40 protein-coding genes and 1 tRNA gene are annotated in these 42,900 nt (G+C 63.4%); 16 read left to right on the forward strand and 25 right to left on the reverse strand.

Going from position 1 to position 42,900, the window contains the following annotated elements; all coding sequences use genetic code 11:
- Positions 1-990 precede the first annotated feature (990 nt).
- Positions 991-1,155 (forward strand): hypothetical protein, encoded by a 165-nt coding sequence (locus tag A8G15_RS24735; RefSeq protein WP_156665543.1) that lies wholly within the window; start codon positions 991-993, stop codon positions 1,153-1,155.
- 127 nt (positions 1,156-1,282) lie between these two features.
- Positions 1,283-1,630 (forward strand): hypothetical protein, encoded by a 348-nt coding sequence (locus A8G15_RS24740; protein WP_068165653.1) that lies wholly within the window; start codon positions 1,283-1,285, stop codon positions 1,628-1,630.
- 235 nt (positions 1,631-1,865) lie between these two features.
- Here the strand turns inward: A8G15_RS24740 and A8G15_RS24745 are convergent, their stop codons facing one another.
- On the reverse strand, positions 1,866-2,108 hold the full coding sequence (locus tag A8G15_RS24745; RefSeq protein ID WP_064257834.1) for a hypothetical protein: 243 nt from the start codon (positions 2,106-2,108) through the stop codon (positions 1,866-1,868).
- 750 nt (positions 2,109-2,858) lie between these two features.
- Positions 2,859-3,671 carry a hypothetical protein gene (locus tag A8G15_RS24750; RefSeq protein WP_156665544.1) on the reverse strand — a complete coding sequence of 271 codons (813 nt, stop codon included), beginning with the start codon at positions 3,669-3,671 and terminating at the stop codon, positions 2,859-2,861.
- A 200-nt stretch (positions 3,672-3,871) separates the two neighbouring features.
- On the opposite strand from A8G15_RS24750, the gene A8G15_RS24755 reads away from it, so the two are divergent.
- Positions 3,872-4,645: a helix-turn-helix transcriptional regulator gene (locus tag A8G15_RS24755; RefSeq protein ID WP_064257178.1), complete on the forward strand. Its 774-nt coding sequence runs from the start codon at positions 3,872-3,874 to the stop codon at positions 4,643-4,645.
- Between the two features lie 480 nt (positions 4,646-5,125).
- On the opposite strand, the gene A8G15_RS24760 is transcribed toward A8G15_RS24755, so the two are convergent.
- A complete protein-coding gene (locus A8G15_RS24760) occupies positions 5,126-5,353 on the reverse strand; it encodes a hypothetical protein (RefSeq protein WP_064257177.1) in 228 nt (75 codons plus the stop codon).
- Positions 5,354-6,376: 1,023 nt separating this feature from the next.
- Between A8G15_RS24760 and A8G15_RS24765 the strand changes: the two genes are divergently transcribed.
- From A8G15_RS24765 to A8G15_RS24775, 3 genes are read left to right on the forward strand one after another with little or no spacing between them, the layout of a single operon-like run.
- Positions 6,377-7,207 (forward strand): hypothetical protein, encoded by an 831-nt coding sequence (locus A8G15_RS24765; protein WP_156665545.1) that lies wholly within the window; start codon positions 6,377-6,379, stop codon positions 7,205-7,207.
- A gap of 21 nt (positions 7,208-7,228) precedes the next feature.
- Positions 7,229-8,347 (forward strand): hypothetical protein, encoded by a 1,119-nt coding sequence (locus A8G15_RS24770; protein WP_068165654.1) that lies wholly within the window; start codon positions 7,229-7,231, stop codon positions 8,345-8,347.
- A gap of 25 nt (positions 8,348-8,372) precedes the next feature.
- Positions 8,373-8,597 (forward strand): hypothetical protein, encoded by a 225-nt coding sequence (locus tag A8G15_RS24775; protein ID WP_064257174.1) that lies wholly within the window; start codon positions 8,373-8,375, stop codon positions 8,595-8,597.
- A gap of 20 nt (positions 8,598-8,617) precedes the next feature.
- Here A8G15_RS24775 and A8G15_RS24780 read toward each other — a convergent pair whose 3' ends face one another.
- The gene (locus tag A8G15_RS24780) at positions 8,618-9,808 is read right to left on the reverse strand and encodes a DUF6461 domain-containing protein (RefSeq protein ID WP_064257173.1); all 1,191 of its coding nucleotides are present in this window, start codon (positions 9,806-9,808) and stop codon (positions 8,618-8,620) included.
- A gap of 1,791 nt (positions 9,809-11,599) precedes the next feature.
- Here A8G15_RS24780 and A8G15_RS24785 point away from each other — a divergent pair.
- From A8G15_RS24785 to A8G15_RS24805, 5 genes are all read left to right on the forward strand, one after another.
- Positions 11,600-11,860, forward strand: a complete 261-nt coding sequence (locus A8G15_RS24785; protein WP_064257172.1) for a hypothetical protein — start codon at positions 11,600-11,602, stop codon at positions 11,858-11,860.
- Positions 11,861-12,424: 564 nt separating this feature from the next.
- Positions 12,425-13,057 (forward strand): hypothetical protein, encoded by a 633-nt coding sequence (locus tag A8G15_RS31520; protein WP_211270239.1) that lies wholly within the window; start codon positions 12,425-12,427, stop codon positions 13,055-13,057.
- 169 nt (positions 13,058-13,226) lie between these two features.
- Positions 13,227-14,051: a hypothetical protein gene (locus tag A8G15_RS24795; protein WP_064257170.1), complete on the forward strand. Its 825-nt coding sequence runs from the start codon at positions 13,227-13,229 to the stop codon at positions 14,049-14,051.
- 151 nt (positions 14,052-14,202) lie between these two features.
- Positions 14,203-14,439: a hypothetical protein gene (locus A8G15_RS24800; protein WP_064257169.1), complete on the forward strand. Its 237-nt coding sequence runs from the start codon at positions 14,203-14,205 to the stop codon at positions 14,437-14,439.
- A 37-nt stretch (positions 14,440-14,476) separates the two neighbouring features.
- Positions 14,477-14,809, forward strand: a complete 333-nt coding sequence (locus tag A8G15_RS24805; RefSeq protein ID WP_064257168.1) for a hypothetical protein — start codon at positions 14,477-14,479, stop codon at positions 14,807-14,809.
- Between the two features lie 203 nt (positions 14,810-15,012).
- On the opposite strand, the gene A8G15_RS30155 is transcribed toward A8G15_RS24805, so the two are convergent.
- The 6 genes from A8G15_RS30155 to A8G15_RS24835 form a co-directional block, all read right to left on the reverse strand.
- Positions 15,013-15,714, reverse strand: a complete 702-nt coding sequence (locus A8G15_RS30155; RefSeq protein ID WP_169833943.1) for a restriction endonuclease — start codon at positions 15,712-15,714, stop codon at positions 15,013-15,015.
- 128 nt (positions 15,715-15,842) lie between these two features.
- Positions 15,843-16,349 carry a hypothetical protein gene (locus tag A8G15_RS24815; protein WP_068165656.1) on the reverse strand — a complete coding sequence of 169 codons (507 nt, stop codon included), beginning with the start codon at positions 16,347-16,349 and terminating at the stop codon, positions 15,843-15,845.
- 562 nt (positions 16,350-16,911) lie between these two features.
- Positions 16,912-17,262 (reverse strand): hypothetical protein, encoded by a 351-nt coding sequence (locus tag A8G15_RS24820; RefSeq protein WP_064257166.1) that lies wholly within the window; start codon positions 17,260-17,262, stop codon positions 16,912-16,914.
- A 138-nt stretch (positions 17,263-17,400) separates the two neighbouring features.
- Entirely contained in the window at positions 17,401-17,748 is a 348-nt protein-coding gene (locus A8G15_RS24825) for a hypothetical protein (RefSeq protein WP_156665547.1), read from the reverse strand.
- 17 nt (positions 17,749-17,765) lie between these two features.
- Positions 17,766-19,646, reverse strand: coding sequence for an AcrVA2 family anti-CRISPR protein (locus tag A8G15_RS24830; RefSeq protein WP_064257164.1), 1,881 nt, complete (start codon positions 19,644-19,646; stop codon positions 17,766-17,768).
- Positions 19,646-20,110 carry a hypothetical protein gene (locus tag A8G15_RS24835; RefSeq protein WP_064257163.1) on the reverse strand — a complete coding sequence of 155 codons (465 nt, stop codon included), beginning with the start codon at positions 20,108-20,110 and terminating at the stop codon, positions 19,646-19,648. The genes A8G15_RS24830 and A8G15_RS24835 overlap by 1 nt, the downstream gene beginning before the upstream one ends.
- A 214-nt stretch (positions 20,111-20,324) precedes the next feature.
- On the opposite strand from A8G15_RS24835, the gene A8G15_RS24840 reads away from it, so the two are divergent.
- Both A8G15_RS24840 and A8G15_RS31525 read left to right on the forward strand, forming a co-directional pair.
- Positions 20,325-20,735 carry a hypothetical protein gene (locus tag A8G15_RS24840; RefSeq protein WP_156665548.1) on the forward strand — a complete coding sequence of 137 codons (411 nt, stop codon included), beginning with the start codon at positions 20,325-20,327 and terminating at the stop codon, positions 20,733-20,735.
- A 306-nt stretch (positions 20,736-21,041) separates the two neighbouring features.
- Positions 21,042-21,476 (forward strand): hypothetical protein, encoded by a 435-nt coding sequence (locus tag A8G15_RS31525; protein ID WP_197481895.1) that lies wholly within the window; start codon positions 21,042-21,044, stop codon positions 21,474-21,476.
- 97 nt (positions 21,477-21,573) lie between these two features.
- Here the strand turns inward: A8G15_RS31525 and A8G15_RS32270 are convergent, their stop codons facing one another.
- From A8G15_RS32270 to A8G15_RS24890, 9 genes are all read right to left on the reverse strand, one after another.
- On the reverse strand, positions 21,574-22,617 hold the full coding sequence (locus tag A8G15_RS32270) for a DUF2232 domain-containing protein (protein ID WP_269454825.1): 1,044 nt from the start codon (positions 22,615-22,617) through the stop codon (positions 21,574-21,576).
- Positions 22,618-22,844: 227 nt separating this feature from the next.
- Positions 22,845-24,248 (reverse strand): DEAD/DEAH box helicase, encoded by a 1,404-nt coding sequence (locus A8G15_RS24855; RefSeq protein WP_057479224.1) that lies wholly within the window; start codon positions 24,246-24,248, stop codon positions 22,845-22,847.
- Between the two features lie 222 nt (positions 24,249-24,470).
- A complete protein-coding gene (locus A8G15_RS24860; RefSeq protein ID WP_082900148.1) occupies positions 24,471-25,826 on the reverse strand; it encodes an HNH endonuclease in 1,356 nt (451 codons plus the stop codon).
- A 76-nt stretch (positions 25,827-25,902) separates the two neighbouring features.
- Positions 25,903-26,661 carry a CPBP family intramembrane glutamic endopeptidase gene (locus tag A8G15_RS24865; protein ID WP_156665549.1) on the reverse strand — a complete coding sequence of 253 codons (759 nt, stop codon included), beginning with the start codon at positions 26,659-26,661 and terminating at the stop codon, positions 25,903-25,905.
- A gap of 75 nt (positions 26,662-26,736) precedes the next feature.
- Positions 26,737-26,812: transfer RNA gene (locus tag A8G15_RS24870), tRNA-Arg, on the reverse strand.
- A 114-nt stretch (positions 26,813-26,926) separates the two neighbouring features.
- Positions 26,927-27,553 (reverse strand): isochorismatase family protein, encoded by a 627-nt coding sequence (locus A8G15_RS24875; RefSeq protein ID WP_064257161.1) that lies wholly within the window; start codon positions 27,551-27,553, stop codon positions 26,927-26,929.
- Positions 27,554-27,723: 170 nt separating this feature from the next.
- Positions 27,724-30,141: an ABC transporter permease gene (locus A8G15_RS24880; protein ID WP_156665550.1), complete on the reverse strand. Its 2,418-nt coding sequence runs from the start codon at positions 30,139-30,141 to the stop codon at positions 27,724-27,726.
- A 50-nt stretch (positions 30,142-30,191) separates the two neighbouring features.
- A complete protein-coding gene (locus A8G15_RS24885) occupies positions 30,192-30,893 on the reverse strand; it encodes an ABC transporter ATP-binding protein (RefSeq protein ID WP_057479335.1) in 702 nt (233 codons plus the stop codon).
- A gap of 87 nt (positions 30,894-30,980) precedes the next feature.
- A complete protein-coding gene (locus A8G15_RS24890) occupies positions 30,981-32,213 on the reverse strand; it encodes a PucR family transcriptional regulator (RefSeq protein ID WP_032377353.1) in 1,233 nt (410 codons plus the stop codon).
- A 201-nt stretch (positions 32,214-32,414) separates the two neighbouring features.
- Between A8G15_RS24890 and A8G15_RS24895 the strand changes: the two genes are divergently transcribed.
- Both A8G15_RS24895 and A8G15_RS24900 read left to right on the forward strand, forming a co-directional pair.
- Positions 32,415-33,446 (forward strand): acyl-ACP desaturase, encoded by a 1,032-nt coding sequence (locus A8G15_RS24895; protein ID WP_245687989.1) that lies wholly within the window; start codon positions 32,415-32,417, stop codon positions 33,444-33,446.
- Positions 33,447-33,544: 98 nt separating this feature from the next.
- Positions 33,545-34,405 (forward strand): universal stress protein, encoded by an 861-nt coding sequence (locus A8G15_RS24900; RefSeq protein ID WP_064257158.1) that lies wholly within the window; start codon positions 33,545-33,547, stop codon positions 34,403-34,405.
- Here the strand turns inward: A8G15_RS24900 and A8G15_RS24905 are convergent.
- From A8G15_RS24905 to A8G15_RS24915, 3 genes are read right to left on the reverse strand one after another with little or no spacing between them, the layout of a single operon-like run.
- Entirely contained in the window at positions 34,398-34,724 is a 327-nt protein-coding gene (locus A8G15_RS24905) for a cupin domain-containing protein (protein WP_032395790.1), read from the reverse strand. The two genes, A8G15_RS24900 and A8G15_RS24905, sit on opposite strands and share 8 nt — an antisense overlap.
- Positions 34,725-34,778: 54 nt before the next feature.
- Complete coding sequence (locus A8G15_RS24910; RefSeq protein WP_064257157.1) at positions 34,779-35,288, reverse strand: dihydrofolate reductase; 510 nt, start codon at positions 35,286-35,288, stop codon at positions 34,779-34,781.
- Positions 35,285-36,085, reverse strand: coding sequence for a thymidylate synthase (locus tag A8G15_RS24915; protein ID WP_064257181.1), 801 nt, complete (start codon positions 36,083-36,085; stop codon positions 35,285-35,287). Before A8G15_RS24915 ends, A8G15_RS24910 begins: the two co-directional genes overlap by 4 nt.
- Before the next feature lie 29 nt (positions 36,086-36,114).
- Between A8G15_RS24915 and A8G15_RS24920 the strand changes: the two genes are divergently transcribed.
- A complete protein-coding gene (locus A8G15_RS24920; RefSeq protein ID WP_057479216.1) occupies positions 36,115-36,981 on the forward strand; it encodes an Fpg/Nei family DNA glycosylase in 867 nt (288 codons plus the stop codon).
- On the opposite strand, the gene A8G15_RS24925 is transcribed toward A8G15_RS24920, so the two are convergent.
- From A8G15_RS24925 to A8G15_RS24935, 3 genes are all read right to left on the reverse strand, one after another.
- Entirely contained in the window at positions 36,974-38,515 is a 1,542-nt protein-coding gene (locus tag A8G15_RS24925) for a carboxylesterase/lipase family protein (protein ID WP_068165658.1), read from the reverse strand. The two genes, A8G15_RS24920 and A8G15_RS24925, sit on opposite strands and share 8 nt — an antisense overlap.
- 32 nt (positions 38,516-38,547) lie before the next feature.
- Positions 38,548-39,996: a glycosyltransferase family 87 protein gene (locus tag A8G15_RS24930; RefSeq protein WP_064257180.1), complete on the reverse strand. Its 1,449-nt coding sequence runs from the start codon at positions 39,994-39,996 to the stop codon at positions 38,548-38,550.
- 113 nt (positions 39,997-40,109) lie between these two features.
- A complete protein-coding gene (locus A8G15_RS24935; RefSeq protein ID WP_057478324.1) occupies positions 40,110-42,194 on the reverse strand; it encodes a transglycosylase domain-containing protein in 2,085 nt (694 codons plus the stop codon).
- Positions 42,195-42,900: the final 706 nt, after the last annotated feature.

Here is a 42,900-nt window from a genome sequence, read left to right on the forward strand (position 1 = left end):
ATTACCGAAACATCTGTAAGACGGCGGGACTCCATCAACCGCGCGACAAAACGCCGAAGCAACTCCAACGTCACAGTCGGCGGCGCTTCGAGCATCCGCACACGCAAGGCGCGCCCCAACGCACTCCTCGCTGCCTAACGGACCACACCCCACAAATCAGTCCGGAAGCACACACTCCGACTCGTCTCACAGTCGCACAAACTAAGACACCTCTCCTCACACCTCGGACACAAAATCTGCCTCTGACCGATCCGGTCAGAGGCAGATAGCCACTACGATCAGGCCGTCATCCCTCAACCAACTTCGTCGCCACACAGGGCTCCTCACCGACCTCTGTCCGCCAGAGAGATTGCGCCGCAACGATCCCAGTCCGCGCAACCCGCTCGGCCTCGCGGATCGACGGCGCATTCACGGTCTGAAACACAACGAAACCGACTCTGTACTTGTTCATCTGAAGATCTCCACGTTCCTTGGAATAGTTGGGAACAAACGACTTATTCAATGTCGTCGTCTCGTTCGAGGGAATTCTCACTTAGGGGACATGGCCGTAGGGACTGCCTCATCACATGAAGGTCGACGCAGCCCCGCATGATCTCTCGAAGTGAGTCGATCGATGCTGGGGACTCGAACTCGAGCACCATCTCGCTCATGAAAGCGTCATCCGGGTCTACGGCCCTGTGCCGGACCTCGATCTCGGTCCTTGATTCAGTGGCCGCTGCAAGGAAGTTGGCGATGTCGATGTCGCATTCCGCTCTGCACGAATAGATTCCATTGTTCACGCCGCTCAGGCTATCGGCGATTTGCAGGTTCCGGTCGGAGTAGCAATTTGATCTTAAAGCGCCGCTCCCCCACAGCGATGCATCCGATACGATCTTGAGTTGAGGCGGGGCGCGCAGGCCTGTTTCATTCATCGGCAAAGCCAGACGAGGAAGCGGAAACTCTATGAAGCACAGTCCACTCCACCCGCGTGTCAGTGTCATTGTCACACGCGTGGCCTACGCCGACTCACCAGACAAGGTCATCCGCGTGGATGACACTCAATCCACCGAGGACGTCCTCACGCGCTATTACCCCGGCGCCACAATCGATGATCGCGGCGGCTTCGACACCCCTGACGGTGACAGCTACCACTACGATCGAGCGCTCACCGAGTAGCTGCCCCACCGGTTCCAGCGACCAGGATGCACTGTGCCCAAATGTGTTTCGCCCCAGAGTTGCAAAGGTTCGGGTCACGATCGGTCGGGCTGTTCCAGGTTTTGTCCGAGACGGAAATTGCGAAACTATGACATTGGATCGAGAAGGTGGCGAGGGCGAAATTTCAGCATTCAAGAAGGCTTCGCCTTACTTGGTGATTCTCTCCATAATTGGCGCCCTCTTCCTGCTATTTTCTCTGCTGACCAATGAGCGTTCATCAACCGAGGCGCGCTGCGAGGTGCGTTATGTCGTCCACCCGGAGTGGTACGAAAACAAAGAACCTGTCTCGGTCGTCACGTCATGCGGAATCCTGAACACAGGTGATGAAGATCTTGCCGACAGTCTGATCATCGGCGGACTTTACAGTTTCGAGCTCAGGGACGTGACCGTAGGACAGAACGCGAGAAGGCACATCGTGAAGGCGACACTGGAATGATCTCTGCCTAGGCCATGGGTAGGTCGAGTTCGCTGTCACTACGTCTGTCGTGCGTGTAGCGTCCAAACGCCCGCGCTCCTGCCACGCCCGAACTCGACAACTGGCCGACCGGATCCGAAGAGCGATCGGTAGCCGAAGCTCACTCACCATCCTTGCCAAAGGCTCGCGTGGCCGACTCGGCGTCACCGCGCGGGTGTCGTCGGGTTAGTTCGTCGTCCGGGATGACCGACGCCGACTATCGGCCGAACCGCTCCAGTTTCGTGCTTTCGGCCTGTGCTGCGGTTTCAACCAGTTCCTGTTCGATTAGGGCGGGGATCTGGTCGAGGGGCGCGATCCAGCCGTCTGCACGGGTGAACCAGTTGCCTTCAACTTCCTCCCACAGTGCCCACATCCCTTCCGCGAGTGGAACACTCTCAAATTTGCGGTTCTCAGCGCGGTAGGTCACCCTCTCGGGGCTGGATGAGGTTTGCTCGACCATCGTTTCGGTCTCCTGTCGTCTTATCGACCTGCGGCGCAGGCCCGGGTGGGTAGCCAAAGCGGAGGCAATTGTTTGTCCGGCGCTGGCCCTTTCAAAGGGTGGCAGCGAGGGCCGGTGCGGGCGTTCTGCTTGGGCGATGAGGCCGGTGGTCCGTGTAGGTGCCGCTGTGCGACTGCTGGCGGTGAGCGTTGATCTGCGGGATCTGGGGTTCGCGAACCGACATCAGCGGCGGCGATCAGTGGCGGCGCTTCTCTGATCATGGCAAAGCCTCACCCGCGGGAGGTTGGTGAGGCTTTGCCAGCTTGTCCGACGCCAGCTTGTCCGACCTCAGGAAGCGTTGAGTCTCGCGTCCTTGTCCTTGCAGCGCTTGCAGGTTGGCACTTCCCCCAGAACTGGATGCTTCAACGTGGTTGTTGCTTCGTTCGTGCACATCGCAAACCATCGGCACGTCCCCATGATTTCTCTCCTATTCCTGAACTGTCTACGATCTTGAATTTCGGCTCGCCGCTCGATCCGTTTGCGAACGAGTTCGCCGACGCGGAGCTTGTCTACTAAGCGGTTCGAAGCCTACTAGGTCTCAACACTTTTCATTGATGTCCAGTGCCCGGGTGAATGGCAGGCCCTCTCAGAAATTCCACCGGATGTCACCCCTCATTCTGATCTACCGAGACGTGGCATGCGGGCCAGGATGGGGCGATGTGATGTAACCCTGCTGTTCATGCGGATTCGATTGTCGTCGTTGATCGGCCGTCACACGCTCGCCAACGAATCCTTTTCGATTACTACACCTCGGATAGCGAAGGAGGCGGGGGCGTGAACGAGCGAGTACGCGAACATTCGGGGGTTCCCCGGGTGCCAGAGCCTCGACCGGAGTCCCCGACCTGGTCGCGTAGTCCATTCGGGCTCGTTTCCGTTGCGGCGCATCCCCACAAGCGCGGAAGCCGCGGACACCACAGCATCGACGACGTCGTTTCCGGTCAGGTCCGGTTCGTCATCCACGTTGCCTGCCTCGGAAATCCAATGAGCGGTGAAGCGCACGTACTCGTTCTCTTCGACTGACCGGAGGGCATTGGCCAGCGCCGCCGGAGCTTTCGGGGAAGTCGCCGTACGTGGGTAGCCGCGTATCGCGACGTCGATATTGTTCTTGGCCCGAGGTACGAGGAAGTCTTCGAGGAACTTGATGTCGTCCGCGTTGTGGTCGACCCGTGAGGCATGGTTTTTCAGTGCGAGAACGTATTCCGGGGTTGGTACGCAAACACTGAGCCCTGGAACTTCCAGTACGACTTGCTGCGCGGGCTCCGTTTCGGGAAACAATCCCTTCACCACGTCGTTGACCCACGCGTCGGACAACCTCCCGCGTCGCCTGGACACCACACGGGCAGTTTCGGAGATTACATTTGTCGGCTCGAAAACGGCGGTGACGTCGGTTGTCAATCGACGGGTGTTGAATGCCACGGATAGGACTGCGCCGCCGTCGCCGAAGAACGCACCTCGCACTCCACGAGATGCGAGTTCGGCTCCCAGTTCGGTAAGCAGCTCGATCGACTGGTCCTGCGTCAGCATCTTCCCTCCATCCATTCGCGTTTCCTTCCGGCCTAGATGCTCTCCGCTGCTTGACCTTCGCAGATCGCACCGATCGCATCCAGCAGAGCACGCCTGGTCAGCGTTTGTGCGAAGTCGGTCGGAGCATTGACTCACCACTGTTGACAGCCCAATTCGGCGTCGATCTGCCACAACCATCCCAAATTGGTTACACTCCCAATATGGCTATCGAGACATCTGCGGATGGAACCGAAGAACGGTTCGCGCGTCGGGTCCGCATAGAACGCGAGGCCAGGAACCTTTCCCAGGCTGACCTCGCGAAACTGCTCAGCAGGAACGGCCTCCGCGCTCACTCGACGACGATCGCGAAGATCGAAACCCGCGACAGCGCACACCCCCGCACCATCCGACTCGACGAGGCCGCTGCGCTTGCGCGCATCTTCGACACCACACTGGACGACCTCATCGGCAATCCCCGTCCGTACGACCCCAACGCCGGTCTCGACCTTGTGTCAAAGACCGCGCACCATACCCAGCAATCGATCACGTTGGCCATCGACCAGCTCAACGAATCGCTCAACGCCCTCTCCGCCGCAGCGGCCCACGGCGACCACTCGGTCGATTCCCCCGCCGTCGATCTGCCGTTCCAACGTCGAGCGCTGATCGAGGCGGCACGGCCCAAGCTCCGCGACGCCGTGCACGCCCTCAAAGCCGTGCTGCACGACATCGGCGGCTACCCGCTGTATCCCGAAGACACCGTGCGGGAACGCTTCCGTGCGCTGGCTCTCCACATCCGGGACACAGTTACTCCTTTGACCAGCCCCGAGGGAACAGACAATCACCTGTTCTCCAACGACGAATGCACTTGTGGATGGATGGGCAGCAAACGCCATCATCTGGGGCATCGAGAATGGGTCGCAGAACAACGAGCGATCGCCGATTCGATCGAGCCTTCACTCCCACAAAGTAGTTCAGACGCTCAGCTCAGCAGCTAGCCGTGCAGACCAGCACGCAATCCACTGTCTACCAACACAAAACGGGAGAAGCGCCATGATGTCCGACAAGATGAAAATCACCCTCAGCGCATTGAACGGCTACGAGTCCATAATCGGCCGGGGAACCACAGCCGGAGAAGTTACGGAGTCCGGGGGATCCAGAAGCTCACTTGCAACAGCCGTCAAGAATGGATGGGTTAATACCTACCCCAAAGAAGTCCACGCTTCAGAACGGCGAGCGCCAGCCTATTACCTCACGAGCGAGGGTGAAACTGCGCTCAAAGCACAGCAGTAGCTTTCTGACTTCTCGAACAGTCGGCGGCGTGCGAACCCTATCTGCCGAACGAAACCCGAAGCCCTTGTTGACAATGGAATATCAACAAGGGCTTCGGGTTACTGAGGATAGAACCAGATCCGAGAGCAACTTTCGTCATACTCCCCGGCGTCTTTCTTTGTCATCACTGGTCTCCCCCGGCGTCGTCAGAGGACATCCTCCCACGCGCCGCCCGATTTCCGAGACTTCGGCATGAAGTATCCGTCAGGGTTGATGATCCACATCAATTCGCGGCCGTCAGTGATCTTCAGCAATTTCACTGCGCCGTCGCTGTTCGCCGGGCTGACGAAGCAGTCGCCAGCGGGAGACTGGTCCTGCCAGTGGTCGATTGCTTCTTTTTGCTCGTCGGTGAGTGCGGGTAGTTCAAAGGCCATGTGTATGTTCCCATTCCGTTGTATCGGCGTCGAAGCGGACTGTGAGACTTGCAAGCTGGTGATCAAACTATCGCAGATTGGGGATGCCCGGATTTCAGGACTACGTTCCACCGGCCGGTATTCGCTATTTCTCGTCATGCGGCGGTCGACAGCCGCGTAACGATTTTCCTCATCCATCCACGGCTGCGATGCGCTACCCTCCGCTGTCGGTCCACTGAATCTCCGCGTCGTGCGGAGCTGGCGCGTCAACTGTTGCGAGGTAGTCGAGGACCATCATTCGGGCGACGTCGAGATCTCGCGTTCCGTATGTCTGCGTGTATCCGTGCCCCTCGATGTGGAGTTCGAGTCCGTTCTGTCGGCGCCAGCCGCGCCACCATGGACCTCTGCAGGTCCATCGGCTGACTGCCACGTGTATCGCTGCCATGAATCCAGTCTGGCAGGTCCGGGTCATCGGAATGTGCGACCCGCACCTATCGGCACACCTCCGGGGCGTGCTGGTGCAGCGCCGAGTTGCTTGCCCACGCCGCGGTCGGTGGGATGCCGCTCTTGCGTGTGCCTGTGGGACTTGCATGTTCGTGTTCATCCCACAAGGCCAGTGCGCCCTGTCTGTCACAATCATGCGTGCCCATTCCTACAGCGTTCACTCCCCTGCGGAAGCCTCGCCGCCGACGCGCTCCGGCTGCCATGTTCGGAATAGTGTCGGTCGCGCTCCTCGCGGGCTGCAGCTCCGGAAGCAGCGATGCCGGGGCTTTGGACTGGGACTCTCTCCCGTCCTCCTTCGCCACTGAATGCAGCGTGTGGACGAACCCGGATCCGGATTCGTTCGCGACGAACACGCCTCCGCCTGCGGAAGTGCAGGTCCGGGCAGCGACCGTCGAACACACCACTGGTGATCGGGTCAAGATCAGCTTGTCGTTTCTGGCTCCGCCTCCCCCGCCGCCCCTTCAGGTGCCCGGGGTCGGAAGCCAGACGATCGCACAGCCAGGATCCGTCGATTTCTCGTTTGCCGTGTACCCGAGTGGGATGAACGGCCCGAACGACTACAGCCTGTTCTTCCAACGAGATACGCAAAACGTCTGGACGGTCAGCGGAAGCCGCACCCTGACCCCGGAACGCGCGAAATCGGGATTCGATCTGGAGAGTGTTGTCGGCACCGTGGATTCATCCCGTGTGATCGGAAACGATCTGATTGCCGAGGTCGATCTGGCTCAATTTCCGGCGGTCTTGCGCGAGCCGGTCTTCGCTCCGGACGTTCAGGTCTCGAGCAAGCAAGCGATCCCGCGCGATCCATACCGCCTGCCGATAGAAGGCCCCAACGGCGGTCCGCCCAAGACCGGCCCGAGCAATATGGGGCTGTTCATGTTCGCAACCCAAAACTGCTCCGCCACCGACTCTGACATCGCTATGGACGGCGGCGCATTCACGAGCACGTTCGAGACGGAACCACGCTCTGCCGCAGTGGATCCCGAGACGTTCGCGAACCCAACGAAAGCAGGGTCCTACCAGTTCACGACCAGCGACGGAAACTTCACCTGCGGAATCAACCTGTCCGGGATCGCAGAAGGCGCGGGATGTCACGGCGCAATCCCCACGGACGCCGCGTGCACCGTCGGCGGCACGTCCACCGGCGCTGACTGCACCCCGAACACGATCTTCATCTCCGCCACTTCCAAAGGCATCCAGCAAGCTGAACGGCAGCGGTACGCCAACGGCAGTACCGCAACTGTCCTGAACAACAACGAAACTCTCCGCGTCGGCGACTACGCCTGCGTCGTGCGTGATGACACGGTCCAATGCTCCGACAATGCGGGGAGTGAATTCTCGGTCTCACCGACCTCGGCTACCGTCACCTGAACCGGGAGAACGGGAGAACTGATGCTCAGTGCGGATATTTTGCTGGCGGGCCCGCGGGGGCGCCGGATGCTGCTCGCGTACGCGATCGACGCCGAACGCGCCCTGCGGCCCGAGCCAGGCGACGGCATGTTCCGCATCAGCGCTCACCGGGCGGCTTATCACCTCGACGTCGGGCAAGGCACCTCCCGAGTGTTGTTCGGCCCGGGCGCCGAAGAGGCCCGGCGGACAATAGTCACCGCCGAGGATGTGGCGCGTAGCCTCTCGGAAATCTCGCTCCCCGACGTCACCGCCGTCGATCTACGCTCCGCCCTCGCAGAAGCCGTCGATGCGGCACGCTACTGGCAGGAACCCGACGGAGAAGACGTCCTCGTCGCCACCGAGGTTATGCAAGATGAGCTTCGACGCGTCGCGGAGCACATTGCCGGATCCGAACAGGCGCAATGGTGGAGCAGCCCGCTTGCCGCGCCCGACCAATGGACGATCGGGTGCCGAGATGACGAATCTGCGAACACAGGCGAAGTGCCTGCTGCGCAACAACTCCTCAGCGAGTGGCGCACGAGCACCCTGGAATCGGAAGCGAGAGCCGAACGTGACCGCCCGGTGGATCCCGCAGCGAACTGGTCAGGTTATTGGTGGTCGGATCCACCCACTCAGTGTTCGACGAGGGCGCTGTTCGACGGGACAGCGGCGGGCTTGTGGTTCGTCGAAGACAGCATGGGATGGGAACGGGCCGTCGTGCGAGCGTTGCGGCCACCGAATGGCGCACGCATCTACGAGATCGACAGTGCACAAGCCTGGGCGGATCTGTGCAGACGGTTCCCACTCGAGGTCACCGCAGAAACGCGGCAGGTTTGGTACCGGACTACCGGCCGATCAGGCAGGTGGGTCATCCCGGACTGGGTGCAGGTCGCGGAAAGTTTTGAGGGAGTGCACCTTACCGTGACGGGATACCTCGCGGCGGCAGGAACCGCGATCGACGTCGATGCCGACACAGCGAGCGTCATCGCGGGCTGGGCACCCGACGAAACATACTGGTTCACCGACGCTGCCACCTACAGTTCCGAGCCGTGTGTTTGGGTTCTGCACAATGGCTCGGACGTGACCGACCAGCCCGCCTGGACGCTGGAATCGCAGCAATGACGACATACGTGAACGCAGTTCAGGCATGAGATTTCACGAGAAGTCGATCGCTCTCGCCATCCGCGTGGGGCAGGACTACTTCACCGGAAACACCTGCCCGCAAAACGGAGATGCCGACACGAACGTCGAATCCCTCGGCCACGGCGACAACGACATGTACGAATATCGGGTCAGCTGTCCCGTGTGCGGATGGCAGGAGTACCTACGTGCACGCGGAATCACGCAGAAGGACGGTCCCAGTCCCACCTGAGCGATCGCCCCTGTCGGTCGTCAAGGGCCGGTGAAGAAGTCGTCGTCGACATGAATGCCGGTTTCCACGTCCGAGAGTTCGAGCGTAAATGACTTGTCCACCCACCTCAGGGGGATACCTGTTTGTGCGTCGAACGCGGCTGTGGAATCGAGGCCGAGTCCGTCCGGTGGCATCGCGAATTCCCATGCCGGGCGCCCGTTCACCTCCACTGCATCGCCGATCGTGTCCGGTGGGAGTAGATCTGTGAACCGTGTGGACGGCCACGAGAGGTGGACGAGGAGGAGTTGTTCGAGGTAGATGTCGAGGCTGTATCCGCTGCTTCGTCGTTGGAGTGTTCCGTCGGTGCGGAACCATGTCTGTCGTTGCCGGTTCTGCAGATACAGCGTCCCCTGCTGGTCTGCCAGACGGATGCAGCTGCGCGGTTTGTACCAGAATTCGAGTTGAGCGCCGGGACGCCCACGAGATCGTGTTTTGGTGATGACAGCATGCAGCGGGGTTCGATCCGCGCCCCAGTAGCGGTGCGCGACTGCCCTCCACGACGACGGGTTGTCGCGCCCCGGGAGGGTGTGGGGGTCGGGGGAGGTAGTTTGTTGGTCCCTGGGGACGACGGCGACGCTGAAGACGCCCGCCTCGAACACGGCAGCGGGTACTGCTACGCCGGTGATTCGTTCGGCCAGGGCGAAGGCACCTTCCACTGCATGCTCGCCGGGCTCACTGCTCGCATCGTCATCGATGCCGATGCCGCCGACATCGAGAATCAGGTCCACGAGCCGCTCGTCCCCGATCACCGGGTTGGAACCGAAAAGTTCGACATGGGCGACCCGTTCGCCATTGGACCACCAGACGAATTCGCTGTCGGCGTTCACACTGAGGTAGTGCGAGACGACCTCACGATCGGGGAGCAGTGGCAGCATCAACTCATCCGTGACGGCGAATGTTCCGCCGTTGAGCTGCAGCAAGAAGGTGTTCTCCTCGTCCACCATGGCGACGGCGACCACATCGCTCGGGCCGGGGACGTCGGATTGTTCGGCGAGGTCCAGTGCCACCCCGCTGAGTTCAGCAATACCGATCGCTTCGGTCACATGGGCAGCGCCGAGCGTGTCCAACACCTGTGCGGGGGTGCGGCCGGGGATGGCGGCGACGCAGTATCCGAGAGCGAGACTGCCGTCCCGATACGGTTGGAGCCAGGAGTAATCGCGGTAGGTAGCCACAGCTCCACAGTTTCACGGAAGACCGCCAACAGGCAGCGAATGCCGAAGTGCCCCCGGCTCATATTGAAGCCGCTCCCCCCGTGCGGGCGGATTCGCGGCGGGATACTAACCGGCGGCACCGCCAATCCCGGTGAAGGGACGTGATACGAAATACCCATGAAAAGACCCTTTGTTGTGGCCATTGCAGCGCTCGCGCCGCTCGCATTCCCCGCTGTGGCGAGCGCCCAACCGACTGATTCGACACTGCCTCCAGTGGTGACACTCACCAGCGGCGACTCGTCAATCACCGCGACCATCACAAACCCGAATGGACCTCGTGTCGTCAAGGGGTACACGCGCACCTGCACCCTCTCGATTGACGGCAGCCCCGAAGGCTTCAGCGACTCTGTCCTCCCCTTCGAAAACCCCGACTGGCAAAACCACCCGTCAGACCCCACTGACGCCACCATTTATCCTCAGGCCGGACAGACGGTCACGGTGACACGAACTGGCCTCCCCCAGGGTCGATACAGCCTGTTCGGACTATGCGGCCAAATGAGCCACGGGGGCGGATGGATGTGGGGCTCCGGACAACTTTCCGAACGAGTCCAGTACGAAATTCTGGTCGGGCCTGAACCGAGGCCTGAACCTACCGGCTCCCTCGCGTTCGGTTCGTAAGGCACACCAACCAACTCGGGGGCTTCCCAACGCCGGAAGTCGATCATGGTGGGTCCCACAACGATGAACCAAACGTCGGCTCAGACGCATTGGATGCACATACGCCAGCCTTGAGTGCGTACGACCCAAGCGTATCGAATAGAAACGAGCCGGACGAAAGCAGCTTTCGCGGAACGGATTGCGACCGTTCTTGCTGCTTTCGCCCGACTCGCCTGTCTACCTCACCACTATGACTGGTCGAAACTGTCGTTCGCCTGCCTGCGACGCAACTGCCCCTGACCGCTTCCGATCGAAGTCGGAAGCTCGTACCACTCACTCGTCCGAATATACAGAAGCGGCGCCAGTTCTCGCGCCGCCGTGAGCTGACGGTCCCCACTTGTCCGGCCAATCCGTCCCGCAGCTACCCTCCTGCGACAATGCCGTCGCTGTCAGCAATTACAGAAAGGTGCACCGGCCCAAGGGAACACAGGCCTGTACACTGTTCCGGCCGTCAGCGGATCCGGGTCAAGCCTCGCCCGCTCTACGCTTCGCGGCTTCCTCTCGCAGTCTGCGCGCAGTCCAGTTCGTGAGACTTCCGTCTCCTATTTCCTCGTCCATCTCGGCAAGGGTTTGCGCTGCCTACGCGACGCGGTCCGCACTGACCTTCATGGCCATGTTTCATCTCCTGCGCAATAGGTTTCACCGCCGAATGGCAAGTTGCCAGAGTCGACGCCGTCGCCCTGCCCTGTGTCGACCGACGACGGAGCACCTATTCGGACGCCTGAGCGGTCCTTGAGTCCTCGCCCGCGACGATCAGGCGGGTCTCGACGACCTCGAATGATCCATCTCCGGTCAGATCGACCTTGTTTACCTCCGCAATAACAACTTTCGACATCTCGTACCTCTCTCGTTTCATGCAAGATTCCGGCTGGGCGAAACACTATCTGCCGCTCGGCGCGAGCGCTCACCCAATCCGGCGCGATCCAAATCTGCGATCATCGTGTCCCTTTTCCGGTCGCGGGATGCGAGGCTCACGTCTTGCCTTGCGGCGGGCTTGGCGCACCGCATCGGCTGCGCCCACGGGGCGCACAGTCTGGATACGCTCACGGAATGCGTTACCTACGCGCAGATTACGCATCGAGAGGATTGGACTCCATGGCAGCGGAAGACTTCTTTGTTCGGGACGGACTCCCCCCGGGCATGACCAATGACGAACCCGTTCCGTACGGCTATCGCCGGTGGAACGGCGTCGTCTGGGCCGACTCGTGGACAGACACGTACAACGCCATATCGCGGCAAGCCGTCATCGCATGGAGACAGGGTTTCGACAGCAAAGCCGAGCAGGAAGTCGAGGCGATGTACCGGATGGCCGCACAATTCGACCAACTCGGAAAAGAACTCGCCGAAAAGGACTAGACCGCAGACGAACAGACAGCGATATCGAATCTCGGCTGCAACGGCGCGCTTGCTGTCGCTCTCACATGAACGTATGGGCACTCGACTTCATATTCGAAGTCGAGTGCCAGTTTCGTATGTCCGCGTCCGAACAACCAGCTCGTCGGCACCATTGCCAGCGAAAGCCTCGACGCAGCAAGGGAAATACCGTGCAGTCGCGCCGAAAGGCATCCGTCCAATGAACGCAACCGAGTACCAGACGACCATTGTCGAGCCGCTCAACGCCGCAACTGGTCTCCTCTTCGGCATCGTCTTCACCGGCGGCAGGCACCGCGCATTGTCCGCACCGCTTGCTCAGCCCAACGCGCGCGCTGAACGCGCCGCCACACACGGTGCGCCCCCTTAGCCGCCCATCTGGCCCGCCCATTAACGCCCTCACGAGTTCTATTGCGTCCCCTGACATCAGAAGGTGGGCGGTCACTTCCGCGCCGCACGCGCCCGTTCAGGACCTGCGCGTCGCGTAACGCAGCGACAGCACACAGCGATTCAGCAGCGAGTAAATATCCCCCACACGCAAGGAACACAGTGCCGCCGACCACCCGCTTTGCCACGTTCGCCGCAGCTGCTCTCACCGCCGCACTCGCTCTCTCAGGATGTGGCAGTAGTGACGGATCACCGACGTCAGCCGTCACCAGCGAAGCACCCGCCGTCGACGCGGTAGAGGACACGTTACCTGCCCGAATGGAAGGCAGAATCGACAACCCGGACCGCACCGAAATGCACGGCTTCCTCACAGCCAGTCCGTACGAGCTGACGGCCGACCTCGAGGTGTACTCCACGCAGCAGCTGACGGCGGACAGTGCACCCGCACCGGATGGAAAGAAGTACGTCGTGATCAGCTCGGCACCAGCCACCACGAGTTGGATCATCGAAAAACGAGGATGCACAGGCGAACTCGGCGCATGCGGGCGCGCGGACCTCACCGAGACTTTCGAGCTGAACTTCGCACCATACGACTTCTCGGTCACCAGCCCCGATCCGGTGGAGCCGGTGAAGAAACGGGCACGGTTCGGCTCTCCACAGGGCGCCGAGTTGATCTTCGTGGTGCCTCAGGATGCTTCGGTGATGCAGTTGCGCGTGTCGGCGTATCGGCCGGGACGCCTCGACGCTGTGGAAGCATGGACGGACATCGACGTCGAGTTTTCCACTCTGCGATAGCGCGCATTAGGGAGGTCGCGGGGAGGCACCGGTGTTGTGACCGCCCTCGACGGATCCTCTCCCCCGCTCGCTCGACAACACCGACATCCTCGACTGCACCCTCGTCGAATACTGTTCGATTCTTCACGGCGGACCGATCCGGCTCGCTGACGATCGAAGGAGTGCAGAAGTGGCGACAGACGCGAACTTAGGCCCATGCGTCATCTGCGGAGATCTCGACAATCCCACTCTCGAACACATCATCCCGCAGGCACTGCTGCTGCGAATGGGAGTCGAACCCGCAACCACTGCCGATCATCCGTTCACGACATCGCTGTGTAACGACTGCAACACCGCAACCAGCAAGTTGCACAACAACACGGACCTGCTCGACTTGATCGAGACAGGGGCACCGGTCTCGCAGAACACCCTCCGCGCCCTCGCCTTCTGGATCGTCTGGATCACCTTGCTGCTGGGCGTGAAACGGGGCGGAGACGTCTGGCCGATAGAAGACGCACGTCAGCGATTGCAGTCACGCTTCAGCGACCGCTCGGGTGGGGGCGTCCCCAAAGGCACCAGGGTGTACGCAGCCCTGGTTAACGAAGACGAAACCAGCACCCTGAGCGCCCAGTACTCGATACTTCTGCGCAACGACCCGCGAGTGATCCTCGACCACGCAAACTTCCCCACCGGCTACCGCCCTTCAGGAGCAAAAACAGCCGCCGCCGTCCTGCGGGTCGGCAACCTCGTCGTGATGGTTCTGGGACCAACATGGTCGTCGGGACCGGACCACATTTCCCTCATCGACAAGGCCGCAGCCGATATCGGACTGACCCCGATCTGGCCGTCCACCAATCCCGAAATCACGCTGACGCCGCACACCGTGGCCCTCAAAGAGGTCTGGAATCTGTTCGTCTGCACACCTTTCACGACCCGGAACAACGAACTGCTTCCCGCCGCCCTTCGCGCCCTCGAGTCCGCTGTGAGCTACCTGGACCCGAGCACAGAGACCTAACGCGAGCGCGGATCCGGAGACCTGCCGTTCCGGCGCACGGGTCCACGCTGAACTCGTCGCCGTGTCCGCCGCTGCCATTCGCATCCGACTACGCATCCGACATCCGCTTTAGACTTCCTCTATCACCCTTCCCCGAGAGAGGCCTTTTGTGATGCCGGAGAACACAATCAACAGTGATGACACGGTCGAGGACGGCACCGACGCCAACGGCCCCTTCCGCAAGATGACGCCTGCAAAGGACATCGCGCACTGTTCGGCCTGCGGCCGACAAACCGAGGTCGTGATCATCCGGGACCCCGACACCGACGACGAGACGTGGTACGGGCTGTGCTGTGACGCCTACGGCGATGATTTGCCCGACTCTGTCCGCTTTCCCTTCGGCCGGTAGTCCCTTCCCCGCTCGCTACGAAACGAAAGGCAGGTTCATGAGCACCTACAAAGCATTCATCGCGAAGGACGGCAAGAGGTTTCAGGTCTCCGTCTGCTGGGATGACAACGACCCCAACAGGTTCATCACCGCACCGTTTCCTCTCGAACCATCCGACGACCTCGACAACCAACTCGGGCGAGCTGGGTACCGGCTGGTGTCGAACGACTCCGACAATATCGGCCGAGGTTGGGCCGTTGTGTCGCGGATGGCAACGGATCGGCCCTTCTACGATCCGGTGGAACAGACCTGGCGCTCATCTCTGTCCGACGATGCGAAGCAGAAAATCCGCGCCAAGTACCCGGACGCGTCGGTGCCTGGCGTAGCGTGAGCCCTCCCTCCGCCGTGCCCGATGTGACGCGCTAGCGCCATCCGCGAACAGATGTGACCCCTCCGAGCTTCTCGGAGGGGTCATTTTTTGTGCCCAGATCCGCCGCTACTTGCGGTGGACCGCAGCATGATTGACGGACGAAGCGCACCGGTTGCGACGTCATAGCGTTTACCCGGTAAACACTTGCGATACCACGTTCGAATTCAACGGCGTTGTCGCGGTTGAAATGTCAGGCACCGGACACCGTGACGATCGCCCCATTCTTTGGCCTTTTTCGTGTAGCCGGTACGGGAAAAGAAGATCGCATCCTTGCCCTCCGCGTGCGCGATTCCACTCAGCCGCTGAATTTCGTGGAGCGCGATCTTGGAGGAGAAGAACTTGACCTGGGCGACCGCCCGAGCGGATGTGACGTCGATTCCGCCGTCCGGCCCCGCCTTCGTCTTCCTGGCGTCGGGGTAGCCGTTCTTGCGCATCCAGTCCTCGGCGAAGTCCTCTGCGTCCTCCCACGTGAGCAGCGGACGACCACGGAGCCGCACACGTGGCGGCGGGGCGTCCGCGTCCACTGTGGGAGATGGTTGGTCTGTCTCGTCCGACTGCGACGAGGGCAGGTCGAACGGGAACGGAAATGGATGCTCCGCGTCATCGGGACTGAGAACTGGCCGATACTTCGGATCGCCAAAAGCCGTTGGCTTCGTCCGGGCCTGGGCTTTGATACGGGCCTTGTTCGCGAGGTACCACTGGCCGAGGCCTGGCCCTCGCGAGTCCAGGTAGCGCGCGGCCGACTCGTCACGCCATCGCACTTCACCTTTGAGACCTTTCACCTCACGTAGGCACAGTCGACAACGAGCGGATAGCCCGAGGACGAGCGGTCCACCGCAGTAGCCACACAGCCAGAGTTCCTCCACGGCTTGCATTCTACGAACCCGGGGATCCATGCCTGCTGGCATCCTCGCCTACCAATGAAAGTGGCGCGCATCGCCGACGAAATCTCGTCCGTCGGTGACGCGCGCCGTTCTACAGACCTGCTGCCGGGTCAGCTCCCGAAGTTCACGCCTGGGGCTGCTGCGGGCGCACCAGCGGCGGGCAGCGTGACCACCCAGGACGCTTGCTGCACGGCGTAGGTGGTGAACGGGAACATCGCCAGGTATGTCTCGAGTCCTGGGTAGTCCGAGGCCCACATGCTCATCGGTTCGTCGAGGCTGCCGCAGGACGCCAAGACGACGTAAGCGCCGTCCGGGATGCCGGTGACTGTCTGAACTGTTGTGCCCGTCGGGATCACGCCGGTCTCGTAGATCGTTTGTCCTGGTCCGATCGTGTCTTCGATCGGCGGCAACACGCCACCAGGGGCGTCCCCGAGGCCCGTGGTGCACTGCAGAGGACCGCCCGAGTTGTTGGTGATGGTATTGCTCACCGTGGACCCGGACGCGCTGTATGCGAAGGTGACGTCGGCAGCCGTCGAGGCCGAGGCCAGCGAGGGAGCTGCCATAGCCAAGGGAAGAGCTGCAGCACCGACCAGGGCCGCGCGTGTGATCGAACGCATCGAATCTCCTTCTCGTTCAGCATCAAATGTCGTCGACTGATCTTGACATGAAACGAGACCAACTGGACCGGTTTTCTTGGATCCCATGCCTCCGCCAACGACCGCACCCTGGGTGCCGCCTTGGCCAGCGCGCGACGGCATAACCCAAATATGCACCGAGAAAAGGGGACTCGAACCAATAGGTTCGAATCCCCTTATTGCGTGAGCGCGGCCCGTTTAGGGGACCGGTGTGTGCGGTGCATCTTCGGGTTCGATCCAGGAGCAACCCTCGATCTCCTGCGCCTTGTCTTGCGCCGAATACCTGTCGTCGGCGGTCACCGTACCAATGTGATTGTTCTCGTCGTCGTACACAATCCAGTTGCGCATTGGCGTCGATCTCCCAGCAGTCGAAGTTGATGAATCGGAACGGTTCTCGATCCGTTCATACATTCTCCCCCAACTGCTTTGAGCCCGTCGACTCCAAACTGCAACACGAGCAATCCGTCGCCGCATTGAACGGAACCTAGAACGACACTGCGCGCGATGTATCCGCGGTTTCCTGGTTACCGGCTAGCGGGGGCGGCTACATCCCGGCGACGATGATGTCCGGATGTGCGCGGACAGCAGCACCCTGTTGACTGGCTGGCACCAGGTGGGGAAGTTCCGGTTCGTCGTCCAGGGACACCGGGCCATCCCAGGGAGCGACGAGTGTTGGGTTGTATTCCCAACCGTCACACGACATGTCGTCAACCCAAATGGGAGTGAGGGAAGTGCCGAAATGCTTCTCCGCGAATGCCGTCACAGCAGGGAGGACGTTCTGATCGAAGTATCCTCCACTACCGACTTTGACGTCGCATCCGAATGCGCTCGGCCTCACTCTGGCGACGTATTCGCCAGCCGCCGAACGCAAAACCACATGATGGTAGGTCCCCATGTGCGGATCCTTTCTCGTTCTACGGGTGGGTCTTTCGTGACTATTTCTACACGCGATTCAGTGATTTCGCGGAGTCGGCGTGGCCCCGCGGCCACCACAGTGCCGACGGGGCTCTGACCGCCCAGTACCTCCTGGTGTTCAGTGCCTTCGCCGGGTGAAAACGATGCCTGCAGTTGAAATCAGGACCATCGCCACCAGGACCACGACGAAGAACGACCTGTCCGCGGCCGGTGTCAGGGTCTCGCTTTCTTTGGTCATTACGTCGGTGAAGGTGCAGCTCACACCTGGCGGGAGCCATCCCCAGAAGTCCGTAACTCCTGCCGTTACCCGCTCCGCGCGGTCGGGCAGCAGATTGGCGAACCGCGCCGGGGTTCCGTAGTGATCCATGCACCAGCTGGGTTGGTGTTGGAGTCGCAACGACAGCAGATCCCAGAAATAGACCAGCACCAGCAGGACCACCGAGATAGCCAGCGATGCCTGACTCACCCGTAGTGCTCGCGCGCTCACCGCTGACGCGTCACAGCTGCGCCCTCGCGCGGCAACGACGGCAACCGGTACACCCGCGGGCCGATGTCGCCACGAGCAGCGTTCACGAGTACCGGCGCGATCCGCACTCGCCGTTCGAGTGAACGCTTCGGCCCGTACCGCTGCCGCCGCCAATGCCCACGCCGGATATGAGGCGCCACCTGCGCGCCGGTCCCCTGCGCAGCCCCGGACTCCGCACGCCCGGTTGCCTTCACGTTCAGGACCCGCACCGCGCCGTCCTTGCGTTCGGCTGACTCGCCGTCCGCAGACTCCCGAACTGTGACATGCCCGTCGGTTTCCTCCGCTGCACTGTGCCAATCGCCCCATGCCGCGACCGCCGCCAGGTTGATCACCTGATCGCGGAACGCGGTGCTGTCCAACGACGCGGGCAGGGTCCATCGCCCGAGCACGCCGCTGGACTTGGCGGGGATCGTTACGCACCAAGCGAACTCGTCGTCGAGCCGCCCTACGGCGTCGGCGAGCAGGACGAGGCCTTCGATCCTTGCCCCGCGCTGCTCGATCATGTCGCAGAGGTCGACCCGGTCGGCGGTGAATCCTCGTGTTCCGGCCAGCAACATCGATCCCAGGGACCTTGTCTGACCGCGGCCCAAGATGTCCGTGACGACGCGCGTCATCCACTCCCACGACTCGTCCACCTCAGGTGTCGACGGTGCGGCGGCGTCGAGTCGGAGCGGATCAGCGAATGCGAGGAACACCTGCGCATAAGGCAACCGGATGTCGGCGCGATCGTCGGCTGAGAGCGGCTCCGAATCTGCATAGTTCAGTGTGTGTCCGGGCGGGAGCCAGAAGGGGACGGCCGCTTGTGTGGCGACCGCGATCCTCGACGGCGCACACGACCCAGCGCCACCGGCGTAGCGGAGCGCACTCCCCCATGCTGCCGCGGTGTACCAGTGCTGCAGCGAGGCCGCGTCCGCGGGAATGGGATGACGAGGCATCGCAGCGATCGGGAGGCGAATCCGGGAATCGAGAGCCTGCTCGGTTCCCGCACCGTACGCACGCTGCCACGTCGTAAATATTTGACGGGGCGGCAACCCGGACAACGCATTGCGTGTCGCCGCACTCAGTGTCGCGTGCGCTTGCGTCGGGATGGAAGGCCCTTCCGGGAAGTCGGTGTGTTCCTCGCCCAGGACCAGTCCCAGGGCCTGCGCCGACCCAGCCGACTCAGGGCTGGGCTCGGCGATCCACGAGGCCGGATGCCAAGCACTGACCGCCGCTGGAGTGCGATCGAAGAGGGTACCGAGAGCGCGCTGCCGTGTGTCGTCGTCGACATCGGCGTCCGCGCGATGATCATCCGCAGGCAACCGTGAGACGAGTAGCTCCTTCCGCATCTGCTTCTGGGCCTCGGTGTAGTGCTTTTTCGGTTGAGCCGATCGTCGTCCGCCGCGAGCGCGCTGAATCGCCGTGGCTGCTTCCTGCGAGATTTGTCGCCGGTCTGCGACATCGAGCTGAAGAGTCACGCTGTCCTCGGCGCCGATCACCGCCATGAAGGCTTCCAAGCTCTCGGTCTTGCCGCCCCCCAGGGCGTCGGTGATGGGATCCAGCATCCTCCCCCAGCGATCGTGGACCCGCTGATGCAGCGCGCGATGGGACTTCACCCATAGGCCGAGCGCGGCGATCTCGTTGCCGAGTCGATCGACTTCCGCCTGGCACGCCCTGTCCCGGTCCACGCACGCAGCGTCCAACTCGCGTTTGAGTTCATCCGCCTCGGCGCGTGCCTTGAATGCCGCCTCGTGCAGGCGCTCTTCCTCGGCGAGTTCCGCCCGGACAGTCGCGAGCTTGTCCTGCGCTTCCCGCATGTCGCGGTTGTGCTTGGCCTGACGGTGCTTGCCGCGCGCCATCAGAACTCCCTACGGTTCGCCGGGTACATGGCAAACGGCTTCGGTACCGGGAACTCCGAGACGCCCTGCGCTTCGAGCGATTCGAGGGTTTGGGTCCGCATCACCGCTTCCTCCTCCAAGGACTGCTGCAGCGAGTTGAGCGTGTCCTTGCCGTAGGACGACATCCTCGCGATGACCCCGGTGCGGTCCAAGCGGTAGAGCGACCACCGAATGTGGTCGCAGCTCGCCCAGACTTCATCGATCGCGTCCGTCAGTTCACCCGCCCGTGAGCGCAAGTCCTCGACTTTCGGATTGACCACGGCGTCCCGGTCCCGGTGCGCTTGGCGGATGGCCACGCGGAGCGGTTCGGGGTTCGGGGTGGTGTTCTCGGTGTCCATCCGCTCCCGGCGCAGTCGCCGGATCTTGTCCTGGATGTCCGCGATCTGCTTGTGCATTTCGTCGAGAGTTGCTGGTGCGTCGGCCATCAGTTCGACCTCCGTCCGCCACGCAGTGACAGGTCGTCGCCAAACGTGATTGTGGAAGCGCCAAAGCGGTAGCGAATCATGTCGTGCACCATATCGACTCGCACCGACGCGAATGCCGCTGGCCACGTTGACCTGTCGAGTGCGTCCGGCACGGTACAACTAACCGATGAGACCTCTGGTCGTTCGACACCGCATTCTGATCGTCGTCGCTGTCGTGATCGTCGCGATAGGCGGACTGTGGTGGACGAAGACGATTGCCTTCACCCGCTCATCACCGGTCGCGTTCACGGCCGAAACCTTCGTCTACGTTCCGCGCGGCGATCCTTCTGACATCACTCCCACAGTGATCGCGGCCTTCCCGTTCTCGAACGACGAGATCGTGAGGCTTGTCGCCGAGCGGATCGTAAACACATACGGCGGCAACAGATCCGAATACGCGTCGAGTCTGACCATCAAGGACACAACGGCTGTCGCGGGGAAGGTGGTGTACGCCCGCGGCCGGACGCCACTCTCGACTCAACGGATCGCGAACTACGGCGCCGAGGCCCTCTGCGATTTAGTCAACGCAGCAGTCTTCGCGCACACCGGCCAGGCGCGTGTCGCGTTCATGGTGTTCACCGACTAACTTCTCTGTCCGCCCTTCACACCGTCACATCCATGTATTCCGAGGGGCAGGACGTTCCCCGCCGGGCCGACGCCGTAAGCGCTTCCCCGCCAAAAGTATTAGCCCTAAAGGACTACTCGGATTGACCGGACCGTACGGACTCTCACCCGCACACAGGCCACGCCTGTCAATGCGGCCCCATCACTGCACAGTCCCCGCTACCGCCCGCGGTCCCGGGGCGGTAGCGGAAGCTCGGCCCGAGAGCCCCGTGATGAATACTGGGACGCACGCGCGTCGCCGACGGCTGTAGGAACGAAGGAGCAGTCCGTGACACGCCCGCAACGCCTGATCGTCCTCGTAACAGTGTTCGTGCTCGCAGTATTCGGCGGGTTGTGGTGGACGAAGACGATCGCGTTCACCCGCACGGCTCTCGTCGAGTTCAGTGTTACACCGACGCAACCCGATGCCGGAACCACGAGTTACGTCTTCGTCGGGATCCAGACAACCCCCGAGGACCTCGCCAAGACCGCTGAACTCCTCGCACACACACGCGGCGGCGCGGCAGCAGACTACGAATCCGATCTGACCATTACTGGGGCCTCCGACATCGCCGGGATCGCGGTGACTGCTCGCGCACGAACACCCGGCGCTGCAACGGCACTCGCGAACGACGCCGCGCGTGCGCTCAGTTCGTATCTCAACGACATGCCCACAACGACCACCAACAAGATCACCTACCGGGTCAGCTCTTTGGCTCAATAGCGAGCCCACCACGCCACATCCTGCTCGATCGGCGGCGACAACGCGAACAACGTTCATGCGGCACTCCGCCGCGTACCCAAGGACCATCGCCCACGGCTCAGGGTTGTACCGGTTTCGGCCAGGCCGTCGCATCTTTGCCGGTCACCTTCGGGTGAGCGATGACGGCGGCAATGAACGCCGGAATCGACATGCCCAATCCGTGCGAAAGTGTCGCTGCCGTCGTTCTGCCTTCGAGCCAGATACTCGGATCATCTTCGAGGGAATAGTGAAATTCCGTATTGGACCGATTCAGCGGTTGGGCAACGACACCAGGTCCGGTCGTGCCATTCCACATCCACGCCACGCTGACGGTGCCTTCCGACGGTTCGAGGCCGGCGATGATCCTCGTCAGGGTCGATTTGCCGGAGCCGTTGTGACCGACGATCGCGACGAACTCACCGTGTTCGATGTGTAGGTCGACTCCGGTCAATGCAGCTGTGGCGCTTCCCGGGTACCGATAACCGACCGAGGCGAGGGTGACCGGCAACGGCCCGATCTCGTCGTCGTCGGTGCTCGAGACAAGAGCTTCGGGGGTGGGGATGGTGGAGAGACGGTCGAGGATGGCGGTGAGGATCAGCCAGGCGAACAGTGTTCCGGTGACGATCCCGAACGCGATGGAACCGCCGACCCACCACCACCAGTTGTCGAGCACCGCGGTGGAGCTGCTGCGGAGCACATCGGCGGCACCCTGCAAGGCCGACGTGCGCTCGAGCAACCTGGACACGCCCTCGAGGGTGTTGCGAAGGGTGTCGAGGAACAACGTTCGCAGCGGAACGAGGATCAGCAAGAGCAACACCGTCAGGGCTCCCAGTGCGGGCCCGACGACCATCGAGGTGACCAGCACACCGAACAGGCCTTGCTTCTTGCGCTTCGCTCGCCCGACCAGGCCGCCCAACAGCGCCGCGCTCGCCACGGTGAGTGCCGTCTGTGTACCGGCAGCGACGAATCCGACGAGGGTGCCTGCTACCGCAGCGGTCAGAAGCGCACGGGTCCGATACCGAAGTGCGACCACCGACATCGGAACGGCCGCGACGACTTGAAGAATCGCTGCCATCGGCACGAGCACACCGATCACCGTCAATGCGACTGTGAAGCTGCTCATGACCGCGGCGGTCGCCAATTCCTGAGGACCGAGGGGCCCTGACTTCGGAGTGCGAGAAGAACTGACGGTCACCGCTCCAGTGTGCCAGCTCGACCGAGACACACTGTTCGACGTGACTTCCGTGGTTCGGGCCGGCCGGTCTTTGCGCAGTTGCTGCGGTGGTGAGCGTGAGAACAGAAAAGCGCGGAAAGCCCTCGTAAAAAGGGCTTTCCGCGCTCAGGCCGAGATCAGCGGCTGCGCTGGCTCGTAGCCGGTCCTGCTGCACGACGGCTGTGGCCGCCGCCACCGCTACGCGGCTGTCCACCGGAACGGGGCTGTCCGCCACCGCTGCGCGGCTGACCACCACTGCGCGGCTGACCACCCGAACGGGCCGGGCCGCCGCGGCGAGCGTTGCTGTTGCGCGGGGCTCCGGTGCGGGCGGGTGCCTGCTCGACTCGCGGTGCAGGCTCGACGTAGCGGGCCTGCTCGCCGACGAGGTTCGCCACTGCGGGCGAATCGGCGGTGACGCGGATCGGGGTGACCTTGATATCGGCCTTGCGCAGCAGCACTGCGGTGTCCTTGCGCTGCTCGGGCAGGACGACGGTCACGACGTCGCCAGCGCTGCCGGCGCGCGCCGTGCGGCCGGAGCGGTGCAAGTACGCCTTGTGCTCGGCCGGGGGATCGACGTGGACGACGAGCTGAACGTCGTCGACGTGGACGCCGCGGGCCGCGACGTCGGTGGCGACGAGAACGCGAGCCTGGCCGGAGGAGAAGGCTGCGAGGTTGCGGTCACGTGCGGCCTGCGAGAGGTTGCCGTGCAGGTCGACGGACGGGATTCCGGCGTCGGTGAGCTGCTTGGCCAGCTTGCGGGCCTGGTGCTTGGTGCGCATGAACAGGATGCGTCGTCCGGTGCCCGAGGCGAGCTGATGGACTAGCTTCTTCTTGGCTTCGACGCCGTCGACCTCGAAGACGCTGTGCGTCATGGCCTCGACGTGGGAGGTGGCCTCGTCGACGGAGTGCGTGATCTGGTTGTGTAGGAAGCGCTTGACCAGCTTGTCGACGCCGTTGTCCAGTGTCGCCGAGAACAGCATGCGCTGACCCTTGTCCGGGGTGGCGGCGAGGATGCGGGTGACGACAGGCAGGAAGCCCAGATCGGCCATGTGATCGGCCTCGTCGAGGACGGTGATCTGAACGCCGTCGAGCGTGAGGTGGCGCTGCTTCATCAGGTCTTCGAGGCGACCGGGGCAGGCGACGACGATGTCGACTCCACCCTTGAGCGCGGAGACCTGGCGAACCTGCGACACACCACCGAAGATCGTGGTGACCTTCAGCGAGTACGCGGCGGCGAGGGGCTCGATTGCGACGGCGATCTGGGTGGCGAGCTCACGCGTCGGAGCGAGAATCAGGCCACGCGGGCGGCCGGGCTTGCGATTGCCGGGAAGCTGGCCTGCGAGCCGAGCGACCATCGGGATCGCGAAGGCGAGTGTCTTTCCGCTGCCGGTCTTTCCGCGTCCGAGCACGTCGCGTCCCTGCAGTGTGTCGGGGAGCGTATCGGCCTGGATGGGGAAGGCTTCGGTCTTGCCCTGGCTCGCGAGTACATCCGCGATGGCCTGGGGTACACCGAGTGCAGCAAATGTTTGTGGGGTCGTCATAGTGATGAAAAGTGCCTTTCGGGCAGGGTGTTGCACCTGCGGGCCTTGGGCCGAGATGCAAGGTGGCGAGACTGCCGGTGGGCAGTTTCGATCGCCGTAAGAGAAGCCTGTGCGGGGTGCACATGGTGATTCGGGAGCATTCCACGACGTCTGACGTGCAGCTACGCGCGTCGTCACCGAGTGTAACCGAGTTGTGGCTCGGTCTCTTCCCGTGCATGTTCGTCACGCGGCGCCGTCGTCGAAGAGACCCGTGATCATCACGTTCTCGATTCGCGAGTTGTAGAGCTCGACCACCGGCATGGGCGGGGCACTCGAGTCATAGGTGTGGCCGGTGGGTGAGATGAGCCTGTACCGATGTCGCGCGTTGCGTTTGTCTCGCCGCGCTTCGGCCGTCCAGCCTTCCCCTTCTTTCGCGTAATTGCATGCGGCACAAAGGCCTGCGCCGTTTTCGGCGCTGGTTTTACCACCCGCGGAGTGTGGCCGGATGTGATCGTGGTGTCGGATCGGCGCGTCGCACCACGGGGTGCGGCAGGTGCGATCTCGGAGGTCGATGAGGCGTCCCAACGCGGTGGGAAAACCTCGCGACGTGGACTCCACTGCCGTCAGCGCTCCGGATTTCGGATGGGCATAGAGGCGACGTAATGCGACGTGCGTCTCATTGCCTTGTGCGTCGTCGAGCGCGTCTCGAATCAGTTGCCGTGCGACATCGGACGGGATTTCGCCGTAGCCGTGCAGATATGCGGACGTGTCACCGCCGGCGAGCAGCGTCGAATCGGAGATGACGATGTCGACGGTCACTGGCGGGCCTTGGGCTGCTGACGCGCCGGTGACCCGCTCGAACACGAGGTCGGCCATGATCTGGTCGCGCGTGCGTGTGTCGCCGCCCGAGTTGATGATGGTGTCGGCATCTCGTCGCAGCGTGGCCCACATGCAGACGGACTTCTCCATCGATGTGAGGACGGTGAAGAAACCCATGGATTCGGGTGCGGGGCGGGTGCTGGTGCGCCGAGCTGCGTATGCCTTCGCACGCCGCTTCACCTGGGAGGCGGCGTCGAGTTCGTTGGCAAGTGCGCGAGCGCGACCCTCGATGGTGCGGTCGCCGGCACCGGCCAATGTCGCGGGGTCTGCGCACAATCGTTCGTCGATGGTGCGGCGATCGTCGACGGTGAGGCACGCCGTCTCGCGAGCAAGAATCATGACCCGCCACTCGTTGAGTTCGCCGGCTTTCAGGCGCGCGAGAGTGTGCGGCATTTCGTGCACCAGCGCGCGTGCGAGTCCGAGGTGAGTGCCGCCACGGTTCGGCGATTCGCGTCGGGCCAAGCCGATCTGTGACGCAATCCCGCTGCGCCACTGAGCTTTCGGTTTGCCGAGCTCTTTGCGTTCGTTGCTGATGGCTGTTGCGACGGCATCGGTCACCACGGCTTGCGTTGCCACGCTGACGCACTTGACCGTCTCGAGAGCGGAGATCAAATCGATGCCTGCTGCTGCGTCGACAACGACATCGGACGCCTGAAGACGTGCGACGAAACGCAACACCTCATCAGGTGTCAGCGGCAAATTTTTCAAAGCTGTGACCACGAGTTCCTCCCCAGTACTCGAATGCATGTTCGATAGTACGGGTGAATTCGATGGTACGCAAGACCTGCTTCGGACGTCAGGTGAGCACTACTGCGATGGCGATGGAGCTGACAACGGCGTTGTTGAATGCGTGCAAAATCAGCGGAGCCCAGAGCGATCGATACCAGAGACGGAGTGCAACAAGGCCGGTGCCCAGGAAGAGGATGTACAGCATCGCCGGCGGTGCAATGTGGCACAGTGCGAAGACGATGGTGACAAGCGCAGCACTGACCGCTGTCGGCATCTTGGACCTGAGCCAATCGAGCAGGATCCTGCGAAACACTATTTCCTCTATCAAGGGAACAACGCCCGCGATCAGCACGAGTATCGCGGCGATCGAGGCCGGTCCGATTTCTACGGCGTCCTTCACTATCGCGTTCTGATTGCCGTCCGGTGCGACGTCGAGGAGTGCGCCAATTCCGGCCGTGGCCAGCACGGCGAGGAGCATCAGGAGCGGAACCTGCCACAGGAGATGGAGGAGGCTGTGCGCGGGGGATCGAAAACCCAAGTCCGACAGCGACCATCGACGTCGACGGATCAACGCGAAATAGAGGCCGGCGCATCCGATGATGCCGGCCAGAACCATGGCGAGCAAAGCTGCCTCGGCGACCCCGCCGATCATGAACCCCGCCACGGCCCCGATCAGTCCGCCGATCGTCGTTCCCCCGAACCCGCTGACGAAGGCCAACGCGACGTCGCCCACGGTGGGTGTAGGCAGTGGCGAGCCGGTGAATTGCGGGAAACTCTTGTGGTTCAGGTGGACGAGTGGCGCATGCTCGTCAGGGGAGTGGTCCACACCTGCACTATTTCGCCATACGCTCGCCTCCGCAAGTGCCGCACCCGGGCATCATGGCAGTCTTGCAGCGCTCTGTGGTGCCCTCGGCAGGATTCGAACCTGCGACCTACCCTTTAGGAGAGGGTTGCTCTATCCCCTGAGCTACGAAGGCTGGTAACTGTCCGTTGATCGTAAACTGCTGCAGCGCAACATTTTTCGATTTTCGGAACAATCGGTTGCGGATAGGTTTGCTGCCAGAGTGCACAGCCGACCCACATCGCGCTCGCTAGTCTAGCGGCCCACCCCGCGGATCGGGAAGCAGGTTCTGGATCGACGCCACTCGACCGGTCAGTGACGCAATCAGCTTCAATGCGGTGCGGTGCTGGTGAGCGGTGTAATCGGCAATCGCTTCGACGCCGACGAAGCACTCAATATCGCGGGCGGAAGCGTCGAACGTCGTCGCCAAAATTCCCGCCGACGCGAACACGCCCACGATGATGAGCTGGTCACGGCCGCGTCGGCGCAATTCGACCTCCAGATCGGTGGCGTAGAAGGCGCTGTAACTTCGCTTTGCGATCGGAGCGAAGTCCGGCTCGGTGATCGCTACCTCCTCGGCGTTTGGGCCCAACCCCCACATCGGTCCCAGCAGTCCCCGCTGGGCGACGTCACTCGCCGCTCGTGGAGCACTGGCCAGAATGGGTACCCCACTCGACCGCGCCCACGCGACCACCTCCGATGCCGCCGCAAACACTTTCGAGCGGACAGAGTCGTCGAGCACGTTGAGGTAGTACGGCTGCATGTCGTGGACCAGGAGGGCGGCTCGCTGAGGAACCAACTCCCACTCCGGGCCGCCCGAGCAGTCGAGCAGAGCGTCGGCGTCGTAGTCCTCTGCTGCGACGCTGAATGTGGCCATCCGACAACCCTTCCCTCCCGCAAACGCGCGCGCATTCGCTAGGCGCGCGCAGTCCTGCTATACGTCCGCTGACCATTCCGCTCGCACCTGGCAAACGCGCGCGCGTTTGCGAAATCCAGAGGCCCCGCGAATCCTGCCGACCCGCCGAATCCAGAGGCCCCGCCCACAACCTAGTCCGCCGCAATGGCCTCCACGATGTTCAGTCGCGAGGCGTGCACGGCGGGTGGAGCCGAGCCCAGCAGCGACAGGCCCAGGGCGACGAGGCCGTACAGCAGCACCGACCAACCGGCGGTGTAGGCAACCGGGATTCCGATGCTGGCGCCGAGGATCAAGGTGCTCAGATACTGCAGACCCGCGCCGATGATCAGGCCGAGCACGCCGCCCACGATGCCGACCGACAGTGCCTCCGCCAACACCATTCGTGCCAGGGTTCCCCGTCCACCGCCCATGGCTCGCAGTACGCCGAGTTCGCGTCGACGCTCCAGGACCGACAGCGTCAACGTGTTGAGCAACGCGACCGCGGCGACGAGCGCGACGATCCACTGCAACGCGATGGCCAGTGCGCCGGACTGTCTGATGGCAGCGCTGGTGCCCTCGAGTGCGGCAGCGCCGGTGTACACGAAGACCTCGGGCGGCAGTGTCGAACGCAACGAATCCTCAACGGCCGCAACGTCTCCGTCGACGCCGATCTCCAGGTAGGTCGCGCCGGGTCGGTCGTACCAACGCTGCATCGAGTCCAGCGAGATTGCCATCGTGCCGCCCGCGGCATTGATGTACTGGACCAGATCCAGCACTCGCACGTTCTTCACGCCCGTCGGCGTCGGCAGATCGATGTAGTCGCCCACCGATACACCCAACGTCCTGCCGAACCCCTGGGACAGCACCACACCGTCACCTGCGAGCACCTGGGACCGCACGGTGTCGGTGAGCGATGCGAGCGTCACCGCATTGCTGCCGTCGGCGACGCCCTGGATGGATACCGTCTCGCCGTCGATCGTTGCGTATGCCCACTGCCCCTCGACGACGCGAGCGACACCGGGCGTCGAACGGACGGCGTCTGCCACCTCCGTAGGAACGATGGGGCCCGACGGTATGGCGTCGGGCGAGGACATCGACACGTACAGGTCGGTGTTCGCCAACGACGACAGCGATTCGGCCGCCGAGTCGGTCATGTTGGCCAACGAACCCGACACTCCGACACTGACTCCCACCGCAATCACGATCGTCATGACCGTTGCCCAGATCCGTCGCGGGGCACGTTCGATGGTGGCGGTGGCCAGCCGGCCGGCACCACCCCAGCGGCGAGGGACGGCCGCCGTGGCCGACACGATCGGTCCCGTCCCCCCGACGCACAGCGCAACGACGCCGAACATGAACAGCGCTCCGGCACCGAGGGTCAGTTGGCCGTCGACGTTGACGGCGAACACGAACGATCCGGCAATGGCGACGAGGCCGAACGCGGTGGCTGCAGCGACGAATCGACGACGTGGTCCACCTGCCGTTTCTCCGCCGCCGACGGCGAGTGCCTCGATCGGCGAGATGCGATACACCTGTACCGCAGCGACGGCCGAGGCTCCGACGCAGGCCAGTACACACGCTGCGATCGCCACGGGAATGGCAAAACCTGGCAACACGTACTCGATTCGAGCGTCGAATGCCTGCGACAGGAACGGCGGAAGGCTCTCGATGGCGATGCGGCCCATCGCGATTCCGAGTGGAACACCGACGGCACCGCCGACCAGTCCGACCAGGACGGACTCGAACAGCAGGTCGCGGACGATATCCGCGCGGCGTCCACCGACGGCGCGAAGGAGAGAAATGGTGGGTCGACGCTTCGCGATGGCCATGTTCATGACGTTGAAGACGAGGAAGGCCGCGACGACGAATGCGATGAGCGAGACCATCAGCGTGGCATTGCGCGTCAGACTCATCGCCTGGTTCGCGCGGTCGGCCCGGTAGTCGGGGCTCATCACCGACACTCGGCCGGCGAGTGCGGCGTCGAGGTCGGACCGCAGTGTGTCGCCGTTGCCCAGGACGAAGATCGAATCGAGCTGATCGGGGCGATCGGTGAGTGCCTGCGCAGCGGGAAGGAGCGCAACCGCGAACATGCCCCCACCGATGCGTTGCGTGCCGGGGCCGTCGATCACGCCGACCACCGCCGTCGGAACGTCGTCGATCGTGACGGTGTCTCCCTGATTCAGACCCGTTGCGGCTCCGACCAATACACCGGAAGGATCGGACAACAGTCCCGCCGCGTTGCCGACCGCGCCCTGCAGATCCGACTGCAGTGCCGTGATGGACGAGTCGACACCGAGGACCGTCAGATCTCCGACGTCGGATCGAACGGTGCTGCGCAGCAGGGGAACCGCCGTGTCGACACCGGGAACGGAGCGCACCACGTCGAGTTCGCTCTGGTCGAAGCCGGAGTCGGTGACACCGACGACTTCGTAACTCGCGTTTCCTGCGATCGTCACCGCGAGACGTTCGACGGATCCGGTCAACGACCCGTAGGTGCCGAGGACGGCGATGAGCAGCCCGGCGGCGACGGCCACGACACCCGCGGACACGAGCGAACGCACCCAGTGCATGCGGAGGTCGCGAAGGCTGATGACTCGAAATCTGCTGAGAGCGGTACCGATCACCGATCGAGACCGGCCGTCGGTGTGTCGGTCTCGACGCGACCGTCGATCATGCTGACGATGCGGTCGGTGGAGCGCGCCGCCTCGAGGTCATGGGTCGCCATCACCACTGCTCGACGCCCCTCGCTGGCGTGTGCCACGTCCGCCAGTATTTCGAGGATGTTGTGGGAGGTCTTCGAGTCGAGATTGCCGGTGGGTTCGTCGGCGATCAACAGTGCCGGATTCATCATCAGTGCTCGGGCGATCGCAATGCGTTGGATCTGACCACCGGACAGCTGCGCCGGCCGGTGCTCGGAGCGTTGCGAGAGCCCGACCATCTCGAGCAGTCGCATCGCGTCGGCCTTGGCCTTCTTGATGGGAGTGCCGTCCAACAACTTGGGGACGGCGACGTTCTCCCACGCCGACATCGTCGGCAACAGATTGAAGAACTGGAAGACGAAGCCCACCTGGTGGCGTCGGAAATCGGATTGGGCGTTGTCGTCGAGGGTGGTGACTTCGACATCGTTGAACCTGATGGAACCCGACGTCGGTGTGTCGAGTGCGCCCAGCATGTGCAGCAGCGTCGACTTGCCGGCACCGGACGGTGCGACGAGGGAGACGAACTGGCCGCCCTCGATCGTGAGATCGATGCCGTCCAACGCCCGCACCGGTTGCTCTCCGGTGGGGTACTCCTTGACCACCCCGGACAACTCCAGCATCAACTTCGCCACGGACGAATCCCCTTGCTTCTCGAATGTATCTTCGACGCTACCTGCCGTCGGATCGAGAAACCGTTCGGAACTCTCAGATCAAGCTGCGCCGCGCGAGGATTCGAGTCGGCGGGCCACCAGCGCGGCCTGCAGGTGTCGGATTCCGGACGGACGTGTGGGGTCGAAGCCCGTGAGCTGTGCGATCCGCTTGAGGCGGTAGTCGACGGTGTTGGTGTGCAGATGGAGCTGACGAGCAGACCGCTGACGGTTCAGATCGTGCGAGATATGGATCTCCAGGGTTTCGAGCAGCTCGGGTGACGAATCGAGCGGCTCGAGTATCTGAGTCAGGTGGCGTCGGCCGGGGCCCGGACGCGTCAGCTGGTACTCCAGCACGAGATCGTCCATGCGGTACAGGCCGGACGGGCGGTGCAGTTGATGGGCCAGAGACAGCAGTTCGTGGACCTGATCGGCTGCGGTGGGGATGTCCGCAGTGGCGGCCTGCTCGGCCGTGACGGTGACGGGCACCTCGGCGGCGGTACCGATGCGATGCACCAGAGCCTCGACCCACTCGTCGTCGTGGACACCGGGAATCAGGACGGTGCCACCCTCGGTGCTCAGCAAGGACAGGGGAGTGCGGCCGCAGATCGTGGCCAGCTCGGCCTGGACACGACGCAGCTTTCTGCGAGCGGCGACCGTCTTCTGGATGTTGGGGTCGTTCTCGTCCGGGTGCGGCGGCACCGAGATGGCGAGCACGAGGTAGCTGTCGGCGAGTTCGATGCCGGACTGACGTGCCATCGACACCGCGTTGTGGCCGCTGAGAAGTGAGGTGACCAGAGTGTGCGCTGCAGTGTGGTGTTCGCTGGCCACGGCCTGCAGTTCTTCCACATAGCTCTTGCTGGCGGCGATGGATACCTTCTCCGACAGCAGCACGAACATGCGCGCGGCCTCGATCAGCTGCGCTGCATCGCCCTCACCCGCTCGCTTCGACACGAGATTCCAGCCGATCTGGATGCCCTCGTGGTAGACGCTGAGCACCGATTCGAGCGGAACTCCTTCGCGAGCCCACTGGCTGGCCTTGGCGCGAAGCTCGGCCAGGTCGGATTCCGCCGGGGCGCGGCGCTCGTCGAGCATCTGGACCGCGATGCTGATGCATTTGACGGTGAATTCGGTGACGTCGCCGTGGAGCTGTTCGCCTGGCAACGACCCGCAGGGAGTGTTGGCTGCGAAGTGTCCTACCAGGAGCCGCGCCACCGCGCGGAAATCGCGAAGAGGAGCCGACGCAGGCTGACCCGCGACCATGATTCCGAGGCTAGTCGAGTTGTGAACGGTCACAGATCAACCCTTCGTGTTGGTTCTTCAGGTCATACGGACTGCAAACTTACTGGCGCGTATCAACGCGCTTCGATGGCTCAATGTAAACAATCGAACCTGAAACCGCGTCGTTTTCGTACTTCAAGTTTGTTTCCTGGCCTCTAACAGGATCGATCATAGGTTGTTATCTACGTGTGATCCATGGTTTCGGCAAAACTCGTTGTGATCTATCTCGAGCGACCGACGTGGCCGGCTGCGACTTGCCCTAAACAATCGGGAAGCTGTTCACGGCGCACGCGGCGCACATCTACCTTGATCCCGTCGGGAGTGGGCAACGAAGGGACGAGCATGCACAGTGATATCGGTCAGTTCACTGTCCTCCGGGAGTTGCGCCCGACGATCGAGGAAAATCTCGCCCGTCACCGTGTCGAGTCGGTTCAGTGGGTACCGGCCGATTTCGTGCGTGCCGAGATGTACTGGGGATCGCGTCCCTCGCCGCTGACCGAAACTGCCAAAGCCGCGTTGGTGACCAATCTTCTGGTCGAGCAGAACATTCCGCTCTACCGCCGAGATGCAGGGGCAACCGAGATCGGTGCCTGGCCGTCCTGGCTCACCGACTGGAGCAGCGAACGACGTCGGCACTCGGTGGCCCTCACCGATTACCTGGTCGCCACCCGCAGCGTCGATCCGGTCGCCCTCGGACGAGCTCGAGCGCAATGTATGACGGTGGGGTTCGACGCCCCCATGAACGGTGCACACCTGCTTCGGTCACTGGTTCAGGTGGTCCTCGACGAGTCGGTCTCGACTATCAGTCATCGCAACACCGCGGACCAGTGCCATGATCCGGTGGCGGATCGTCTCCTCGGACGCATCGTCGCCGATCAGGAACTGCACGTCCGATTCTTCGCGAACTTGGTCTCGGCAGCGCTCACCGTGGCACCCGGCCTGACGGTCACCGCCATCACCGAGGTCGTCATGAATTTCCAGCTACCGGGTACCAACCTCCCCGGTTTCGCGCGCAGTGCGATGCTCATCGCGCGCGACGGCATCTACGACCTTGCGCGCCATCTCGACGAGGTACTGCGGCCCATGTTGGCCCAGTGGCGCATCTTCGAGCGGACAGATCTCGGTGCCGGGGCGCGTAGTCGCGATCAATTGGCGGACTACTTGGACCATCTCGATGCCCAGGCCGCCACCATCGAACGCAGCTCTGTGCGAACGCGGGAGTACGCAAACGCATTGCGCGCCAGCTGACACCACTTACCTCGACGGGGTGGATCGACTAACCTGAACTCCTACTCTTCTTCACGCTCCACACCTTGTGTTCGGGGCAACGACCGGAGGCCCCCATCGTGACAGGCTCTCGACCGATCATCGTCGGTATAGACGGATCCGCCGCGGCGGACAAGGCAGTGATCTGGGCGGCCTTGTGCGCGCATCGACGCGATCGGCGGTTGCACATCGTCACTGCCGTCGACATGCCGGGAGTTGTCGATCTGAGCGAATTCGCCGGAGAAGCAACGGAATTCGTTGCGACGGCCAAGTCCAGGTTGGTGGCGGCAGAGACCCTGGCCGCGCTGGTCGTCGACGATCCCGCGTTCGAGGTGACGTCGAGCGCCATCGAGGGCGGCGTCATGGACGTTCTCATCGGCGTCTCGGCGCAGGCCGAGATTCTGGTGATCGGCGCCAGTGAAACCGGCGCTGTCACATTGTCTTTGGCGGCCCACAGCGTCTCGCCGGTGGCAGTGGTGCGGGGCCGTGACATCGACGGTCGTCGGGTCGCCGAGGGCCCGGTCGTTGTCGGCATCGATGGATCGGACGTCAATCAGACTGCCGTCGAGTCGGCGTTCGTCGAAGCGTCGGCGCGCGATGCCGTATTGATCGCGGTACACGTGTGGTCCGATGTGGATCTGACGCAATCGTTCGGCCGCGCGCCCAAGGATTGGCACGCCATTGCCGACGGCGAAGAGGCACTGCTGGCAGAGAGCCTCGCCGGCTGGCAGGAGCGGTTCCCCGAGGTCGAGGTGCAGCGCATCGTGGCGCAGGACCGACCGGTACGGGTACTCAGTGGCCTGTCCGAAACCGCAGCACTGATAGTGGTGGGCAACCGGGGACGCGGCGGATTCGGTGGAATGCTGCTGGGGTCCACGAGTTTCGCTCTCGTCAACACCGCGGACTGCCCGGTGTTGGTAGTGCGAAAAGCACTCACATAGCGACGGTCAGCAAAAAGCTCACGTCTTCGAGGGCCTCGACGCTGTGGCGGGCGTCGGGGATGACGAGCAGATCGCCGGTCGAGCCCTTCCAGGATCGCTCGCCGCTGATCAGCTCGAGCTTTCCGCTCAGCACCAGCACCGTCGACTCGCCGGACAGGTCGTGTTCGGCCAACTTGTTACCGGCGGCCAACGCCACGACAGTCTGCCTCAGGTGGCGTCGGTGACCGCCGTACACCGTCTGCGAACTGCGGCCACTCGACGCACCGACGGCGAGCTTGAGTTGTTGGCGGGCAAGTGCGGTGAGTGACTTCTTGTCCATGATCGTCAGTATGACGCACGGTCTGCGGTCGCGACGGGGGAATCCTGAACGCGCTCAGGAAGGTTGGGTAGCCTGTCCGTACTCGACGTAGCGAAATCTAGTGTCGTTCACTCGGCTGTTCTGCCACTCGCCGGCCTTCGCGGTCCAGCCGTCCGGAATCTCGGGGGCGACGGTATCGCCGGAGATGTCGAGATCGACCTCGGTGACTTCGAGGTGCGTCGCGATACTCACTGCACTGCGATAGATTTCGCCGCCACCGATGATCCAAACCGGGCTTCCGCTCGCCAGGGCCACAGCGTCGGCGACACTCGGTGCGCTTTCGGCACCGTCGGCGGTCCACGACGCGTTACGGGTGACCACGATGTTGCGACGGCCCGGCAGCGGGCGGAACTTCGCCGGCAACGAATCCCAGGTCCTGCGCCCCATGATCACCGGGTGCTCGGCCGTCGTGGCTTTGAAGTGCGCCATGTCCTCGGGAATGCGCCAGGGGATGCCACCCCCGTCGCCGATGACCCCGGCCCGGCTCTGAGCCCAGATCAGACCGACGAATTGCGGGGCAGTCACACTGCGACCGGAGCCTTGATGGCCGGATGGTGCTGATAGTCCACCATCTCGATGTCCTCGAAGGTGTAGTCGAAGATCGAATCTCGTTGTGCCAGTTTCAGAGTGGGGTACGGATACGCCTCGCGGGAGAGCTGCTCGGTAACCTGTTCGCGGTGGTTGTCGTAGATGTGGCAGTCGCCGCCGGTCCACACGAATTCGCCCACTTCCAGACCCGTCTGGGCCGCCACCATGTGCGTGAGCAGCGCGTAGCTGGCGATGTTGAACGGCACACCGAGGAACATGTCTGCGCTGCGTTGGTACAGCTGGCAGGACAGTTTGCCGTCGGCCACGTAGAACTGGAAGAACGCGTGGCAGGGCGGAAGCGCCATCCGCGGGATCTCGCCGACGTTCCAGGCCGAGACGATCATGCGCCGCGAATCCGGATCGGTCTTCAAGGTCTCGATGACCTGGCTGATCTGGTCGATGTGCTCGCCGGACGGGGTGGGCCACGACCGCCACTGCACTCCGTAGACGGGGCCGAGCTCGCCGTCCGGAGCTGCCCACTCGTCCCAGATGCTCACGCCGTGCTCCTGCAGCCAGGTGGCGTTGGAGTCGCCGCGCAGGAACCACAGCAATTCGTACACGATCGACTTCAGATGGACCTTCTTGGTGGTGATCAACGGGAAGCCCGCTGCCAGATCGAAGCGCATCTGATGCCCGAACACGCTGGTGGTGCCGGTCCCGGTGCGGTCGGACTTCGCCGTCCCGGTATCGATGATGCGGCGCAGCAGATCTTCGTACGGAGTCGGAACCATCACGACGGTCATCGTAGCTGCATACTGGTTTCATGCCGGAATTGCCCGAGGTCGAAGCCCTTGCCGGCTTCCTGCGCGAACATGCCGTCGGTGCCGTCATCGGCCGCATCGACATCGCCGCGCTGAGTGTTCTCAAGACGTTCGATCCGCCGATCACCGAACTGCAGGGCCAGGACGTCACCGATGCCGCGCGGTTCGGTAAACACCTGGCACTGCGGGCCGGCGACCTGTGGTTGATCACGCATCTCTCGCGCGGCGGTTGGCTGCGGTGGGTGGACAATCCCAGCGCCGCGCCGCCCAAGCCCGGCAAAGGTCCGTTGGCACTGCGGATCCACTTCTTCACTCCCGAAGGCGCGACGCCCGCCATCGACCTCACCGAAGCCGGTACCAAGAAGCGATTGGCGGTCTGGGTGGTCCGTGACCCTGCGCAGGTGGCGAGCGTCGCTCGCCTCGGACCCGATGCGCTGACGGTCACCGAGCTCGAGTTCGCCGAAATACTCGCCGGCACCACCGCGCGACTGAAGACCTCGTTGGTGGACCAATCTCTGTTGGCCGGTATCGGCAACGCGTACTCGGACGAGATATTGCACGTCGCGAAGCTCTCGCCGTTCGCGTCGTCGAGCAAGCTCGATCCCGAATCCGTCGCGACGCTCTACGCGTCGATGCGCTCGGTGCTGTCCGACGCGGTGGCCCGCTCGGCCGGGCAGGACGCGGCGCGGCTGAAGGGGGAGAAGCGATCTGGTATGCGGGTGCACGCCAGAACTGGGCTGCCGTGCCCGGTGTGCGGAGATCCGGTACGCGAAGTCGCGTACGTCGATCGATCGTTTCAGTACTGCGCCACGTGCCAGACGGCCGGCAAAATTCTTGCCGACCGTCGAATGTCACGTCTGCTCAAGTGAAGGGTTCGAGTTTCTGGCTGGCGTAGCCGCGGTAGCCTTCCCACGCCTTGCGGCGGTCGCTCCGCGGATCCTTCTGCACCCGAGTGCGGGTGTCGAAGATCAGTGTCTTTCGGTCGCCTTCGTCGTACGCCGGCCACGACTCCAACGGCTTTCCGTTGGTGGCGAACGCAATCCAGTGCGATTGCACCTGCTCGGTGACCTCGGAGAACGCCTTGCGTCCGCCGGCCAGGGTGAGCGCCTTACCGAACAAGGTCTCACTGATCCCGAACACGGCGAACAATTCGAAGCCGTGGGTGGCGTCCAATCCGAGCAGCTTCATCGATCGCGGCGCGAAGTCGAATCGGTAGAAGTACGTCGGTGCGTGACGCGAATGTCCCTCGGCCACTTCCAGTGACGGCTTCCAGAAGGTGAAGTCGCCGCCGAAGTCGATGGCGGCACGCTCGTTCGGGTAGCCCCGGTAGCCCGAAGTGACCACCGCTTCGGCGTCGGGATCGGTGAGTGAGAACAGCTTGGTGATGCGCTCTGGATTGGTGGGCAACACGGGGAAATTCCGAAACAGCGTTCCCTCACGGGCATTGGTACCGATGATCAGCGGCACGCGGTGCGCGGTTCCGTTCGCATACGCCTCGACCGGGCTGATCGGTAGGAAGTCGCCGTCGATCACCGGGCCGAACGGGAGCAGGCCCGGAGTGCGGTGCCACGTGGTGAGACCCAGCTTGGTCCCCGCGCGTCCGAGCCGTAGTACCTCGGCGTTCTCGAGGGTCTCGGCAGCGTTCTCGACGGTGCCGCCGAGGTAGCCGACGTATTCCCGCGCCCATTGATCGGCGCGCTCCTTGGTGGCGGTCATGCCGGGAGCGGAACTCTCGGAAATGGCCTGAGCGAAAAGGCCTTTGGCCGAGGGAACCGTCATCAGGGTGGTGACGGCGTTGCCGCCGGCAGACTCACCGAAAACGGTGACGTTGCTCGGATCGCCGCCGAACTCGGCGATGTTGCGTTGCACCCATTCCAGAGCGGCTACCTGATCTCGCAAGCCGAGGTTGGAGTCGAACGGCCGCTCGGGAGTGGAGAACTGGGACATGTCGAGGTAGCCGAGAGCGCCGAGTCGGTAGTTGACCGAGACGTAGATGATGCCGTCGCCGTCCTTCAGCGAGCGGCGCACCAGGGAGCCGCCGCCGTACAGGGGAGTAGCGGACGTGCCGAGGGTGTACGCGCCGCCATGGATGAACACCATGACCGGACGCGGGTTCGCGCTCGGTGCGCTGGGGGCGAGCACATTGAGCGTCAGGCAGTCCTCGCTGGACGGCTGGTACTTGCCGATCGCGAGCATCGTGCCTCGCTTGTGCTGAACGGAGGCATTGCCCCACTCGGTGGCGTCGCGCACGCCGTCCCACGGTTCGGTGGGTTGCGGCGCCCGGAAACGCAGTGGGCCGACGGGTGGGGCGGCGTAGGGAATGCCTCGCCAGGTGGTGAGGTCACCGACGGGCTTTCCCTCGATGATGCCGTCGGAGGTGGTCACGCGTGTCGTCACAACCATGTCGCGAGTGTACAAGCACGCCGGTGAAGCCGTCAAGCAGTTGGGCCGCTATATGTGACCGGGCGGGCCCTGACCCGATCTGCAGCGCCGTCGAGAACGCCACCGAGCGGGTCGACGGCGCTGCCGTTTCGAATGAGGTCTTCGGACGGCCGGTAGATCTGCCGAATGATCAACGCGCACAACCCGATCACCGCGATATCGCGCACCACGACGGCTGCGGTGAACCATTGCTCGGGCACGCCCTTGTTCTCCACGCCCAAGTAGTAGTACATCCGCGGGAACCAGACGAACGCGTCGATCGTCATCCACGCCAACAGTATTCGGCGATGCGGTAACGCAAGCACGGCCAGTGGAACCAGCCACAGCGAATACTGCGGGCTCCATACCTTGTTGGTGAGCAGGAAGCCGGCGACCACCAGGAATATCAACTGCGCGAGCCGCGGCCGCACGGGGGCCGTCGTGCCGATGTAGGCGATCACCGCACACACGATGGCGAACAACACCAGCGTCACGGCATTGAGGATCAGGGGCTTGGCGCCTGCATAGAGCGGACCGTCGAAACCGGGCCAGCCGGTGAACGAGGTGACCACGTTGTACAGGGAATCGGGGTCGGCTCCGCGCTCGGAGTTGAGCCGGAAGAACTCGTACCACCCCGACGGATACAGCAGCGCCAGAGGAAGATTCACGGCCAGCCAGGCTCCGATGGCAGCGCTCGCGGTGAGGCCCCACTCCCGCATCCGGCCGGTCCGCCAGCACAACACCAGAAGCGGACCGAGGAACAGCAGGGGATAGAGCTTAGTGGCACCGCCGAGTCCGATCAGCACACCGGCGAGAACCGGCCTCTTCTTGGCCCATGCCAACAGACCGGTGAGCGCGAAAGCCGCGGCCAGAGCGTCGAAATTGGTGAAGCCGTGGACGATCACCAGCGGCGACGCGGCGACCAGGGCCGCGTCCCAGATCCGCCGTCCCGCAGCTATTGCCGTGGCCCACACGGTGACGAGCCAGGCGACGGCGAGACCCAGGGCAACCACGTTGAAATACACGACGACGGGCAGGGCCTGGGGAAGGAAACTCAGCGAGTTCCACATCTTCCCGACGACCATCGAGCCGTACTGGTACAGCCCCGCGAGCACCGGGTACTCCATGTATCGAACCTGGGTCGAGCCGTCGGCCTTGGTTTCTTCCCAGGACTTCTTGTACGGGAACGCGCCTTGGTCGAGTCGCTCGGCACCGTACAGCGGCACGGTGTCCGAATAGCACATGGCCACGTACTGCCGGCTGCCACTCCAATCCAGTCCCAGTTCACCGTTGGGACCGACCGGAGCCTGCTGAATGCACGCCGCCTTCGCGAACCAACCGAAGCACAGGAAGATCACCGCCAACAGCAGGATCACCCGCAGTGCGGTGAACCACCGTTGCCGTCCGATCACCGCGTGACGTCCGACCGGACCGCCGATGACCGAGGACAATTCCCCGGCCATCGGATCGGTCCGACTGGGTAGATCTCGGTCATTCTCGCTCGCCGCGTCGAGGCGACCGGGGCTCGCCAATGCTCGACCCTTGCGGTCGGGTTCGGTCGTCACCGGTGGAGTCGCTACTGCCCGGGAGTAGCCGGTTCGGGCGCGGCCGGTGCCGGCTGAGCCGGTGCCAACCCGGGAAGCGGAATCGTCACTCCGGGCAGAATTTCAACCTGCCGTGGCGTGATGACGACGGGCGGGGAGATCTCCGTCGGAATCGGCAGGGTCACCTGCGGCGGAGCAGTCGTCGGTGCGACCGTGGCCGTCGGTGCGGGCGCGGAGTACTGCGGCACTCCGGCCTGACCGGCAATGGCTTCGGGCGTCGGGAAGGTCTCGTTCGAGGTGCCCTCCAACGTGCCGTCCATCGTGTCTTTCCAGATGTCCGACGGTATGCCCGATCCGTAGATCGGTCCGCCGTAGCTGTTCTCGAGCGGCAGACCCTGCTCGGTGCCGACCCACACGGCCGTCGACAACGATGGCGTGTAGCCGACCATCCAGGCATCCTTGTTCTGCCCGGTGTCGCCCAGCTGAGCGGTACCGGTCTTCGCTGCCGACTGACGACCACCGGCGAGGTTGTGACCGTTCGAGTACCCGGCGATCGGTCGCATCGCCGAGGTCACGTTGTCCGCGACCGCGGCCGAGACGACCTGCTGGCCGGCTTCGGGAGCGCGGTCGAGAAGCACGGTGCCGTCGGCGGTGACGACCTTCTGCACGAAGTGCGGGGTGTGATATACGCCGGACGCAGCCAATGTCGCGTAGGCGGAGGCCATGTCGAGGACGCGAGACTGGTACTGGCCGAGCACAACTCCGTAGTTGGGACCCGCGTTGTCGGGCTCGGTCAGGGTGGGGCCGACGCCGTCGATCTCCTGCGGGATGCCGAGCTTGTGCGCCATGTCTGCGATGGCCTGCGGGCCGTTGTCCATCCCGAGCATCATGCGATAGAAGCTGGTGTTCAGTGAACGTTTCAGCGCCTCGGCGATGGTGCACGTTCCGCAGGAGGCACCCTCGACGTTGCTGATCTCGATGCCGTTGACGTCCAGCGGAGAGCTGTCGTACATCTTCGAGAGCGGGATGCCCTGATCCAACGCGGCGGCCAGACCGAACACCTTGAACGACGATCCCGTCTGCAGGCCCGACTGCGCGAAGTCGAATCCGCGCCCGTCCGCGCCGCCGTAGTACGACCGGACCGCACCACTGCGCGGATCGACCGATACCGATGCCGTTCGCAGTTCCGACGGCTCGCCTTCGAGGTTGCTGTTCACGGCCTCGATCGCAGCAGCCTGCGCCTTCGGATCGATTGTCGTCGTGATCTGCAGACCTTCGGTGTTGAGGTCCTGCTCGCTGACTCCGGCAGCAGACAACTCGCGCAGTACCTGGGCCTTGATCAGGCCGTTGGGACCAGCGTCGTCCGCGTCACCGGTGTCCACCTGGGAGGTCGGAACCACCGCGGGGAACATCATCGCGGCTCGCTGGGTGGAGTCGAGCTGGCCCTGCGAGACCATGCCGTCGAGGACGTAATCCCACCGAGCTTGCGCTCCCGTCGGGTTGACCTCGGGATCGAGGTTGGAGGGCTGCTGGATGACTGCCGCCAGCACAGCACCTTCCTCGACCGACAGTTGATCGACGGACTTACCGAAATACGCCGTGGACGCGGCTGCGATGCCGTACGCGCCACGACCGAAGTAGATGGTGTTCAGATAGGCCGCGAGAATGTCGTCCTTGGACCACTGCCGCGCCATCTTGGAGGAGATGACCAGCTCACGCATCTTGCGAGTCAGCGTCCGGTCGTTACCGACCAGCGCGTTCTTCACGTACTGCTGGGTGATCGTGGAGCCGCCACCTGCGCTGTCGCGTCCGAGCACGTTGTCGCGCAGAGCCCGGCCGAATCCGGTGACCGAGAATCCGGGGTTGGAGTAGAAGTCGCGGTCCTCGGCCGAAAGGACGGCATTGCGTACGTGCTCCGGGATCTGGTCGATCGTCACGTCGGTCCGGTTGCCCTCGGGGGGCACCACCTTGCCGAGCACGCTCGCACCGTCGGACGCAAAAATCGTCGCGACCTGGTTGGTTCTGAGGTCACCGGGTCGAGGAACGTCCACCAGCGTGTACGCCACCATGAACGCCAGAATCGGCACGATCAGGCCCAAGGCGATCAACGCGTACATCGTGCGCCGAACAACCCGCCACTTGGACTTCTTCTTCGTTTTCGCGGCGGAACCTCTTTCGGGCGGCTCGGGCGGCTCGTTGCCCGAGGAGCTAGCTGATGGATCGTTCGGTTCGTACGGGGGTGGGACGGATCCCGATCGGGTGATCCCGGCCGCAGCGGCTCCCGGCCCTACCGCGGAGCGCGCAGCGGGCGTGACCGGCGGCTCCCCATAGCGGCGTTCACCGGGGGGCCGACCCTGCGGCGGCATCGGACGCTGACCGGGCGCAGACCCTGGGCGCTGCCCGGGAGGCGGCATGGGTGGCCTGCCCTGGGGTGGCATCGGACGCTGCCCCGGAGGAGGTCCGGGTCGCTGCCCGGGTGGCGGCATCGGAGGCCGACCTTGCGGTGGCATCGGACGCTGCCCCGGAGGAGGTCCGGGTCGCTGACCGGGTGGCGGCATCGGAGGCCGACCCTGCGGCGGCATCGGACGCTGACCGGGCGCAGACATCGGACGCTGCCCGGGCGGAGGCACGGGACGACGTCCGGGCGGATCGGAATGCCTGCTGCCGCGCGGCGGCCCTGGCACGTCGGGACGCCGTCCGGAGTCGCTACGGCCAGGTTCGTTGGTACCCGGGTTGTTGTCGTAGGGGGAACTCACGTACAAATCTCCAGTAATTTCGGCGGCCGCGTCGACTTCTCGCGAAATGATCCCTCCCGGGATTTCC

This window comes from Rhodococcus phenolicus (genome assembly GCF_001646785.1).
Lineage (GTDB): Bacteria > Actinomycetota > Actinomycetes > Mycobacteriales > Mycobacteriaceae > Rhodococcus > Rhodococcus phenolicus.

Excerpts from the sequence above, each read along its gene's own strand:
- A8G15_RS24740 (WP_068165653.1), top strand. The coding sequence starts at position 1,283 with ATGACATTGGATCGAGAAGGTGGCGAGGGCGAAATTTCAGCATTCAAG.
- A8G15_RS24745 (WP_064257834.1), bottom strand. The coding sequence starts at position 2,108 with ATGGTCGAGCAAACCTCATCCAGCCCCGAGAGGGTGACCTACCGCGCT.
- A8G15_RS24750 (WP_156665544.1), bottom strand. The coding sequence starts at position 3,671 with ATGCTGACGCAGGACCAGTCGATCGAGCTGCTTACCGAACTGGGAGCC.
- A8G15_RS24755 (WP_064257178.1), top strand. The coding sequence starts at position 3,872 with ATGGCTATCGAGACATCTGCGGATGGAACCGAAGAACGGTTCGCGCGT.
- A8G15_RS24760 (WP_064257177.1), bottom strand. The coding sequence starts at position 5,353 with ATGGCCTTTGAACTACCCGCACTCACCGACGAGCAAAAAGAAGCAATC.
- A8G15_RS24765 (WP_156665545.1), top strand. The coding sequence starts at position 6,377 with ATGAACGGCCCGAACGACTACAGCCTGTTCTTCCAACGAGATACGCAA.
- A8G15_RS24770 (WP_068165654.1), top strand. The coding sequence starts at position 7,229 with ATGCTCAGTGCGGATATTTTGCTGGCGGGCCCGCGGGGGCGCCGGATG.
- A8G15_RS24775 (WP_064257174.1), top strand. The coding sequence starts at position 8,373 with ATGAGATTTCACGAGAAGTCGATCGCTCTCGCCATCCGCGTGGGGCAG.
- A8G15_RS24785 (WP_064257172.1), top strand. The coding sequence starts at position 11,600 with ATGGCAGCGGAAGACTTCTTTGTTCGGGACGGACTCCCCCCGGGCATG.
- A8G15_RS24800 (WP_064257169.1), top strand. The coding sequence starts at position 14,203 with ATGCCGGAGAACACAATCAACAGTGATGACACGGTCGAGGACGGCACC.
- A8G15_RS24805 (WP_064257168.1), top strand. The coding sequence starts at position 14,477 with ATGAGCACCTACAAAGCATTCATCGCGAAGGACGGCAAGAGGTTTCAG.
- A8G15_RS24815 (WP_068165656.1), bottom strand. The coding sequence starts at position 16,349 with ATGCGTTCGATCACACGCGCGGCCCTGGTCGGTGCTGCAGCTCTTCCC.
- A8G15_RS24820 (WP_064257166.1), bottom strand. The coding sequence starts at position 17,262 with ATGGGGACCTACCATCATGTGGTTTTGCGTTCGGCGGCTGGCGAATAC.
- A8G15_RS24830 (WP_064257164.1), bottom strand. The coding sequence starts at position 19,646 with ATGGCGCGCGGCAAGCACCGTCAGGCCAAGCACAACCGCGACATGCGG.
- A8G15_RS24835 (WP_064257163.1), bottom strand. The coding sequence starts at position 20,110 with ATGGCCGACGCACCAGCAACTCTCGACGAAATGCACAAGCAGATCGCG.
- A8G15_RS32270 (WP_269454825.1), bottom strand. The coding sequence starts at position 22,617 with ATGAGCAGCTTCACAGTCGCATTGACGGTGATCGGTGTGCTCGTGCCG.
- A8G15_RS24855 (WP_057479224.1), bottom strand. The coding sequence starts at position 24,248 with ATGACGACCCCACAAACATTTGCTGCACTCGGTGTACCCCAGGCCATC.
- A8G15_RS24875 (WP_064257161.1), bottom strand. The coding sequence starts at position 27,553 with ATGGCCACATTCAGCGTCGCAGCAGAGGACTACGACGCCGACGCTCTG.
- A8G15_RS24880 (WP_156665550.1), bottom strand. The coding sequence starts at position 30,141 with ATGCACTGGGTGCGTTCGCTCGTGTCCGCGGGTGTCGTGGCCGTCGCC.
- A8G15_RS24905 (WP_032395790.1), bottom strand. The coding sequence starts at position 34,724 with ATGGACAAGAAGTCACTCACCGCACTTGCCCGCCAACAACTCAAGCTC.
- A8G15_RS24920 (WP_057479216.1), top strand. The coding sequence starts at position 36,115 with ATGCCGGAATTGCCCGAGGTCGAAGCCCTTGCCGGCTTCCTGCGCGAA.
- A8G15_RS24925 (WP_068165658.1), bottom strand. The coding sequence starts at position 38,515 with ATGGTTGTGACGACACGCGTGACCACCTCCGACGGCATCATCGAGGGA.
- A8G15_RS24930 (WP_064257180.1), bottom strand. The coding sequence starts at position 39,996 with ATGGCCGGGGAATTGTCCTCGGTCATCGGCGGTCCGGTCGGACGTCAC.
- A8G15_RS24935 (WP_057478324.1), bottom strand. The coding sequence starts at position 42,194 with ATGTACGCGTTGATCGCCTTGGGCCTGATCGTGCCGATTCTGGCGTTC.